Origin of the sequence: Neoroseomonas soli (genome assembly GCF_018129065.1) — a bacterium.
Lineage (GTDB): Bacteria > Pseudomonadota > Alphaproteobacteria > Acetobacterales > Acetobacteraceae > Neoroseomonas > Neoroseomonas soli.
In genome coordinates this window covers 1-55637 of sequence record NZ_JAAEDM010000007.1, presented here as the reverse complement: position 1 = coordinate 55637, position 55637 = coordinate 1, and the positions used below count along the sequence as shown (strand labels likewise).

Below are 55637 nucleotides of genomic sequence, written 5' to 3'. Positions count from 1 at the left end.
CGGGGCCGGGCTCGACGCTCGAGGCCTTCGCCTCCATCCCCGTCGGGCGCCGCATCTTCGTTCACATCAACAACACCAACCCCGCCCTTCTTGCCGACAGCCCAGAGCGCGCGCATCTCAGTGCCGCCGGCTGGGAGGTGGCCGAGGACGGGATGGAGATCCGCCTGTGAGCATCCTGTCGCCCGATGGTCTCGAGGCCGCGCTGCGCGCGATCGGGGAAGAGCGCTACCACATCCACCATCCATTCCATCACATGCTGCATGGCGGCAAGCTGACGAAGGGCCAGGTCCAGGCCTGGGCGCTGAACCGCTACTACTACCAGGCCTCCATTCCGGCGAAGGATGCCTCCCTGCTGGCGCGGCTTCCCACGCCGGAACTGCGCCGCGAATGGCGCCGCCGGCTGGTGGACCATGACGGGGACGGCGTGCATCCGGGTGGTGTCGAGCGCTGGCTCGCGCTGACGGATGGTCTCGGGCTCGATCGCTACCATGTCGTCTCGCTCGAGGGTCTTCTGCCCGCGACGCGCTTCGCCGTGGACGCCTATGTGCGCTTCGTGCGGGAGAAGACGCTGCTCGAGGCGATCGCCTCCTCGCTGACCGAGATGTTTTCGCCCAACATCATCTCCCAGCGCGTTTCGGGCATGCTGCGGAACTACGATTTCGTGACCGAGCAGACACTCGCCTACTTCACGCCGCGGCTGACGCAGGCGCCGCAGGACGTCGCCTTCGCGCTCTCCTACGTGAAGGAGCACGCCGACACGGCGGAACGGCAGGAACAGGTCCTCGCGGCGTTGCGCTTCAAGTGCGACCTGCTCTGGGCGCAGCTCGACGCGCTGCACTTCGCCTATGTGGCGCCCGGCCTTCCGCCGCCGGGTGCCTTCCGGCCATGACGCCGCGCTTCGCCCCCGGCGTGCGCCTGCATCATGACCAGGCGCGCGCGCGTTGGATCGTCATGGCGCCGGAGCGGATGTTCGTGCCGGATGAGACGGCGCTGGAAGTGCTGCGCCTGGTCGACGGGGCGCGCGATGTCGATGCCATCGTGGATGCTCTCGCAGCGAAGTTCGACGCACCGCGCGACATCATTGCGACTGATGTCCGCGCGATGCTCGACGACCTGGTGGCGCGCGGGGCGCTGGCGGGATGAAGCCCCCGCTCGCACTGCTGGCCGAGCTCACGCATCGCTGTCCGCTGCGGTGTCCCTACTGCTCGAATCCGGTCGAGCTCACGCGCGCCTCCGCCGAACTGACGACGGAGGAATGGGCCCGAGTCTTCGATGAAGCCGCCGCGATCGGGTGCCTCCAGGTGCATCTCTCCGGCGGGGAGCCCACCGCGCGCCGCGACATCGTCGAAATTACCGCCGCGGCTCACAGCGCCGGCCTCTACACCAACCTGATCACCGCGGGCGTGCTGCTCGACGCGCCGCTTCTGGCTCGGCTCAAGGCGGCGGGCCTCGACCACGTCCAGCTCTCCGTGCAGGACGCCGAACCTGCGGGCGCCGAGCGCATCGGCGGCATGAAGGGCGCCCATGCGCGGAAGGAGGCCGCGGCGCGCGTCGTGGTGGAGGCCGGACTGCCGCTGACGCTCAATGCTGTCGTCCATCGGCAGAACCTGCACAACCTTCCGCTGCTGATCGAGACGGCACTGGCCTGGGGCGCCGCGCGGCTCGAGGTCGCGCATGTGCAGTACTACGGATGGGCGCTGATCAACCGGGACGCGCTGCTGCCGACGCGTGGGCAACTCGACGAAGCGACGCGGGTCGTGGTCGCGGCGCGCGAGGCACATCGCGGCCGGCTGGTCATCGACTACGTCGTGCCCGACTACCACGCCGCACGTCCCAAGGCCTGCATGGGTGGCTGGGGCAATGCATTCCTTGCCGTCTCACCGGCCGGGCGCGTGCTGCCCTGTCACGCGGCGGAATCCATCAGCGGCATGGTGTTCCCGAACGTGCGCGACACCTCGCTCCGTGCTGCCTGGGAGGAGAGCGAGGCCTTCAACCGCTTCCGCGGCACCGATTGGATGCCCGAACCATGCCGCGGCTGCGAGCGCGCCGAACGCGATTGGGGCGGCTGCCGCTGCCAGGCCTTCGCCCTGACCGGCGATGCCGCGGCGACGGATCCCGCCTGCGCCCTGTCGCCGCACCATGCGCTCCTCGCCGCGGCACTGGCCGAAGCCGGCACGGCCGGCTTCCGCTACCGGGAGTTCGGCTGAACCGCGCTGCGGCCTCGCGGCTCAGTCCCGATGCGCGAGGTAATGCGCGAGCGCGGCGATATCGGCATCCGACAGGCCGACCATGGCGCCGTTCATCTGCGCATCGGCGCCGACGCGCCGGCCATCGCGGTATTCGGTCATCGCCCGCGCCAGATAATCCTCATGCTGGGCGACGATGCGCGGGATCTGGTCGCGCCCGGTGAGGCTGGGCAGGTGGCACACGCCACATAGGCGCGGCCCGATCAGTGCCTCCCCGGCGGAAGCGAGTGCGGCGTCGCGCGGCCGGCGATCCTCGGGCGGAGCGGGAGGCAGGCTCGCGAAATAGGCCGCGAGGTCCTCGATGTCCCTGTCCGGCATGCCCTGCGCGACGGCGGCCATCGCGGGCACGTGGCGAATCCCCTCCCGGATCAGGATCATCTGCAGGGTGATGAAGCCGGCCTGCTGACCGGCGAGCGAGGGGATGTCCGGGATCTGGCTGCGCCCGTCGGCGCCATGGCAGGCGGAGCATCGGTCCGCCGCGAGTCCGGCGCCGCGCGCGGCATCCTGCGCAGGGGCCGTGTGCGGAAGGGCGGCGGCCAGGACGGCCGCCGCCAGCAGGTGACCTGGCCTCACCGGCGATAGGTGATGCGATAGATTGCCCCCATCTGCTCGCCGGAGACGAGCAGCGAACCGTCGCGCATCACGTGCACATCCACCGGCCGATCGAGGAAGCGCTGGTTGGCGTCGTCACGCAGGCCGGTCATGAATTCCTCGAGCCGCGTCACGTTACCCTGTGCGTCGAGATGCGCGACGACCACGTCGTAGCCGGTCAGCCTCTCACGGTTCCAGGACCCGCGGCGGGCGATGAAGATCTGGTTCCGGTAGGCCTCGGGGAACATGGTGCCGGTGTAGAAGCGCATGCCGAGCGAGGCGACGTGCGGCCCGAGCAGAGCGGCCGGCTGCACGAACTCGCTGCAATTGCGTCCCGCGTTGAACTGCGGATCCGCCGAGCCGCTGGAGCAGAACGGGAAGCCGTGATCCTCGCCCATGCGCCGCACGCGGTGCAGAGTGTCGTTCGGCCAGTCATTGCCGGCCCAGTCGCGACCGTTATTGGTGGCCCAGAGTTCGCGCGTCACCGGGTGGTGCGCCATGCCGACGCTGTTGCGCACGCCACGGGCCTCGATGCGCCGGTCGCTGCCGTCGGGATTGAAGGAGACGAGCAGCGCGAAGCGGTCGCGGTCTGTCTCGCAGATATTGCAGTTCATGCCGACATTCGTATAGATCCGCCCGTCGGGTCCCAGCGCCGCAAACTTCCAGGAATGGTTGCCGCCGTGGTCGGCGTCGGTCGGCAATCCGAAGGCCTGCGTCAGTTCGACCGGCGCCGGCACGTTGTCGAGGTTCGCCTCGATATTGTCGTAGCGCAGCACCCGGTTGACCGCGAGCACGTAGAGGCTGTTGCCGATCATCACCAGGCCGTTCGGTTGCGCCAGGCCCTGAGCGATGATCCGCGTGCGCGTCGTGCCGTCCGGGTTCCGGGAAATCGCGTAGACGCGGCCGATCGCGCGCGTGCCGGCGAAGATCGTGCCGTTCGGGCCTTCGGCCATCATGCGCGCGCCGGGAATGCCATGCGCGAAGACTTCCGCCTGGAAGCCCGGCGGCAGGCGCAGCGCGCCGACCGGCACCTGATCCGGGGGCGTCACCGTCAGGCGCGGTGCGTGGGGGGCAAGGGTAGAGCCCTCAGGGCGACCGACTGCCCAACCGGGCACCGCCGGCTGCTGAGCGAGAGCCGGACCCGCGGCGAGCGCCACGGCCAGGCCAAGCAGAAGACGTCTCATTGTCATGGCGTTCTCTCCCTGCTGCCCGTTCCGGGCGTTGGCGATGAATGGAATGACGAAACGTCGGGCGCGGCAAGGCCGGACTGCGTGGACAGATCGTCAATCACAGCATTGCGCGCTGCTGCACCGCACATGCGCGGATTGCGATCTGTTCCCTTGCACCTGCGGTCTCCATTGCGGGCGCGGCGCTTCAGTTTGCATCGTGCTGGCACAGAGGTCGGTCGGCGCCACGAGCAATGGCAAAGTCCCTATCCAGGCCTATAGATAGGTCTGTGCCAGTCGGTGGGTGTTGTATTCGGCACGCGGTGTATTCGATACTGCAATTACCCTGTATCAGCGGATGGTTGTCGGGTAGGGATCCATCCGTCACGGCCATGTCCGTCGCTTCGTATTCGATGGGCGGGACGTAGCCCTGGGACGAGTGCCGCCTGGCCGGATTGTCGAAGCTCCCGATGCATTGGAAGACGGCCATGCGGGCCGCGGCCTGGGAGCAAAAGCGGCGCCGGTCGAACAACTCGCATTCGAGGGTGGCGAAGAATGCCCCGGCCATCGCGTTGATGCTCCTGTGTCGGTCAAGGGACTTCACGGCCGGCAAGACGCGCCAGCGGATGAGCGCGACGGCATCGCGCGCGACGTATCGCTTGGCCGGGATCTCGCCTATGGATCCAGACCATTGCCAGGAACCGCGCCCCTATTGTCGACAATCTTCGGTTCTGGCAGTCTATATCCGACATTTTTCGTGTGATGGTCACAGAACTGTCGACACTATGAACAAAATCCTTGCATTGCCGATCGACGCTGCGGCCGAGGGCGAGACGCTCTCCGAGCACGCCTTCCGGCAGATCCAGTCAGCCATCGTCAAGGGCGACATCGCGCCGGGCAGCAAGATCTCCGAGCCTGAACTGGCCCGCGCCTACGGCATCAGCCGCGGCCCGCTGCGGGAAGCCCTGCACCGGCTCGAGGGCCAGAAGCTGCTCGTGCGCGTGCCCCATGTGGGCGCGCGCGTCGTCTCGCTGAGCCGGCAGGAACTGAGCGAACTCTACGAGATCCGCGAAGCGCTCGAGGGCACCGCCTGCCGCCTGGCGGCGGAACGCATGCGGCCCGAGCAGGTCGAGGAATTGCGCCGCGTGCTGCTGGCGCATGAGCGCGACGAGGCCTTCCAGGCCGGGCGCGGCTACTACCAGCAGGAAGGCGACTACGACTTCCACTACCGCATCGTGCAGGGCAGTGGGAACCAGATGCTGTTCCGCCTGCTCTGCGACGAGCTTTACCAACTCGCGCGCATGTACCGCATCCAGTACTCGGCCTCTCCGCATCGTCCGCGGCAGGCCTATGCCGAGCATCACCGCATTCTCGACGCCATCGCCGATGGCGACGGCGAACTGGCGGAACTGCTGATGCGCCGGCACATCCGTGCATCCCGCCTCAACATCGAACGACAGATCGCCGGGGCCAACCCGGCGCGGAGCGAGCCATGAATACGCAATACCGCAAGCCCCTGCCCGGCACCGGGCTCGACTATTTCGATGCGCGCGCCGCGGTCGAGGCGATTGCGCCCGGCGCCTATGAGGGCCTGCCCTACACCTCCCGCGTGCTGGCCGAGAACCTGGTGCGCCGCTGTGATCCTGCGCTGCTGACGGATGCGCTGAAGCAGCTGATCGAGCGCAAGCGGGACGTCGATTTTCCGTGGTATCCGGCGCGCGTCGTCTGCCACGACATCCTCGGCCAGACCGCGCTGGTCGACCTCGCCGGCCTGCGCGACGCCATCGCGGAGAAGGGCGGCGACCCGTCCAAGGTGAACCCGGTCGTGCCGGTGCAGCTCATCGTCGACCACTCGCTGGCGGTGGAGCACGCAGGCTTCGAGAAGGACGCCTTCGCGAAGAACCGCGCCATCGAGGACCGCCGCAACGAGGACCGCTTCCACTTCATCGAGTGGACGCGCCATGCCTTCGAGAACATGGAGATCGTGCCGCCCGGCAACGGCATCATGCACCAGATCAACCTGGAGCGGATGTCGCCGGTCATCTACACGCAGGATGGTGTGGCCTTCCCCGACACGCTGGTCGGCACGGACAGCCACACGCCGCATGTCGATGCGCTCGGCGTGATCGCGATCGGCGTCGGCGGGCTCGAGGCCGAGAACGTCATGCTCGGCCGCGCGTCCTGGATGCGGCTGCCGGACATCGTGGGCGTGGAACTAACGGGCAAGGCGCAGCCCGGCATCACCGCGACCGACATCGTGCTGACACTGACCGAGTTCCTGCGGAAGGAAAGGGTCGTCGGCGCCTATCTCGAATTCTACGGCCCGGGGGCGTCGAGCCTGACGCTCGGCGACCGCGCGACCATCTCCAACATGGCGCCGGAGTACGGCGCGACCGCCGCGATGTTCTCCATCGACCGGCAGACCATCGACTACCTGCGCCTGACAGGCCGCGAGGATGCGCAGGTGAGGTTGGTCGAGACCTACGCCAAGAGCACCGGGCTGTGGTCGGATACGCTGGCAAAGGTGCAGTACGAGCGCGTGCTGCGCTTCGACCTGTCCACCGTGGTGCGCACGCTCGCGGGCCCGTCCAACCCGCATCGCCGGCTGCCGGTCTCGGACCTCGCCGCGCGCGGCATCGCGGCGCCGGTGGCGCAGGAAGGCAGCCTGATGCCGGATGGCGCCGTGATCATTGCCGCGATCACCAGTTGCACCAACACGTCCAACCCACGCAACGTGATCGCCGCCGGCCTTCTGGCGCGCAACGCGAACCGCGCCGGCCTGGCGCGCAAGCCCTGGGTGAAGTCCTCGCTCGCGCCTGGGTCCAAGGCCGTGGCGCTGTATCTCGATGAGGCCGGGCTGACCTCGGATCTCGAGAAACTCGGCTTCGGCATCGTCGCCTTCGCCTGCACCACCTGCAACGGCATGTCCGGCGCGCTCGATCCGAAGATCCAGCAGGAGATCATCGACCGCGATCTCTACGCAACGGCGGTGCTCTCGGGGAACCGCAACTTCGACGGCCGCATCCACCCTTACGCGAAGCAGGCCTTCCTCGCATCGCCGCCGCTGGTCGTCGCCTACGCCATCGCCGGCACCATCCGCTTCGACATCGAGCGCGACGTGCTCGGCGTGGATGCCAGCGGCAAGGAGATCCGCCTCAAGGACATCTGGCCGAGCGACGAGGAGATCGACGCCGTCGTCGCCGCGGCGGTGAAGCCCGAGCAGTTCCGCAAGGTCTATGCCCCGATGTTCGGCAACAAGGGCGCGCGGAAGAAGGTCAGCCCGCTTTACGACTGGCGTCCGCAGAGCACCTACATCCGCCGCCCGCCCTACTGGGAAGGTGCACTCGCCGGGGAGCGCGCGCTGCGCGGCATGCGACCGCTCGCGGTGCTCGGCGACAACATCACCACCGACCACCTCTCGCCGTCCAATGCCATCATGCTCGACAGCGCGGCGGGCGAGTACCTCGCGAAGATGGGTTTGCCGGAGGAGGACTTTAACTCCTATGCCACCCATCGCGGCGACCACCTGACGGCGCAGCGCGCGACCTTCGCGAACCCGAAGCTCTTCAACGAGATGGTCCGTAAGGAGGACGGCAGCGTGAAGCAGGGCTCGCTCGCGCGCGTCGAGCCCGAGGGCAAGGTCATGCGCATGTGGGAAGCGATCGAGACCTACATGGCGCGCAAGCAGTCGCTGATCATCGTGGCTGGCGCCGATTACGGCCAGGGCTCCTCCCGCGATTGGGCCGCGAAGGGCGTGCGTCTCGCAGGCGTCGAGGCCATCGTCGCCGAGGGCTTCGAGCGCATCCACCGCACCAACCTGATCGGCATGGGCGTGTTGCCGCTCGAGTTCAAGCCGGGCACCAGCCGGCTGACGCTCGGTCTCGACGGCACCGAGACCTATGACGTCATCGGCGCGCGCACGCCGCGCGCGGACCTGACGCTGGTCATCCATCGCCGCGACGGCAAGACCGAGCAGGTGCCGGTGACCTGCCGCCTCGACACCGCGGAGGAAGTCTCGATCTACGAGGCCGGCGGCGTGCTGCAGCGCTTCGCGCAGGACTTCCTCGAAGCCGAGGCCGCGCCGCAGGGCCGCCAGGTGAGCTGACCCCGCTGCACCGGCGCCTTCGCGGGCGCCGGCGCGCGGCCTTCCCCGTTCATCGCCATCCCCAGGAAGCAATCATGGCGCACGCACCGCAGATCAAGATCCCCGCCACCTACATGCGCGGCGGCACCAGCAAGGGCGTCTTCTTCGTGCTGGACGACCTGCCGGAAGCGGCGCGGGTCCCCGGCCCTGCCCGAGACAGGCTGTTGCTGCGCGTGATCGGCAGCCCCGATCCCTACGGCAAGCAGACCGACGGCATGGGCGCGGCCACATCCAGCACCAGCAAGACCGTGATCCTCAGCCGCAGCACGCGACCGGACCACGATGTGGACTACCTCTTCGGCCAGGTCTCGATCGACAAGCCCTTCGTCGACTGGAGCGGCAATTGCGGCAATCTCTCCGCAGCGGTGGGCCCCTTCGCGATCCGCAATGGCCTGGTCGATCCCGCCCGCGTGCCGCGCGACGGCATCGCCATCGTGCGGATCTGGCAGGCCAATATCGGCAAGACCATCATCTCCCACGTGCCGATGACCGCCGGCGAGGTGCAGGAGACCGGCGACTTCGAACTGGATGGCGTGACCTTCCCGGCCGCCGAGGTTCGGCTGGAGTTCATGGACCCGGCCGATGACAGCGACGGCGGCTCCATGTTTCCCACCGGCAAGCTGGTGGACACGCTGGAGGTGCCCGGCATCGGCACCTTCAAGGCAACCATGATCAATTCCGGCATCCCGACGATCTTCCTCGAGGCCGACGCGCTCGGCTATCGCGGCACCGAGTTGCAGGATGACATCAACGGCGATCCGGCGGCACTCGCGCGCCTCGAGACGATCCGCGCGCATGGCGCGGTGCGCATGGGCCTGATCAAGAAGGTCGAAGAGGCGGCCGGGCGCCAGCACACGCCCAAGATCGCCTTCGTCGCGGGGCCGAAGGACTACGTGGCCTCCAGCGGCAAGCGGATCGGCACCGGAGACATCGACCTGCTGGTGCGTGCGGTCTCCATGGGCAAGCTGCACCACGCCATGATGGGCACCGCCTCGGTCGCCATCGCCACGGCAGCGGCCGTCCCGGGCACGCTCGTGAACCTGGCGGCCGGCGGCGGCGCGCGGGAGACGGTGTGCTTCGGGCACCCCTCGGGCACGTTGCGCGTCGGCTCCCAGGCGAAGCGGGTGGACGGCCAGTGGACGGTGACCAAGGCCATCATGAGCCGCAGCGCCCGCGTGCTGATGCAGGGCTGGGTACACGTGCCGTTCGTCGGCTAGACGACGGCGACCGGCCTGCCCGTGTGCATGAGAGATCGCGTGGCGCGCTTCGCCGAGGCCGGGTACGCACTGCGCGGCCCGGCGATCGCCCTTCGCGCGCGCCGCGCGCCGGATGCGCTCGACATGGCGGCCATCGCGACACGGAGGATCGACGACGACACCACGCGCCCACACGCGCGCCTCGATGCGTTCACCCGCGCCGCCGTCGCGGCCTGCCTTGCATCGGGTCGGATCGAAAGCAGGCTTTGCGCAGGCAGGCTTCAACAGCTACGGCGCTGAATGACCTGGAATACGCCAAATGACGAGATCCCCGCCAACGGGGTGGCGGTGCTGCCGGACGGGCTGAGCGCCTTCGCCGCCCGGGTCGCAGCCGCGCGCGGGGCGCGTACGAGGCTCGACCTGCAGTACTACATCTGGCGCGGCGACCTGACCGGCGGGATGCTGGCGCGGGAGGCGCTGCGCGTTGCCGAGCGCGGGGTGCGCGTGCGCATGCTGCTGGACGACATGTACGCCGTGGGCGCGGACCGCGTGCTCACCGCGCTCGATACCCATCCACACATCGAGGTCCGGCTGTTCAACGCGACGCGCTGGCGCCGCTTCGGTCCGCCCGGCCTGGTGCTGGAGATGCTCTTCGGGGGCTGGCATCTGAACCGGCGCATGCACAACAAGGCGTGGATCGCGGACGGGCAGCTCGCCATCCTCGGCGGGCGCAACATCGGCGACGAGTACTTCGACACCTCGGGCACCATCAATTTCCGCGACCTCGATCTTGCCATCACCGGGGATGCCGCCGCGCAGGCGCAGGCGATCTTCGAACGCTACTGGCACCACTCCCTCGCGATGCCGCTGCGGCGGATCAGCCGCGTGGCCTATCGCCGCAGGGCCCTGCGGCGGTTGATGCGGCATCTGGATTCGGCCGCCAGATCACCCGAGGCGTCCCCTTTCTTCAGCCGGCTTGCAGCCGAACCGGCGGTTGGGTCGCTCCTGTCGGGGGACCGCAATTCGCATTTCCTGCCGGTGGCGCCCGAGGACGTCGAAGTGATGGCCGACCAGCCAGAGAAGGCCAAGGGGCACGCACCGGCCGGACACGGGCTGGCGCACGCGATCCTTTCCGCGCTGCGCTCCGCACGTCACGAGGCATTACTGATCTCGCCCTATTTCGTGCCGGGCCCGGCCGGGGCGGCGTTGCTCGAGGACATGGCACGCAATGGCGTGCGTGTGTCGGTCGTGACCAATTCCCTCGCCGCCACCGATGTCGTGGCGGTGCACGGTGGCTACAGCCGATACCGCGAGCGGCTGTTGGCGGCAGGGATTGCGTTGCATGAGCTGAAGCCGACGCGGTGGGACAGCGCCAGCGTCTTCGGCTCGCGCGGCGCGAGCCTGCACACCAAGGCGCTAGTGATCGACGGGGAACGCAGCTTCGTCGGCTCCTTCAACCTTGATCCGCGTTCCGTCGCGCTGAACACCGAGATGGGCGCCTTCGTCCGGAACGACGAGGTGGCGAAGCAATTGTTGTTGGAGCATGCGCGCCTGACGGCCCCCGCCTGCAGCTGGCGCGTCACCCGCCAGGCGCCAGGGCGCCTGCGATGGACCGCAGAGGTGGACGGTGCACCGCAGACCTTGGAAAGCGAGCCTGACGCCTCGCTCGCACGCCGCGCGCTGGCGCGCCTCATACGCTGGCTGCCTGTCGAATCGCAACTCTGAGCGCCTCGGGCGCTCCGCATCGCGACTCTGCCTGTCGCCCCTCGCCAACCTTCCCATATCCGGGCAACAGGAAGATCGGTCCTTCTCATGAATGTGGGCGTCAGGGCGGCGAAATCGGCGGCGGCACCGCCAGGATGTCGCATTCCAGCGTGCGCAGCGCTTCGTCTGCCACACTGCCCAGGATCAGGCGCCCGAGCGGCCCATGCCCGCGCGTGCCCAGGACCACCAGGTCGGGCGACAGCCGCTCCACGCAGCGCCGAAGCGCCTCCCCCGGCGCGCCTTCCTCGAGGGTGATCGGCGGAAGCCGCGAGCCGGGGCCGAGGTCGATGCCGCCGAGGAAGCGGATCAGTTCGCCCCGTGTCTCTGTTGCCGTTACCGCGACGTGGGCGGCGATCGATGCGTTCGGCAGGTCGGCCAGGACCAGATTGCCCTTTCCCGGCTGCTGGAAGGCGTGGAAGACCGTCACCTCGCCCCGCTGGAGAAATCTGAGAACCGCCGCCGTCCGCAGCGCATGGGCCGAGGCCTCCGACATGTCGATCGCCGCGAGTATCTTCCGGTAGGGTCTTTCGGCCGGCCTGTTGACCATCAGCACCGGGCGGTGGCCGCGACGCATGACGCGTTCGATCGTCGTCCCCACGAACATGTCGCGCAGCAGGCGCTTGCGATGCTCGCCCATGACGATCAGGTGCACCGCCTCGGCTTCCGCGATGCGGATGATCGCATCGAACGCATCGCCGGACTCCACGCGCAGGCGTGGCTCCAGGCCTTGCAGTTCGTGCACGCTGCGGCTCTGCTCGGCCAGCAGCATGGCGACCTCCCGCCGCTCGCTTGCGACGAGGATATCCGGCTGGTCGTCATCGACCACGGACAGCAGCACCAGTTCGGCACCCGCTTCGCGCGCGAGCAGCCCGGCCCGCCGAAGCGCGCGATCCGATCGCGACGACAGATCCGTGGCGCAAAGCAGCCGCATCATCGCCTCCTGGATGAGCAAGTCGTCGCGAAATCTGACCATCCGAATGCTGGCCGGCAAGAGCCGCACCGGCGGCGCTGCCCACGGCGAAGGCTGGCGGGCCTCATGTGCGCGCCATCACGAGATAGAAGAGGTAGGCGACATAGGCCCCGACGAAGCACGCCCCCTCCAGGCGCGAGACCTCTCGCCCCGAGACGAACACCGGCACGCAGACGACTGCCACCACGGCCATGACAGGGATGTCCACCCTCACCAGATACGGCGTCACGGGCAGCCCGCCGCTGGGAACGAGGCAGGTCACGCCGAGGATGATGAAGATGTTGTAGACGCTGCTGCCGAGCAGATTCCCGATCGCGATGTCGCGCGAGTTCTTCAGCGTCGAGAGCACCGTCGTCACGAGTTCCGGCGCGGACGTCCCGATGGCGACGATCGTCAGGCCGATGAAGGCGTCGGACACGCCCCAGATCCTTGCGAGCGACACCGCGCCGTCCACGAACCAGTCGGCCGCCACGACGACAATGACGATGCCTGCGGCGAGAAGGGTCGCACTCGAGACGGTCTCCCGCCTTTTCCTCTCCGTGCGCTTCGGCCCGCGATACTCCTTCGCGAATTCGACGCGGACAGCCCTGCTCTCGTGCTGGGCCGTCCACACGACCATGACCGTGTAGACGATCCCGGCGAGCACCAGGATCGCCCCGTCGAGACGGGAGAGCGTGCCATCCAGCGTCATGAGCAGCATCAGCACTGCAGCGACGATCATGACGGGAAGATCCATCCGGATCGTCTGCACGTGCAGGGCGAGCGGACGGATCATCGCGCTGAGGCCGAGGATCAGAAGCACGTTGACCGTGTTCGTGCCGGCGATGTTGCCGACGGCAAGGGCGCCGTTCCCCGTCAGGGCGGCATCGATCCCGACGGCGAGTTCCGGCGTGCTCGTGCCCAGGGCGACCACCGTCAGGCCGATGATGATGGGCGGAATGCCGAACTGCCGCGCCAGCATCGTGCCGCCGCGCGTGAGGAACTCCGCCCCCAGGATCAGGACGAGCAGGCCGCCGGCGCATTGGCCAATCGCTGAAATCATTCCGCGTTCCTGACGGTCCTCTCATCCGTCCTGCCAGGTGGCTGCACGGCGGCAACCCCCCGCCGCATCGGCATCCCGCAGCGGGCGCCCGACGATACGCGCCGCGCGACCGGCACCTGGCGAGAATGCCCGATGCGACCGCCCAGGGATTCATGCGGCCAAGGACGGCCACCGATCGCGATGATGGAGAACCGGATGCAGCGCGACCCTGTCCGAACCTGCCGGGTCAAACCCCCGGTCGCTCGTTCTGCGCGGCGTCCACGGGAAGGGTCGGCACCTCCGTGCTGCCCTCGCTCCTGTCGCGGTAGAGCGCGGCGCGCGCCAGCAGCATCAAGGTCACGGGCGTCGTGATCACCATGAAGACCGCGATCAGGATCTCGTGCAGGACGAAGCGGGTCTGCAGCACCGAGAAGAACGCCATCGAGGCCAACAGCACACAGCCGATGCCGAGCGTCGTGCCGAGGGTGGGCGCATGGATCCGGTCATAGAAGCTGCGCAGCCGCAGCAGGCCGATCGAACCGATCAGCGCCAGGCCGGATCCGACCAGCAGCAGGAGCGAGACGAGGACTGCCGCCCAGAGGGGAAGATCCGCAGCGTGCGTCATTCGATCACCTCCCCCCGCATCAGGAACTTCGAGAGCGCGGCCGTCGCGACGAAACCGAACAAGGTGATGAGCAGCGCCACCTCGAAGTAGTGCGTGACGCCGGTGCGGATGCCGAACACCAGGACCAGTATCGCCGCATTCACGTAGAGCGTGTCGAGCGCCAGCACGCGGTCCTGCGCGCGCGGACCGCGCAGCACGCGGAAGACGGCGCAGCCCATGGCCGCCACGAGGAAGAACTGCGCCACCAGGACCGACCAGGAGAGCAGCGTCGCGCTCATTCGAAGATCTCCATCAGCCGCCGCTCCCACTTGTCCTTGACGATGCGGACCCACGCCTCCTCGTCGATGAGATCGAGCACGTGCAGCAGGAACGTGCTCCTGGCGGCGTCGTAGTCCACCCAGACCGTGCCGGGCGTCGCCGTCAGGATGCAGGTGAGCGCGGCCAGCCCGTAAGGGTTCTTCATGTCCAGCGGGATCAGGACGAAACCGGACCGCCGCCCCTGCGCCCTCCCCGGCTGGAGGATGATGCGGGCGACGGCGTTGTTCGACCTCACCACCTCCACCAGCACGTCGCGCAGCAGCCGGAGCACCGCCGCCAGGCGCCGCACCCGCGGCCTGGGCGGGGTCAGCGCCGCGAAGGCGCCGGCGCCGCCGAGGGCGAGCATCCCGCCGAGCAGGAAGGCACCCGGGGAGACGCTCTCGTTCAGGAGCAGCCACAGCCCCAGCAGGGCCAGCGTCAGCAGGGGATAGCGAAGCCAGCGCCTCATTCGCCGCCCCTTGGGGCGCGCGCCGGCGCCCCCGTCACCGCGCCAAGGTAGTCCTGCGGGGCATGCAGCGATTGCGCCGTCGCCTGCATGTAGCCCATCACCGGGCCCGCCCCGACCGTCAGCGCGACGCAGAGCGCGAGCAGCAAGCCGACGGGCGCGATCTCGACCAGCCCGACGCGCGGCGCCTTGGCCGCGGGGGAGGCCCAGAAGACCTCGATCCCGGCGCGCAGCAGGGCGATCACGGTCGCGAGGCCGGAGAGCACCAGCGCCGCCAGCAGCGCCCAGTTCGCCGCCGGCAGGCCCGCATCACCATGGCCGAGCAGTGGAGCAAGGATCGCGAACTTCGCCAGGAAGCCGGACAGCGGCGGCAGCCCGGCCAGCAGCACGGCGCAGGCCATGAAGGCTGACCCGAGGATCGCCACGGTGCCGGGAATGGCGACGCCGACCTCCTCATGGGCGTCGGCCTCGTCTTCCTCCGCGCCTGCGCCGAAGGCCTCGCGCGTCACCGCGAGGACGTCGGCGCCTACCTCGCGGCCGCGCTCGACAAGTTCGATGAGCAGGAAGAAGGCGCCGATCGCGAGCACGGAACTCGCCAGGTAGAACAGCGCGCCGCCAGTCACCGACACCTGCCCTGCCCCGATCGCCGCGAGCAGGGTGCCGGAGGACACCAGCACGCTCGCCCCCGCGAGGCGCGAGAGGTTCTGCGTCGCCAGCACGGCGACCGAGCCGAAGGCGATGGTGAGCAATCCGCCCACCAGCAGCCAGCCACCGCCGAAACCCGCCGAGGCGCCCGCTTCCGCCCCGAACAGCAGCAGCCAGACGCGCAGGATCGCATAGACCCCAACCTTGCTGAGGATGGACAGGATCGCCGCGGCGGGCGCGGAGGCCGCGGAATAGGTGCCGGGCAGCCAGAAGCCGAGCGGCCACATCGCCGCCTTGACCAGGAAGGCGATGCCGAGCACCGCGAGGCCGGCCTCGAGCACCGCCCGGTCACCGGCCGCGATGTCGCGCATGCGCATCGCGAGGTCCGCGATGTTGAGCGTCCCTGCGATGCCGTAGACCGCGCTCACCCCGATGAGGAACAGCAGCGAGGCGAGCAGGTTGATCACGATGTAATGCAGCCCTGCGCGCACCCTCGCCGTGCCGGAACCATGCAGCGCCATGCCGTAGGACGCGGCCAGCATCACCTCGAAGAACACGAAGAGGTTGAACAGGTCGCCGGTCAGGAAGGCGCCGTTCAGCCCCATGAGCTGGAACTGGAACAGAGGATGGAAATGCGCGCCGGCGCGATGCCAGCGCGCGAGCGAGAAGACGAAGGCGGACAGCCCGAGCACGGCAGCCAGCACGAGCATCAGCGCCGAGAGCCGGTCGAGCACCAGCACGATGCCGAACAGCGTGGGCCAGTCGCCGAGCCGGTAGATCCGCACCACCGGCTCATCCGCAACGGCGAGCATCGTCACGGCGAGCACGACGAGCGCCAGGGTCGAGACGAGCCCGAGCGCCACCGCCAGGCCACGCCAGCGGTCGCCGGCGAGGATCATCAAGCTGCCCGCCAGCATGGGCACCACGATCGGCGCCATCACGAGGTGGTTCATCCAGCCGGTCATCGCCCGCGCTCCCGGCCGTCCACATGGTCGGTCCCGGTCAGGCCGCGCGCGGCCAGCAGCAGTACGAGCAGCAGCGCCGTGGTCGCGAACCCGATCACGATGGCCGTCAGAACCAGGGCCTGGGGCACCGGGTCGGCGTATTGCGCGAGGCTGCCCGCCTCCCCGGGCGCGAGGATCGCCGCCGCGCCGCTGCGCAGCCCGCCGGTCGAGAAGATGAAGAGGTTCACGGCGTAGGACAGCAGGCAAAGGCCGATGACCACCTGGAAGGTCCGCGGCCGCAACAGCAGCCACACCCCCGAGCCGACCAGCACGCCGATCCCGATGGAGACGACAAGTTCCATCAATCTTCTCCCGCCGCTGCGGCGCGCGCTGCCTCTCGCGTCGCCGGAGCGGCCGGCGGGCGCGGCGTGGCGCGGTGACCGCGCACCGACTGGTGCGCCAGCGCGACCAGCATCAGCAGCGTGGCGCCGACCACCAGGGCGAAGACGCCGATATCGAACAGCAGCGCGCTCGCGGTCGGGATCCTTCCGATGACGGGCAGCTCGGCATAGGCGAAATACGTGGTCAGGAAGGGGCGGCCGAAGAACCAGGCGGCAAGGCCCGTGCCCGTTGCAAGCAGCAGCCCGACCCCGACCCAGAGCTGCGGGAGCAGCCGAAGCCGGCGCTCCGTCCAGTCCGTGCCGCCGATCATGTACTGCAGGATGATGGCGATCGCGACGACCATGCCGGCCGAGAAGCCGCCGCCCGGCAGGTCGTGCCCGCGCAGCAGCAGGAACACCGCGACGGTGAGCATGACCGGGAAGATCAGCCGGGTCAGGGTGAAGGGCACGATCAGCCAGTCGGCGAGGCGCCCGGCCTCGCCATCACGCATCCGGGCGGCGTCGGCCTCGAGCTGGTCGCGCTGCGGCTCGGGCAGTTCCACGCTGTCGGGGGCGGGGCGGAAACGTCGCAGCAGCGCGTAGGTCACGAGAGCCACGGTCGCCACCACGAAGATCTCGCCCAGGGTGTCGAAGCCGCGGAAATCCACGAGGATCACGTTGACCACATTGGTGCCGCCGCCCTCCGTGTAGGCGCGCCGGAGGAAATCCTGCGCCAGCAACTCGGGCGGCGTGCGCGTCATGACCGCGTAGGCGAACAGGGCCATGCCGCCGCCGGCCGCCACCGCCAGCGTTAGATCGCGGATGCGGCGCGTGCGCGTGAGAACCTCCGGCCCGCGCTCATCGGCGACCTGGAGCCGCTTCGGCAGCCAGCGCAGGCCGAGCAGCAGCAGCACCGTGGTCACGACCTCCACCGTCAGCTGCGTCAGCGCGAGGTCGGGAGCCGAGAACCAGACGAAGGTGATGCAGACCACCAGCCCGACCCCGCCGAGCAGGATCAGCGCGGCGAGGCGATGGAACTTGGCCTGCCAGGCCGCGCCCAGGGCGCAGGCCGCGCCGACCATCCAGATCAGCGCCAGCACCGGATCCACCGGCGAGGGCTTCAGGTTGCCCGGCCCGAGGCCGCGCAGCCATACGGCCGCCACGGCCGCGAGGATTGCCGCGCCGACGATCAGGCGCAGTTGCGGCTGCAGCCGCCGCGTGCCGGTCAGCCCCTCGACCCGTCGCGCGAGGCGCCAGGAGAGGAAGACCATCGTGCGCTCGAAGATTCGGCGCCCGTCGATCCGGCGGATCAGCGGCGGACCGTCCTCGCCGCTCTGCAGGCGCCGCTGCAGGAGCAGGTAGAGCAGGACGCCGCCGGCCAGCGCGACGAAACTCATCACCAGCGGGCGATTGAAGCCGTGCCAGACCGCCAGGCTGTAGTACGGCACATCGTCGCCGAGCACCGAGCGGACCGCTACGTCCAGGAATGGCCCGATCGTCGCGGCCGGGAGGACGCCGACCATGATGCAGCCGAGCACCAGGATCTCCACCGGGAAGCGCATCCAGGCGACGGGCTCATGCGGCTGGCGCGGCAGGTCCACGGGATCCGGCCCGAAGAAGGCGCCGTGGATGAAGCGCAGGGAGTAGGTGACGGCGAAGGCGCTCGCCAGCATGGCGGCCAGGGGCAGGATGTTCAGCACGCCAGGCAGCGCCGCCTCGGCCGAGAGGGCCTCGGCGAAGAACATCTCCTTGGAGAGGAAGCCGTTCAGCAGCGGGACGCCCGCCATCGCGGCCGCCGCGACCAGCGCGAGCCGCGAGGTGAAGGGCATGGATCGGTTCAGGCCGGACAGACGCCTGATGTCGCGCGTGCCGGTCTCATGGTCGATGATCCCGGCGGCCATGAACAGGGATGCCTTGAAGGCCGCGTGGTTCAGCGTGTGGAACACCGCCGCGACCAGGGCGAGCTTGCTGTTCAGCCCGAGCAGCAGCGTGATGAGGCCCAGGTGGCTGATGGTCGAATAGGCCAGCAGCCCCTTCAGGTCGTTCTGGAAGATGGCGATGAAGGCGCCGATCACCAGGGTGATCAGCCCCGCCGTTCCGACGATGAGGATCCAGGCATCGGTGCCCGACAGCACCGGCCAGAGCCGAGCCATCAGGAACACCCCCGCCTTCACCAGCGTCGCCGAGTGCAGGTAGGCGGACACCGGCGTCGGCGCCGACATGGCGTGCGGAAGCCAGAAGTGGAAGGGGAATTGCGCGCTCTTGGTCAGGGCGCCGAGCAGGATGAGGATCAGCGCCGACAGGTAGAGCGGGTGCTCGCGGATCCGGTCGCCAGCGGCCAGCACGGCGTCGAGGTCGTAGCTGCCGACGATGTGGCCGAGCACCAGGACGCCCGCGAACAGCGCGAGCCCGCCCGCGCCCGTGATGGTCAGCGCCATGCGCGCCCCGTCGCGCGCGGCGGCGGTATGGTGCCAGTACCCGATCAGCAGGAAGGAAAAGAGGCTCGTCAGTTCCCAGAAGAAGACCAGCTGGATGAGGTTGCCCGAGACCACGACACCGGTCATCGCCCCCATGAAGGCGAGCAGGAAGGAGAAGAAGCGCGGCACCGGATCGTCCGACGACATGTAGTACCGCGCATAGAGCACCACGAGCGCGCCGATCCCCGTCACCATGCCGGCGAAGATCAGGGCGAAGCCATCCATCCGAAGCACGAGGTTCAGCCCAAGCGTCGGCATCCACGCGAATTCGGCGCGCAGCACGCCGCCCTCGGAGACCACGGGATAGGCCGCCCCGACCAGGCCGAGGCCGGCGAGCGCGACGGCGCCGGCGAGGATGGATGCGGCGTTGCGGGCGCCCGTCGGCATCAGGCCGGCCACGGCTGCGCCGGCGAAGGGCAGGCCCACGAGGATCAGCAGGAGCGTGGCGTCAGCCATCCTGGCGGCCGGCCGTGCTGTGCGTCAGGATCGGCCGTGCCGGCATGGCTGGGTACATCACTCGTCCTCCGCCGATCCGGCGTCCGCACCGCCGTAGCGTTCGAACAGGGCTCGCACTTCCTCGGCCGAGGCCGCTGCCCTCAGCCGCCGCAACGCCTGTGGCTCACGCAGCGCCCGGCAGGTGTCGGACAGTGCGGGCAGGAAGCCCTCGGGCGACGCGTCGGGCCAGAGCACGAGGATCACGAGATCCACCGGCTCCTCGTCGCGCGATTCATAGTCGATCGGGCGGCGGAGGCGGGCAACGAGCATCAGCGGCGGGTGATCGCCGACCAACCGGGCATGCGGCAGGGCCACGCCCCGACCGAGCGCGGTCGACCCCAGCGCCTCGCGGTCCTGCAGAGCGCCGAGAATCTCCGACTTGGGGCGGTCGAGCCGTCGCGCGGCCTCGCCCGCCAGCGTCTCCAGCAGGTCGCGCTTGTCGGTCGCTTCAAGGTTGAGGATGACGTCATCTGCCGAGACGCGATCCGCGATGCTCATCCCTTCCTCCACGGCGCGCGGGCGGCCCGTCCTTCGGACGCGGCAACCCCGTTTTCTGTCGCCCGGCGCCGAGGAGGGGCCGGAGGTGAGTGTCGAAAGGCCCACACTTCCCTGCGCAGGAAGTGGCCATTCATGTCGTATTACGGAACCCGCGCCGCATACCAAAGGGATTACGCGAATGCAATCCGAAGCGCCTGTGTTCGGCGCGAAGGACCCAGGGCGTGGCTGCGCGACGGCGGCGAGATCGCGCCGCGTGACCGCGGCCCGGAATGCCGGTCCCGCGGACTATCGCGGCAGCGCCTCCACCAGGAAGTCGATGAAGGCGCGGAGCTTCGCCGGCGGGCGGCGGTTGGCCGGATAGACGGCATGGATGCCGGGCAGCTCGATCGGCGGCACATCGAGTGTCAGCGGAACAAGCCGCCCGTTGTGCACCTCCTCCGCCACCAGGAAGTCCGGCTGGTAGATGATGCCGAGCCCCTCCAGCGCCGCGGCCAGCAGCGCGTCGCCGTTGCTCGCGCGGAGCGTGCCGCGCACCGGAACGGAGACATCCCCCGCGAAGTGCCAGCGCTCCGCCCCCACCGCGCGGGAGAGGGTGTAGCCGAGGCAATTATGCCCCGGCAGGTCATGCACCGAGCCGGGCACGCCGTGCGCCGCGAGGTAGGCCGGCGCGGCGCAGACCATCATCGGGCAGGGCGCGATGCGGCGGGCGATGAGCGCACCGTCCGTCAGCGTGCCGATCCGGATGGCGACGTCCCAGCCTTCCTCCACCAGGTCCACCACGCGGTCGTTCAGGCCGAGATCCACCGTGAGCGCCGGATGCCGCCCCGAGAAGCCCGCCAGCAGCGGCGCCAGCCGCCGCATGCCGAAGGAGACCGGCGCATTCACCCGCAGCGTCCCGCTCACCTCGATGCGCTCGGCCGCGACCAGCGCCTCGGCTTCCGCGAGGTCGGGCAGGATGCGGTCCACCAACTCGAGGTAGCGGCGGCCTGCCTCGGTCGGCGTGACGCGCCGCGTACTTCGATGCAGCAGCTTGACCCCAAGGCGCTCCTCGAGCGCCGCCATGTGCTTGGTGACCATGGTCTGGGACATGCCGAGCGCGCGCCCCGCCGCGGATAGGCTGCCGAGCGCCGCGACGCGGGAGAAGACCTCCATGCCGGTGACGCGGTCGAGCATTCTCATTTCACCCCATGAGTGTGAAATGTTATCATAATTTGTCGAATTATCGAAAGCATCGAGTGGGCCGATAACCGTCGCACCGCAACCGATGTGGAAGACCTCTCCCATGATCGACACCCGCACCGCCCCCGTTGCCGCGCTGCTGCTGCGCCTTGGCCTCGGTGGGCTGTTCCTGGCCCATGCGGGGCTGAAGATCTTCGTCTTCACCCCCGCAGGCACCGCGCAGTTCTTCAGCAGCCTCGGCCTGCCGCCGGCGCTGGCCTACCTCACCATCCTCGCGGAAGTGGCAGGCGGCCTGGCGCTGATCCTCGGCGTCTGGGCGCGGCTGGCCGCGCTGGCGCTGATCCCGGTCCTGCTCGGCGCCATCTTCACGGTGCACGGCGCGGCCGGCTTCTTCTTCGACAACGCCAATGGCGGCTGGGAATACCCTGCCTTCTGGATCCTCGGCCTGCTGGTCCTGGCGCTGCTCGGCGACGGCGCCTGCGCGCTGCGCCGCACGCCCTTCGGCACCGACCAGGGCCGCTGACCGATGCCGCCGGACTATTCGAAGACAGGAGACGCCCCATGCTTGTGAAGGGAAAGTGGTCGGCCGACTGGCATCCGGTGCAGGCCAAGGACGAGCAGGGGCGCTTCCTCCGCCAGACCTCAAGCTTCCGCAACTGGGTGACGCCGGACGGTGCCCCAGGGCCGACCGGCGAAGGCGGCTTCAAGGCCGAGCCCGGGCGCTACCACCTCTATGTCGCTCTGATCTGCCCCTGGGCGTCGCGCACGCTGATCGCACGCAGGCTGAAGCGGCTGGAGGACATCGTCTCGCTTTCCGTCGTCGAGCCGGCGCTGACGGATCAAGGCTGGCGCTTCGGCGACTACCCCGGCTCCACGCCGGATGCCATCAACGGCGCGACCTACATGCACGAGCTCTACAGCCGCGCCGACCCGGACTTCACCGGCCGCGCGACGGTGCCGGTGCTGTGGGACCGGCAGCGCGGCACCATCGTGAACAACGAATCCGCCGACATCGTGCGCATGTTCAACAGCGGCTTCGGCACGCTCGCATCCGGCGCATTCGACCTCTATCCGAAGGCGCTGGCGCCGGAGATCGACCGCATCAACGACAGCGTCTATCCGGCGCTGAACAACGGCGTGTACCGGGCCGGCTTCGCCACGACGCAGAAGGCGTATGAGGAGGCCTTCCGCGGCGTCTTCGCGATGCTGGGCGAACTGGAACGCCACCTCGCGGACCGCGCCTTCCTGGTCGGCGGGCAACTGACCGAGGCGGATATCCGCCTCTTCGTGACGCTGGTGCGCTTCGATGCGGCCTATCACGGCCTGTTCAAGTGCAACCTGCGCCGGATCGCCGACCACCCGCGCCTGCAGGCCTATGTGGAACGCGTACTCGCCATTCCCGGCGTGCGCGAGACGGTGAACATGGACCACGTCAAGCGCGGCTACTACTCCATCAAGGCGCTCAACCCCACCGGGATCGTCCCGGTCGGCCCTGAACTGCCGTGGCTGAAGGATGCGGCGTGAGAGTGGGCCTCGGCTGTGAACAAGCCGAGGCCAGTCTCCGGCGCCCTCACTCCCAGCGCTGCTGGTAGGAGAAGGTCGGCAGCTTCCAGCCGCCCCAGATCGCCACCAGGCGCAGCAACAGCCCGGCGGCGAAGCTGACCGCGGTGTTCAGGTCGGCATCGACGCCGAACGCCCGCAGGGTCAGGAACATCCCGCAGACGGCGAGCGAGACGCTCGCGTAGAGCTCGCGGCGGAACACCACCGGCACCTGGTTGCACAGCACGTCGCGCAGGATGCCGCCGCAGATGCCCGTGATCATGCCGGCCATGATGGCGACGACGGTCGGATATTCCATCTCCACCGCGACACTGCAACCGATCAGCGAGAAGGCGATCAGCCCCATCGCGTCGAGCACGAGGAACACGCGCTTCAGATTGTGCATGAAGGGCGCGATCACCGTGGTCAGCAGACCGGCGGAGATCACCAGGTAGACGTATTCCGGATGTTGGGTCCAGCCGATGGGAAAGCGGCCGAGGATCAGGTCGCGGATGGTGCCGCCGCCCAGCGCGGTGACGAAGGCGATCACGGCGACGCCGAAGATGTCCATGTTGCGGCGCCCGGCGGCGAGCGCGCCGGACATGGCCTCGGCCGCGATGGCCACCGGGTAGATGACGGTCAGCACGGAGATCGAGGGCAGAAGCGAATTCATCGGGAAAACGGCTCCGGACAGAGGCAGGACGCGCTCGCAAGCGGATCCCGGTGCGCCTCTCCCCCTGTCCTTTTACCTGAGAGTTTCGGCTCCTCGCGGAGCCGGCCCCTTCGGTGGGCCGCGGCGCGCCGTCCGGCGTCGCGACCTCTCTCCAGACGGCAACACGATCCCGCGGTTCGGTATGCCTGAGCGATTATGGGAGCTTGCGCCTTCGGCGGAGGCGCAGACCGCCTCTCTCTCCCGCAGGATCAGGCGGCTTATCGGCCGGCTCTTCGCGGCATGTCAATCACGGTGCAAGGCCGGAGGACGGGAAGAGCATCCCAGGCTGCCGATGGCGAGCCGCGTGCCCGGACCCATGCGCCGCGAACACGCATCGCAGGCGTGACGCCGGGCCTGCCGCCGACAGGTCGCGATGATCCGGGCGAAGCAGCCCTCAGATGCCAATCCCGAGCGCGGGCAGTTTCATCCCCATCCGCTTCGCATGCTCGATGGCGATGTCGTAGCCGGCATCGGCATGGCGCATCACGCCGGTGCCGGGGTCATTCCACAACACGCGGGCAAGGCGCTTCGCCGCGGCTTCCGTCCCGTCCGCCACGATCACCATGCCGGCGTGCTGGGAAAAGCCCATGCCGACGCCCCCGCCATGGTGCAGCGACACCCAGGTGGCGCCCGAGGCCGTATTCAGCAGCGCATTCAGCAGCGGCCAGTCGGAGACGGCGTCCGAGCCGTCCTTCATCGCCTCGGTCTCGCGATTGGGTGAAGCGACGGAGCCGGAATCCAAATGGTCGCGCCCGATCACGATCGGCGCCTTGAGCTCACCCTTCGCCACCATCTCGTTGAAGGCGAGGCCAAGCCGGTGCCGGTCGCCGAGGCCGACCCAGCAGATGCGCGCCGGCAGGCCCTGGAAGGAGATGCGCTTGCCCGCCATGTCGAGCCAATTGTGCAGGTGCGCGTCATCCGGCAGCAATTCCCGCACCTTGGCGTCGGTCCGCGCGATGTCCTCCGGATCGCCCGACAGCGCGGCCCAGCGGAAGGGCCCGATGCCGCGGCAGAAGAGCGGGCGGATATAGGCGGGCACGAAGCCCGGGAAGTCGAAGGCGTGCTCGACGCCCATCTCCAGCGCCATCTGCCGGATGTTGTTGCCGTAGTCGAGCACCGGGATGCCGGCGCGATGGAAGCCGAGCATGGCTTCGACATGCACCGCCATCGAGCGCTTGGCGGCGAGGATGGTGCCAGCCGGGTCGCGTTCGCGCCGGTCCTCCCATTCCGCGAGCGTCCAGCCGGCGGGGAGGTAGCCGTTCAGCGGGTCATGCGCGCTGGTCTGGTCGGTGACGGCGTCGGGGCGGATGCCGCGGCGGAGGATCTCCGGAAAGATCTCCGCCGCATTGCCGAGCAGGCCGACGGAGACGGCGCGGCCTTCCTTCCTCGCCGCGTCGATCATCGCGAGCGCATGGTCGAGCGTCTCGGCGCGCGCATCGAGGTAGCGCGTGCGCAGGCGCATCTCGATGCGACTGGGCTGGCATTCCACCGCGATCATCGAGGCACCGGCCATCGTCGCCGCCAGCGGCTGCGCGCCGCCCATGCCGCCGAGGCCGCCCGTCAGGATCCACTTGCCTGCGAGATTGCCGCGGTAGTGCTGGCGGCCGACCTCGGCGAAGGTCTCGTAGGTGCCCTGCACGATGCCCTGGCTGCCGATGTAGATCCAGGAACCGGCCGTCATCTGGCCGTACATCATCAGGCCCTTGCGATCGAGCTCGTGGAATTTCTCCCAGGTCGCCCAATGCGGCACCAGGTTGGAGTTCGCGATCAGCACGCGCGGCGAATCCGCCGTGGTGCGGAAGATGCCGACCGGCTTGCCGGATTGGACGAGCAGCGTGTCCTCGGGCTCGAGCCCCTTCAGCGAGGAGACGATGCGGTCGAAGGCGTCCCAGTCGCGCGCCGCGCGGCCGATGCCGCCATAAACGACGAGCTCGTCGGGCTTCTCCGCGACCTCGGGGTCCAGGTTGTTCATCAGCATGCGCATCGCTGCCTCGGCGCCCCAGGTCTGGCAGATGGGGACAGGACCGCGAGGGGCGGTGACGATGCGGGAATTGGCGATGCGGTTCATGCGGGCGGGACCTTCCTCATGGTGGGGCGTTGGAGGGGCGCCGCCCCTCCAAACCACCCCGCCAAAGGCCGAAAGGCCTTTGGGAACCTTGACCTGGCGTTGGGCGAGAAAGGCAGCGCCCGGGTCTTGCCAAGCAGTTCAGGGGAACTCACCCGCGAATGCCTGGCTGCGATCGCGGCCAGTGTCGCCACGCCGGTTGGAAAACGCCGATCATCCCCGGCGCCAAAGCCATGGTTTCCATAGGCCTTTCGGCCTTTGGCGGGAGAGCGCGAGAGGGCGGGGCCCTCTCGCATCACGGCGCGACCCCTGGCAGCGCCAGCCCCGTGGCCCCGGCGAGCGCCCCCTCCCCCACCATCGCCGTTGCAGTGGCGATATCGGGCGCCAGGAACCTGTCCGCCAGCAGCGGCGCGATGCGCGCGCGCACCGCTGCATGCGCAGCTTCGAGCGGCGCGGACGAAGCCAGTGGCCGCCGATGCTCCAGCGCCTCTGCTGCGGCGAGCGCCTCGATGCCGATGATCGATGCCGCGTTCGCCGCCATGTCGAGAAGCCGGTACGCAGCATGCGTCGCCATGGAGACATGGTCCTCCTGATTGGCGGAGGTGGGCAGGGAATCCACGCTCGCCGGCGTTGCGCGCTGCTTGTTCTCGGATGCGAGCGCCGCAGCCGTGACCTGGGCGATCATCAGCCCGGAATTCAACCCGGCATCGCGCGCGAGGAAGGCTGGCAGCCCGCTCATCACCGGGTCCACCAGCAGGGCGATGCGGCGCTCGGAAAGACTGCCGATCTCGGCGAGCGCGATGGCGATCTGGTCGGCGGCGAAGGCGACGGGCTCGGCGTGGAAATTGCCGCCGGAGACGATGCTCCCGTCTTCCAGCACCAGCGGATTGTCGGTGACGGCGTTGGCCTCGGTTTCCAGCGTGCGCGCGGCGAAACGCAGAAGGTCCAGCACGGCGCCCATGACCTGCGGCTGACAGCGCAGCGAATACGGGTCCTGCACGCGGTCGTCGCCGAGGCGATGGCTCTCGCGGATCGCGCTGCCGGCCAGCAGTGCGCGCAGCGCGTCGGCGACCTCCGATTGGCCGGCGTGGCCGCGCAGCGCATGGATGCGCGCGTCGAAGGGGGTGTCGGAACCGCGCAGCGCATCGACCGTCAGCGCGCCCGTCACCAGGGCAGCGCGAAAGACGCGCTCCGCGGCGAAGAGGCCGGCCAGCGCGATCGCCGTCGAAACCTGCGTCCCGTTGATCAGCCCGAGCCCTTCCTTCGGCCCGAGCGTGACCGGCGCGAGCCCGGCCGCGCGCAGCGCATCGGCGGCCGGCGCGTTGGGCAGTGTGGTGCCCTCGCCCAGCATGGCCGCCGTCAGATGCGCGAGCGGCGCCAGGTCGCCCGAGGCACCGACCGAGCCCTTGGCCGGGATCACCGGCAGCACGCCTTTCGCGCGCATGGCCTCGATCAACGCGACGACTGCCCACCGCACGCCTGAGGCGCCGCGGCCGAGGCTCGCCGCCTTCATCGCCATGATCAGCCGCACGACGCCGGCCGGCAGCGGCGCGCCGACCCCGCAGGCATGCGACAGGATGAGGTTCCGCTGCAGCGTGGCGAGGTCGCCGTCGCCGATGCGCACGGAGGCCAGCTTGCCGAAGCCGGTGTTCACGCCATAGACGGTCTCCCCGGCCGCGATGACGCGCGCGACGGCCGCCGCGCCGCGGTCCACCGCCTCCCGCGCGCGCGGGTCGAGCGGGATCGCCGCGCCATCCAGGATGGCGCCCCAGGCGGCCAGCGGCACGGCGCCCGGCGTCAGCATCGCGGTCATGCGCGCACCCCCTGGTGAAATCGCGCGAAGAGCGGCGACGGGCCGATCTGCGCGACGAGTTCCGACAGTGTTTCGACCGACCAGATAGCGAGGTCCGCGTCCTTGCCGGCCTCGATGCTGCCGATGCGATCGCCGCGGCCGAGGGCGTGCGCGGCTTCGATGGTGAAGCCGCGCAGCACTTCCTCCACGGTCATGCCGAACAGCACGCAGGCCAGCGTCCCGCAGACGCGGGGCGAGGCGATGGGCGAAGAGCCGGGATTGAGGTCCGTCGCCACTGCCATGCGCGTGCCGGCGGCGCGGAAGGCGGCGATGGGGGGCCTGCGCGTCTCGTTCAGCATCAGGAAGGCGCCGGGCAGCAACACGGCGACGGTGCCCGCGCGTGCCATGGCCACCGCACCGGCATCGTTCGTGTATTCGAGATGATCGGCGGACAGCGCGCCGTGCTCCGCCGCCAGCGCCGCGCCGTTGCCGTCGCTGAGCTGGTCGGCATGCGACTTCACCTTCAGCCCGGCGGCGCGCGTGGCCGCGAAGACGCGGGCGCATTCCTCCGCGCTGAAGGCGATGCCCTCCTGGAAGACGTCCACGGCATCGGCCAGACCCTCGGACGCAATGCGCGGGATCATGTGGTCGCAGACCAGGTCAAGATAGGCAGCGCGGTCCCCGCCCGGCGGCACCGCGTGGGCGCCCAGGTATGTCGGGGCAATCGACACCCGCCGATGCCGAGCCAGCGCGCGGGCGACGCGCAGTTGGCGCAACTCCGTCTCTTCGTCCAGCCCGTAGCCGGACTTGACCTCGACGGTGGTCAAGCCCTCGGCGAGCAGCGCATCGAGGCGCTTCAGCGAGGCCGCCAGCAGCGCGCCCTCATCCGCCGCCCGCGTCGCGCGCACCGTCGCGGCGATGCCACCGCCGGAGCGCGCGATGTCGGCATAGGATTCGCCGGCAAGCCGCCGCGCGAATTCGTCCGCACGGTTGCCCGCGAAGACCAGGTGCGTATGGCAATCGACGAGGCCCGGCGTCACCCAGCGCCCCTTGCAATCGAGGCGCTCCGCCGCATCGATCGCGGGCGCTTCCGCCCGTGGCCCCGCCCAGGCGATGCGCCCGTCCCGGATCGCCGCCGCCCCGTCTTCCACCACGCCGAGACCGGACGCGCCCGCCATCGTGGCGAGCCGCGCCCCGGTCAGCAGCAGATCGGCCTTCGGTGCCGCCACGCGCCGCGTCTCCCATTTTCCGCGCTGGCCAGGCTGGATCAGCGGAGTTATTGTATAGACATTATTCTGCTCCGGAGCCGTGCCGATGCGCAAGATGGTTTTTGCCGAGGCCCTGCTGCCCGAAGGCTGGCGGCGGAACGTGCGGGTGGAGATCGACGCCGAAGGCCGCATCGGCGCGGTGGTGCCAGACGCCGAACCCGGCCGCCTGGTGGCGATCCCGGGCCTGCCGAACCTGCATTCCCACGCCTTCCAGCGCGGCATGGCGGGCCTGACGGAACACGCCGGCGACAGCGAGGATTCCTTCTGGACCTGGCGTGAACTGATGTACCGCTTCCTCGCCCACCTCACCCCCGAGGATGTCGAGGCGATCGCGATACTGGCCTATGCGGAGATGCTGGAGGCCGGTTTCACCCGCGTCGGCGAGTTCCACTACCTGCATCACGCGCCGGGCGGCGCGCCATATGCCGACCGCGCCGAGATGGCCGTGCGCATCGCTGCCGCCGCGCATGCGACCGGCATCAACCTGACGCTGCTGCCCTGCTTCTACGCGCATGGGGAGATCGGCGGCGCACCGCCAGTGGCGGGGCAGCGACGCTTCCTGAACGGCCTCGACGGCTTCGCCGCGCTGGTCGAGGGCAGCCGCCGCGCCATCGCGGGCCTGCCGGGTTCAAATCTTGGCCTGGCGCCGCATTCCCTGCGTGCCGCGACGATCGCGGAGATCGGCGCCGTCGCCACCATGGCGCAGCCCGGCGAACCCCTGCACATCCATGCCGCGGAACAGGCGAAGGAGGTCGAGGCCTCGCTGCGCATCCTCGGCCTGCCGCCGATCGCCGCGCTGCTCGAAGCCGGGCTCGTCGATGCACGCTGGTGCCTGATCCACGCGACGCACGGAACGGCGGCCGAACTCACGCGTGTCGCGCAAGCCGGCGCGGTGGTGGGGCTCTGCCCGGTCACCGAGAGCAACCTCGGCGACGGCATCTTCCCTGCCGTGGCCTACCGCGCCGCGGGCGGACGGTTCGGCGTGGGCACGGATTCCAACGTGCTTGTCTCGGCAGCGATGGAACTGCGCACCCTCGAGTATTCCCAGCGCCTCGCGCAGCGGACGCGCAACGCGCTGGCGCCGCGCGGCGGCTCGACCGCGCGCGCGCTGTGGCAGGCGGCGGTCGCAGGCGGAACGCAGGCGCTTGCCGCCGGTCCCGCGGGCATCGTGCCGGGTGCCCATGCCGACCTGGTGCTGCTCGATCCGGATCACCCCGCCTTCGCCGCACGGGACGGCGACCGGCGCCTCGACACCCTGCTCTTCGCCTCGCGCGAGGGTGCGATCCGCGAGGTCTGGGTACGCGGTGCGCGCGTCGTCGAGGACGGCACGCATTCCGCGCGCGCGGCGGCCGAGCGCCGCGTCGCCGCCACCCTCGCGCGCATCCTCACGACATGAGCGCCTTCGTCCTCGACGGCGAAGGCCCGATGCACGCGCAGATCCGTCGCGCGCTCAGCTCCGCCATCCTCACCGGCCGCATCCCGCCCGGCGGCCGCATCCCGCCCGAGAGCGAACTGATGGCACTGTTCGGCGCATCGCGCATGACGGTGCATCGGGCCGTCGCCGCGCTGGCCGCCGAAGGCCTCGTGCGCCGCAACCGCCGCGCCGGCACGGTGGCGAGCCCGGAGGCGCGCGGCCGTGCGGTGTTCGAGATCTGGGACATCGGCGCCGAGATCCGCGCTGCGGGCCACGAGCACCGCTTCGAGATTCTCTCCCGCGCGGTGCGTCCGGCGAAGAGGGACGAGATGGACATTCCCGCCGGCAGGCTGCTGCTCGACATCACGACGCGCCACCTCTCGGACGGCAAGCCCGCGCAGGTGGAGGAACGCCTCGTCAATCTCGACGCCGCGCCGGGTGCTGCGGAGGAGCCGTTCACGGCCGCGCCGCCCGGCCGCTGGCTGCTCGACCACGTGCCATGGACCGAGGCGGAGCACGCCATCCACGCCGCCGCTGCGCCCGCCGGCGTCGCGAAACTGCTCGGCATGAACGCGGGCGACGCGGCGCTTGTGGTCGAACGTCGCACCTGGAACGGCGCCACGCCCGTCACCTTCGCGCGGCTCTGGCATGCCGGGGACCGGCACCGTCTGGTCGGGCGCTTTTCCGCCGGCGGCTGACGCCATCACCGCGCAGGAAGCCGTGAACGCGCTGTGCCGGATGCCGATGGCCGGCACGCGACCGCGCATTCCTTCGCCGTGAGGCTGCCGGCCCATCCCGGGCCAGGATCCCACGGCTGAACGAAGCCCCGGAGCGCCAGCCCCCGGGGCCGGAAAGGCCCGCTCGGGATCGGGCCCTGACCCGCGGACCTCCCTGCCGTCAGCGGCCCGGAGGCGCCAATGCCCCGCGCAGGAAGACCTCCACGGCCTCGCCGACGACCCGTTCCATCTCCGCCTCCGTGGGCGGGCCCTGCAGGCCGAGCAGCAGCGCCATGTGCGCCGCGCCGATGGCCATCCCGAACAGCATGCGGGCGGCCTGGCGCGCATCCGACAGCCGCAGCCGGCCCTGCGCCATCTCCGCCGCCAGGCGGCGCTCGATGGAACTGGCGCCACGGCCTGGTCCGGCGCGATGGAAGGCGTCGGCGAGTTCGGGGGAACGCTTCACCTCGGCGATGACCAGGCGGAAGATCGCGACCTGCCGCGGCTCGAACAAGTGGCGCGTGAGCGAGACCAGCATGCCGCGCAAGGCGGCGCCGAGTTGCGGCTCGTTCTCCGGCTCGGGGTCGATGCCCATGGGGCTGAGGCAGTCCAGCATCACCGCCTCGAACAGCGCCTCCTTCGAGGCGTAGTGCTGGTAGAGCGTGCGCTTGGACATGCCGGCGGCGCGCGCCACCTCGTCCATGTGGGCGGCCGCGTAGCCGTCGCGCAGGAACACCGTCTCCGCCGCTTCCCGCAGCACACGGCAGCGGTCGGCTTCCGGCAGACGCCGCCGGTGCGCAAGTTCCGCACTGGCGCTCATGATCGCCCTGCCCCCGCCTGCACCACCGTCCCGCTCCGTTCGTTCCAACCCCCGCCGAGGGCACGGTATAGCGAGACACGGTTCTGGAGTCGTTGCAATTCCAGGGCGATCAGCTCCTGTTGCGCGGTGAAGAGCTGGCGCTGGGAGTCGAGCGGCGCCTGGTAGTTGTCGAGCCCACTGCGGAAGCGCAGCAGGGCGAGCCGGTAGGCATCCTGGTAGGCCCCGACCAGCGCCCGCTGGGCGGCGATCTGCCGGTCGTAGGTGCCGCGGGCGGCCAGCGCGTCCGCCACCTCTCGGAAGGCGCCCTGCACCGTGCGCTCGTAGGTCGCGACCTGGATGTCGGTGCGGATGCGCGCCGCATCGAGGCTGCCCTGCAGCGCCCCGGCGGTGAAGATCGGCAGGTTGATCTGCGGCGCGAAGGTCCAGGCGCCGCTGCCTGCGCCGAAGAGCTGGGAGAGCCCCGCGCTCGCCGTGCCGGCGTTCGCGGTCAGGGTGATGCTCGGGAAGAAGGCCGCGCGGGCGGCGCCGATCTCGGCATTCGCCGCGACCAGGTTGCGCTCCGCCGCCAGCACGTCCGGCCGGCGCAGCAGGATGTCCGAGGAGAGGCCGGGGGAAACCTCGGCCACCGCGCGGCCGAGCGAGGAGACGGAGGTGGGCAGGACGTCCTCCGGCACCGGGCCGCCGAGCAGCAGCGCCAGCGCGTTGATGTCCTGCGCCTTCAGCCGGGAATAGCGCTCGAGGCCGGCGCGCGCCGTCTCGACCGAGGTCTGGGCCTGGCGCAGCGCGAGTTCCGTCGCCGTCCCGCCCTCATAGCCGGCGCGGGTGATGCCGAAGGCCTCCTGCTGGTTCGCCAGCGTCCGCTCCGTCAGGGCGAGCGCCTCCTGGTCGGCGGCGATGGCGAGCCAGGCATTGGCGACCTGCGCCACCAGGCTGATCTGCGCAGCGCGGCGGGTCTCGACGTAGCCGAGGTAGCGCTCGAAGGCCGCGGTGCTGAGGCTGCGCACGCGGCCGAAGAGGTCGATCTCGTAGGCGCTGAAGCCGATGCCGGCGCCGTAGATCCGCCGCGTGATCCCCGCCGTCGCGTCGATCGGCACGGCGGCGGAGGCGACGGGCAGCGGCGTGCGGCTGGCATCGAGGCTGCCGGTGGCGCCGACCTGCGGGAAAAGGTCGGCGCGCTGCACACGGTACTGCGATTCGGCCAGCGCGACGTTCAGCACGGCGACGCGCAGGTCCCGGTTGTTGGCGAGCGCCGTCTCGATCGCGCGCTGCAGGCGCGGGTCGCTGAAGGCGTCCCGCCAGCCGATGGCATCGGCCGCCTGCACCGGGTCGGCCGGCACGGCGGCGGGTGCGGTTGTTCGGCGATAGGCCGGGCCGTCCGGCCAGCCGGCGGCGATCGTCGGATCGGTCGCCGGCCGGTCGGGGATCAGGCTGCAACCGGCGGTCAGCAGCAGCGCGAAGGACAGGGCAGGAAGGCGATTCATGGTCATTCCCCGGCCGCCGGCAGCGGCGCCGGCGTGGTGACATCGGTGGTCTTCGGCCTGGTGCGGAACAGCCGCAGCACCACGAGGAAGAAGACGGGCACGAAGACGATGGCGAGCAGCGTGCCGCTGGCCACGCCGCCCAGCACGCCCGTGCCGATGGCGTTCTGCCCGCCCGCGCCCGCGCCCGTGGAGATGGCCAGCGGCACCACGCCGAGGCCGAAGGCGAGCGAGGTCATGATGATCGGCCGCAGTCGCTGCCGCGCCGCATCCACCGCGGCATCGAGCAGGCTCATGCCGCGGTCGAAGTTCTCCTTCGCGAACTCGACGATGAGGATCGCGTTCTTGGCGGAGAGGCCGATCGTGGTGAGCAGGCCGACCTGGAAGTACACGTCGTTGGACAGGCCGCGCCCCAGCGATGCGGCAACGGCGCCGAGCACGCCGAGCGGCACCACCATCATCACCGCCGCCGGGACGGACCAGCTCTCGTAGAGCGCGGCGAGGCAGAGGAACACCACCAGCAGCGACAACGCGTAGAGCATCGGCGCCTGGCCGGAGGACTGGCGTTCCTCGTAGGAGATGCCACTCCAGGCATGGCCGAAGCCGGGCGGGAGCTGCGCGGCGAGCCGCTCCATCTCCGCCATGGCGTCGCCGGTGGTGAAGCCCGGCGCCGGGGCCCCCGCGATCTCGCGCGAGGGGATGCCGTTGAAGCGCTCAAGCCGCGGGGAGCCGTAGGCCCATTCGGTATGCGCGAAGGCGGAGAACGGCACCATCTGGCCCTGCGCGTTGCGCACGAACCAGCGGTCGAGGTCGCCGGGGAGCATGCGCGCCTCGGCATCGCCCTGGATATAAACGCGCTTGACGCGGCCGCGATCCATGAAGTCGTTGACGTAGGTGCTGCCCCAGGCCGCGGAGATGGTCGTGTTGATGTCCGCGACGGTCAGGCCGAGCGCGCTCGCGCGCTCCCAGTCCACCAGCAGGCGGAACTGCGCCTCGTCATCCAGGCCGTTCGGCCGCACCGCCATCAGGACCGGGCTCTGCGCGGCCATGCCGAGCAGCTGGTTGCGCGCTTCCAGGAGCGCCGCATGACCGCGCCCCCCCTGGTCGAGCAACTGGAAGGTGAAGCCGGTGGCATTGCCCAGTTCCGTGATGGCCGGCGGCGCGAAGCCGAAGATCATCGCGTCCTGGTAGGTGGCGAAGCGCGCCATGACGCGCCCGGTCAGGGCACGGACGCCGTTCTGCGCGCCCGGCCGCTCCTTCCAGTCCCGCAGCCTCACGAAGGCCATGCCGGAATTCTGGCCGCGGCCGCTGAAGCTGAAGCCGTTGATGCTGAAGACCGAGGCGACGACGCCGCTCTCCTCCTCCCGCAGGTAGCGCGTCACCTCGTCCAGCGCGCGCTGCGTGCGGTCGGCGGTCGCACCGGGCGGGGCGACGACCTGCACGAAGGCGATGCCCTGGTCCTCGTCCGGCAGGAAGCCGCCGGGCAGGCGCATGAAGGCCATGCCGAGGCCGGCGAGCAGCGCGCCGTAGATGACCATCATGCGGAAGGGACGGCGCAGGCTTGCCGCCACGCCGCGCGTGTAGCCGCGGTTGGCGCGGTCGAAGCTGCGGTTGAACCAGCCGAAGAATCCGCGCGTTTCCTGGCCGGGCTTGTGCGGCTTCAGCATGGTGGCGCAGAGCGCGGGGGTGAAGAAGATCGCCACCAGCACCGACATGCCCATCGCGGTCGCGATGGTGATGGAGAACTGGCGGTAGATCACGCCCGTGGAGCCGCCGAAGAAAGCCATCGGCAGGAAGACTGCCGACAGCACCATGCCGATGCCGATCAGCGCGCCCGTGATCTGGTCCATGGACCGGCGCGTGGCCTCGATCGGGGAGAGGTGCTCCTCGGCCATCACGCGCTCGACGTTCTCGACCACCACGATGGCGTCATCCACCAGCAGGCCGATTGCCAGCACCATGCCGAACATGGTCAGGGTGTTGATGCTGTAGCCCGCCGCCTGCAGCACCGCGAAGGTGCCGAGCAGCACCACCGGCACGGCGATGGTCGGGATCAGCGTCGCGCGGATGTTCTGCAGGAACAGCAGCATCACGAGGAAGACGAGGATGATCGCCTCGATCAGCGTGTGCACGACGCTTTCGATGGACAACACGACGAAGGGCGTCGTGTCGTAGGGGTAGACCACCTCCAGCCCCTGCGGGAGCAGCGGGCGCAGCCGCTCGATGGTGGCGCGGACGGCATCGGCGGTGTCGAGCGCATTGGCGCCGCTCGCCAGCTTCACGCCGATGCCGGCGGTGGGCTGGCCGTTGAAGAGCGCGCTGATGGCATAGTTCTCGCTGCCGATCTCGACGCGGGCGACATCGCGCAGCCGCACCTGGGACCCGTCCTGGCGGACGCGCAGCAGGATGCTGCCGAACTGCTCGGGCGTGCTCAGGTAGGACGGGCCGATGACGGTGGCGTTGAGCTGCTGGCCCGGCACGGCGGGCAGCGCCCCCATCTCGCCGCTGGCGACCTGCACGTTCTGGGCGCGGATGGCATTGGCGACATCGCTCGGCGTCAGGCCGAAATTCACCAGCTTCGCGGGGTCGAGCCAGATGCGCATGGCGTATTGCGCGCCGAAGACCTGGTAGTCGCCCACGCCCGGCGTGCGGCTGAGGGGATCCTGCACATTGGTGACGAGGAAGTCGGAGATGTCCGCATTCGTCATCCGGCCATCGGTCGAGACGAAGCCCACCACCATCAGGAAGTTGTTGGTCGCCTTGGCGACGCGGATGCCCTGCTGCTGCACGGTCTGCGGCAGGCGCGGCACGGCGAGCTGCACCTTGTTCTGCACCTGCACCTGCGCCGTATCGGGGTTGGTGCCCTGGGCGAAGGTGAGCGTGATGACGGCGCTGCCGTCCTTGCTCGCCTGCGAATTGAAGTACAGCAGGTTGTCGATGCCGCTGAGCTGCTGCTCGATCACCTGCACGACGGTGCTCTGCACCGTCTCGGCCGAGGCGCCGGGATAGGCGACGGAGATCGAGATCGCCGGCGGGGCGATGTTGGGATACTGCGCGACCGGCAGGGTGCGGAGCGAGAGCAGGCCCGCCAGCATGATGACGATGGCGAGCACCCACGCGAAGACCGGGCGGTCGATGAAGAAGCGGGCCATGATGCGTTGCCTCAGTTCGCGGCGTGGGCCGCGGCGACCTGGCCGGGGCGGGGCGCCGCCTCGGTGGCGTTCGCGCGCGCGCCCGGGCGGATGCGCAGCACGCCTTCCAGCACCACGCGGTCGCCGGGGGCCACGCCTTCCGTCACCAGCCAGTTCGTGCCGATGGCGCGGCTGGTCTTGAGGATGCGCTGTTCCACCACGCCCTCGGCGTTGACGACATAGGCCATGGGCTCGCCGCGCGGCGTGCGCAGCACGGCCTGCTGCGGCACCAGCAGGGCCTGGTCGATGATGCCTTCCTCGACACGGGCGCGGACGAACATGCCCGGCATCAGCAGGCCGTCGGGATTCGGGAAGACGGCGCGCAGCGTGACCGAGCCGGTGCCCTGGTCCACGATCACCTCGGAGAACTGGATCTCGCCGGGACGGGAGTATTCCGTGCCGTCCTCGAGGATCAGCACCGCCTTGGCGCGGTCCTCGGCGTCGCGGCGCAGCACGCCTTCCGCGACGTCGCGCCGCTGGCGCAGCAGGGCGGAACTCGGCTGCGTCACGTCCACGTAGATCGGGTCGAGCTGGGTGACGGTGACGAGGGCCGAACCCTGGTTCGCTGTCACCAGCGCGCCGACGGTGACGGAGGAGCGGCCCGTGCGCCCGGCGATCGGGGAGTTCACCACCGTGTAGCCAAGATTGATGCGCGCAACGTCCACCGCCGCCTGCGCGGAGGCGACATCCGCCTGCGCCTGGCGCAGCGCGGCCTCGGCGATGTCGAGGTCCTGCTGGCTGACGGCGCGCGCGCGCACCAGCGGGCGGTAGCGGTTGACGGTGATCTCGGCCGAATGGGCGGAAGCTTCGGCGCGGGCGTGCGCCGCCTCGGCGGTCTCCAGCGCGGCCTGGAAGGGAGCGGGGTCGATTCGGAACAGTGGCTGGCCGGCAGTGACCTCCTGGCCTTCCGTGAACAGGCGCTCGCGCAGCACGCCGCCGACCTGGGGACGGACCTCGGCGACGCGGAAGGCGCTGGTGCGGCCGGGCAGCACGGTGGTCACGGGCGCCGGCTGGTGGCGCAGCGTGAGGACGGTGACCGCGGCCGGCGGCGGCGCCGCGGGGGCGGCATTGGCGGCGCCCGGGCCGGGCGCCTGGTCGCAGGCGGCAAGCAGGAGCAGACCGCCCAGAAGGGCCGGAGTCGCGCGGCGATAAACGTGCGGATTGGAGCGGGCGGCGCTGCGTCGCATGGTGGGCCTCTGGGGAAACTCGGGGGTTTTCTAAACGGAAACTGATAAGTTTTCCTTACGGCGTCAAGTCACTTTGTTGCGCCGCAACATGACGATACATGGCGCGAGCGGACCCCCTGCCCTGCTGTCCCGCACCGGAACCTCCCCGACGGCCGGATCATCCCTCCGGACAGGCCGGGCCGGGGATGACCCCCAAGGTGCCGACCGAGACATGCCGCCGGCCTCGCTGCCCCGGGGCGCGGATGGGAGCCCGGCGGCTTGCCTGGCCTTGACCGACCGGGCTTGCCGGCACCGGGCACCCGGCCGAGACTTCCCGCGGGGAAAGGAAACGAATGCCGGACGGAACGCTCGCGCCGAGTATCGAGACGCGACAATCCTGGGTCGTGGCCGTGGCTGTCGTGACGATGCTCGCCCTGGCGGCCGGCGCGCCGCTCACTGTCGTGATCGGCCTGATTCCCATCTCGGAAACGCTCGGCGCGGGGCGCTCATTGCCTTCGCTCGCGACGACCTTCGCCTATCTCGGCACCGGCATCGGCGGCGTGATCTGCGGGCTGATGGCCGCGCGCCTAGGCCAGCGCGCCGTCGCCATGCTCGGCGGGTTGTCGCTGCTGGCGGGATTGGCGCTGGCCTCGACCGGGCAGTCCTGGTCACTTCTGGCGGGAATCGGGCTGGGTGTCGGGCTGTTCGGCAACGGGGCACTCTTCGCGCCGATGGTCGCCTATGTGACGCTGTGGTTCGACCGGCGTCGCGGGACCGCCTTGGCGTTGGTCTCCTCCGGCCAGTACGTGGCGGGCATGATCTGGCCTTCCGTCTTCGATCACTCGATCGCGGCCTTCGGATGGCAGGCGACGATGCTTGGCTACGGGGTCTTCGCCTCGGCCGCCGTGGTGACGCTCGCGGCGCTGCTGCTGGCACCGCCGCCGCAGCCGGTCGGCGGGCCGGCGTTGCCGCGTGCGGGGAGCCGGCGGCAGGTTCTCGGGATGCGGCCGAATGCGGCCCTTGGGCTGCTCTCCATCTGCTCCTTCCTGTGCTGCGTGCCGATGGCGATGCCGGCGGCGCATCTCGTGGCCTTCTGCGGAGATCTCGGCATCAGCGCGTCCCGCGGGGCGGCGATGTTGTCGGTGCTGCTGCTCTGCGCCTTCCTGGCGCGGCAGTTCTGGGGCTGGCTGTCCGACCGGATCGGCGGGCTGTGGACGGTCTTCGTCGGCTCCGTCGCGCAGGTGGCGGGGATGCTCGGCTTCCTCGCGACGCAGGACGAGGCCGGGCTGTTCTTCGTCGCCGCTGCCTACGGCCTCGGCTTTGGCGGCATCATCCCGGCCTATGTGCTGGCGGTGCGCGAATTGTTTCCCGCGGCCGAGGCGAGTTGGCGCGTGCCGACCCTGCTCTTCCTCAGCCTGTCGGGCATGGGGTTCGGAGCGTGGCTGGCCGGGAGGATCTACGACGCGGTCGGCTTCTACGCCGCGGCCTGGTGGGTCGGCATCGCGTTCAACCTGGTGCAGTTGGCGCTGATCGGGCTGCTGATCGCGCGCCAGCGCCGCGCGGCACTGTCATAATCGACGGCTCGCCGCCGCACTGCGGATGTGGATGGCGATGGGCGGTGCCCTCGCGCCGCATGTTGCGGCGCACGAGCCTCCGGGCGGGCCGAAGCACAGGGGAGGCCTCCATCGTCGGGAATTCCCCGCACACCATGGCGTGACGATGGCCGGCGCGTCCTCGCGCGGCGCTGCTCTCGGCTGCCATGCGCGCCAGGGGCTGGCGCGGTGTCGCGCCGCTCCGCCCACAGCGCGAGGCTGCGGCGGAGCGTCACGGTCTGCGCTTCCGCGAGGAAGCGTCCGTCAAAGAGCGGCCAGCACCGCCTGGCCGCTGCTCACCTCGAAGGCGCCCGGCGCCTCGATGGCGATATGCGTCACCTTGCCGTCCTTCGCCACCAGGGCGAAGCGCTGGCAGCGGACGCCGAGGCCGCGCGCGGTCAGGTCGAATTCCAGGCCCATCGCCTTGGTGAAGACCGCGGAGCCGTCGGCGATCATCGCCACCTCGTCGGTGATGCCCTGGTCCTTGGCCCAGGCGCCCATGACGAAGGGATCGTTCACCGCCATGCAGGCGATCGCGTCCACGCCCTTGGTCTTCAGGGCCGCCGCGTTCGCGACGAAGCTCGGCAGGTGCTTGGCCGAGCAGGTCGGCGTGAAGGCACCAGGTACGCCGAACAGCGCGACGGTGCGGCCCTTGAAGAATTCGCCCGTGTCGACTTCCTTCGGGCCCTCGGCAGTCGCCTGCGTGACCTTCACGGTCGGGATCGAATCGCCCACGCTGATCGCCATGTCGTCCTCCTCGTTGGTGTTCCGGATGTAGCGCGGGGCGGGAGTTCTGTCATCGGGGTGCACGAGCCTTGCGGCATGGAGCGGCCTGCGCCAAGTGAGAGCCATGGCCACCTCCTCCAGCACCATGCCGGAGCCCGCCGGCGGCTACCTCGCCGGGCACCTGCTCATCGCGATGCCGGGCATGCAGGATCCGCGCTTCGACCACTCGGTGGTCTGCCTCTGCGCCCATTCGTCCGAAGGCGCGATGGGACTCATCGTGAACCGCCCGCTCGCCGGCATGGCCTTCGACGACCTGCTGCGGCAACTCAACCTGGAACCGGTGCCGCCCCAGCGGCGCATCCGCATGCTCTCCGGCGGGCCGGTCGAGGCCGGCCGCGGCTTCGTGCTGCACACCGACGACTGGTCGACGGACGGCAGCCTGCCCGTCGCGTCCGGGCTGACGCTGACCGCGAGCCTCGATATCCTGAAGGCGGTCGCCTCCGGCGGCGGCCCGCGGGACTGCGTGCTGGCGCTCGGCTATGCCGGCTGGGCGCCCGGGCAGCTCGAGGACGAGATCCAGCGCAACGCCTGGCTCAGCGTGCCCGCCGACGGCGCGCTGGTGTTCAATGCGGATACCACCCGCACCTGGGAGGCCGCGCTCGCGAAGCTGCGCGTCGATCCCGCATTGCTCTCCGGCGACGCCGGCCACGCCTGAAGGATTGCCGCATGCAGATGTCCGCCATCCCGTTCGACACCACCGACTGGTCGAAGGTGGAGCCCAGCCGCCATGCCGGCGACGAAGGCGAGGCGCTGTGGCGCACCCGCCATGTCGGCCCGGCGGAGAACCCGATCCGCGTGCGCATGGTCGAGTATTCGCCGGGCTACGTCTCCGACCACTGGTGCCAGAAGGGGCATGTCCTGCTGGTGCTGGAGGGCGAGCTCGAGACGACGCTCGCCGATGGCCGCGTCTTCACGCTGAAGCCGGGCATGTCCTACCAGGTGGCGGACGGGGCGGAGCCGCACCGCTCGCGCACGGCGACCGGCGCAAAGCTCTTCATCGTGGACTGACTACTGCCGGGCGCTCTGGCGCGTGACGCCGGTGGCCCAGGCGAAGCCGACGACGGCGCCCTTCATGAAGGGCAGCAGGGCGATGCTGACCACCGTGATCAACGGCAGCCATATCGCGAACTGCACCCAGAGCGGCGGCGCCCAGGCCTTGTCGAGCCAGAACATCGGAGGCAGCAGCAGGTGGCCGACGAGGAACAGCGTCAGGTAGGGCGGCGCGTCGTCGGACGGATAGGCGCCGTTGTCGGACCCGCAGCGCTCGCATTGCGGCCGCACCTTGAGGAAGCCCGAGAAGAGGTGCCCTTCCCCGCATTGCGGGCAACGCAGGCGGAGCCCGCGGCGCACACCCTCGGCAATCCTCGACCTCTTGGTCATCTGCGTCTCCGTTCGGGCGACCGATCCGGGCAGGCGGCCAAAGCCATACAATTCGATCTTTTATACATACAATTTGCCCGCCTCTGCTCTATTTATATGGATTGCATGGACAGACCGCAAGATGATCCGCAAACCGGATGCGCAGCCCTGGGTGCCTGACATCGAGGGGCTGAAGGGGCCGATCTATCTCGTCATCGCCGAGGCGATCGGCCGCGCGGTCGCCACCGGGGAATTGCAGGCCGGCGAGCGCCTGCCGACGCATCGCGCCCTGGCCGGGACGCTCGGCGTCGATCTCACCACGGTGACGCGCGCCTATGCCGAGGCAAGGCGCCGCGGCCTGCTCCAGGCGACGGTCGGCCGCGGCACCTTCGTCCGGCTGGAACCGGAGCCGCGGGGCGGCACCGCCATGGAAGAAGGCCCGGTCGATCTCGGCATGAACCTGCCGCCGCAGCCCGCGGACCTCGCCCTGCCCGACCTGCTGCAACGCGGCCTCGCGCACCTGCTTGCCGGGTCGGAGGCGGCGGACCTCCTGACCTACCGCACCGGTGCGGGAAGCGGGTCCGAGCGGGCGGCCGGCGCGATCTGGCTGCGGCCGACGCTCGGGGATGTCGCGGCCGAACGCATCCTGGTCTCGCCGGGGGCGCAGCCCGCACTGCTGGCCGTGCTTGGTGCCGTCGCAGGGGCGGGCGAGGCCATACTGACCGACGCGCTCACCTATCCCGGCATGCGCGGCGCGGCCGCGCAGCTCGGTGTGCGGCTGCTTGGCCTGCCCTGCGACGCCGAAGGCATGCTGCCCGAGGCCGTGGAAGCCGCATGCCGCGGGCCGGAGCGGCCGAAGGCGCTCTACTGCGTGCCCACCATGCACAACCCGATGGCCGTCACCATGCCGCTCGCGCGCCGCCAGGCGATCGCCGAGGCGGCGCGGCGCCACGGGTTGCCGGTGATCGAGGACGACGCCTACGGCCTGCTCCCCTCCGCGCCGCTGCCCGCCATCGCGTCGCTGGCGCCGGAGATCACCTTCCACGTCGCGACGCTGTCGAAGGTGCTCTCGCCGGCGCTGCGCGTCGCCTTTCTCGTGGCGCCGGATGCGCGTTGGGCGGGGCGCCTTGCAACCGCGCTGCGGGCGAATGTGCTGATGGCCTCGCCGCTGACGACGGGGCTGATCGCGGGTTGGGTGCGGGACGGCACGGCGGCGGCGGTGCGCGCCGCGATCCGGGGCGAATGCGTCGCCCGGCAGCGGATTGCACGCGAACTCCTGCCGGGCACGCCCTTCGCCGCCCATCCGGAGGGCCTGCATCTTTGGCTGCCCATGCCTGGTCGCTGGGGCCGCCTGCACTTCGCGGCGCATCTGCGGCGGCGCGGCCTGGCGGTGGTACCGAGCGACGCCTTCGCCGTCGATCCGGGCGCCGCGCCGGTGGATGCCGTGCGCGTCTCGCTCGGTGCGGCCCAGAGCCGGCAGGCGTTGCGGCGCGCGTTGCGCGAAGTGGCCGATGCGCTCGGTGCGGACGCCGCTGCGCCCTTCTCCGAGGTGGTCTGACGCCGGCCTATTCGGGCAGCGCCGCGGCAACGCGCTTCGGCGCCGTCATGCGCCAGGACCGGCGGACGAGCGCCTCGACTTCCTCCCAGTCCACGCGGCCCGTGAGCCGCAGCCCGATCCAGCCCTTGTGGCCGACATAGGGCGGTCGGAAGAAGCGGTCCGGGGCGGCTTCGACCAGCATTTCCTGCACCCCGCGCGGCGCTTTGCACCAGAAGGCGGCGACGCCGCCCTCCATCGGGTTCCACATGCAGAAGATGCGCCCGCGGATGCGCCAGGTGGGGATGGTCCAGGTCTCCTGCTCCGCCGCTTCGGGCAGCGCCAGGCAGATGGCGCGCAGCCTCGCGAGCGCGCGGGCGCTCACCAGCGGAGCGCGCGCACCGCGGCGATCGGACGCACGCCCTCCTCATGCGCCACCGCGGCGAGCCGGGCCGGATCGGGATCCTCCCCATGCGCGTCCGCGGCGAGTCCCGTGAGTGCCCAGAGCGCGTCCATCCCGGCCGCCTGCGCGCCGGCAAGGTCGGTGTGCGGCGTGTCGCCGATCGCCAGCACGCGATGCCGTGGCGGGTTGCCGAGCAGTTCGAGCACCGGGTCATAGACGGCGGGATCAGGCTTGCCGATCTCCATCACCGCGCCACCGAGCTCGAGGTAGATGTCGGCCAGCGCGCCGGCGCAGATCAGCCGTTCGCCGCCGACCATCACCGCTCGATCCGGGTTCACGCAGAGCATCGGCAGGCCGGCCTTGGCGCATGCTTCCAGCGCGGGGCGGTAGGGATCGGGCGAATGCGGCCCGCGCGCGGGGTCGGGGCCGGTGTTGAGCAGGAAATCCGCCTGCGCGACGTCCTCCACGATCTCCGCCGCGCCGTCCTCGACGACGGAGAGGTCGCGCTCCGGCCCGATATGCACGCAGCGACGGCCGAGCTTCGCGAACCAGGGTTCCTTGCGGTGCTTGAGGTGACGCCATGACACCTCGCCCGAGGACATGATGCCGTCATAGAGCGCGCGGTCGAGGCCCATGCGGTCCAGCATGCCCTGAACGAACCAGGACCGGCGCGGGGCGTTGGTGAGGAACACCACCGCCTTGCCGCGCGCCTTCAGTTCCGCGAGCGCGCCCGGCACGCCGGGATAGGGCTTCTTGCCGTCATGCACCACGCCCCAGAGGTCGAGCACGAAGCCGTCATAGCGGTCGGCGACCGGGGCGATGCCGTCGAGGATATCCATCACGCGTCCTTGCCGACGGCGTCGGCAACATGGGTGAAACCGTCGCGCTTCAGCAACGCGGCGAGGCCGTCGGCGATGCGCCGCGGCAGGACGGGCCCGGCATAGGCGAAGCCCGTGTACATCTGCACCAGCGAGGCACCCGCGCGGATCTTCGCATAGGCCCCTTCCGCCGTCGCGATGCCGCCGACGCCGATCAGCGTCAGCCGCCCGCGCGTGAGGCGATGGACATTGCGAAGGACATCGGTGGAGCGCGTGAAGAGCGGCGCGCCGGACAGCCCGCCCGCCTGCCGCGCGAGGGGCGAGCGCAGGGTCGAAGGCCGCGCGATGGTGGTGTTGGAGACGATCAGCCCCGCCACGCCGCGCGACACGCAGGCCTCCACGATCGGGCCGAGCGCGTCGTCAGCCAGGTCCGGCGCGATCTTCACCAGCAGCGGCGGCTTCCGCGCGAGCGTCGCGCGCGTCGCAGCGATGGCGTCGAGGATGGCGGCAAGCCGTTCCTCCCCCTGCAGGTCGCGCAGGCCCGGCGTGTTCGGCGACGACACGTTCATCGTCACATAGTCGGCATGCGGCGCCACGGCGGCATAGAGCGCGGGATAGTCGCGCTCGGGGTCGGCACCTTCCTTGTTGATGCCGACATTGGCGCCGAACACGGCGGGCAGCGGGCGCGGCAGGTCGCGCAGCCGCGCGACATAGCCGTCCAGCCCGCCATTGTTGAAGCCCATGCGGTTGATGACGGCCGCATCCTCGGTCAGGCGGAACAGGCGCGGGCGCGGGTTGCCGGGCTGCGGGCGCGGCGTGACGGTGCCGGCCTCGACGAAGCCGAAGCCGAGGCGCATCAGCGGCAGCACCGCCACCGCATCCTTGTCGAAGCCGGCGGCGAGGCCGACCGGATTGCGGAAGCGCAGGCCGAAGGCCTCCGTCGCCAGGACGGGATCGTCGATGCCGGGATCGCGCCCGGCAAGCCCGGCGGCGAGCGCCTTCAGCGCGATCCCGTGCGCGGTCTCGGCATCGAGGCCGCGCATCAACGGCATGAGGGCGGAGGCAAGGGCGGGGGTCATGACGGAGCGTCTTGTGCCCCGGTCCGCCGCCGCGGGAAAGCCCGGTTGACGGGCCAGGGCCGCCCGGCGAGAAGCCGCCGTCACACGGCGGAAAATGAGAAAGCGTGCGGGGACCCGTCTTCCTGGTCGCGGCGATGGCGCTGTTCGCGCTGCTCGACGCCAATTCCAAGCTGCTCGCGGGGCGGTATCCGGCGGACCAGGTGATCCTGGCGCGCTACGCGACGCTGCTCGCCGCGCTGTTCGCGGCTCGCGCCGTGGTGCCGGGGATCGGCGGTTCGCTGCGGACGGCCCACCCCTTCCTGCACCTCGCCCGCGCCTCGGCGATGATCGGTTCGGCCTTCGGGTTCTTCCTGGCGCTGAAGCGGATCCCGCTCGCGGAGGGCTACCTCGTCTATTTCACCGCGCCATTCATGACGCTCGGGCTGGCGGCGATCGTGCTGGGGGAACGCACGGGACGGGCAGTGTGGGGGTGGTCGCTGCTTGGCTTCGCGGGGGTGGCGCTGGCCATGTGGCCGGGGCTCTCGGCCGAGGGGCCCTGGGGTGCCTATCTCTGGGCGCTGTTCGGGACGGTCTGCTACGCGATCGTGCTGACCATCAACCGGCTGTTGCGGCACGAGACCGGCGCAGCGGTGCTGATCCTGTGGTCCTCCCTGCCCGGCCTGATCGTCATCGCCCCCTTCGCGGCGATGTCCTGGGTGCCGCCGACGGCATTCGACCTGGCGGCGCTCGCGGCGAACGGGCTGTTTGCGGGGAGCGCGACGCTCTGCCTCGCCATCGCCTTCCGACATGATTCGGCGGCGCGGCTGGCGCCGCTCGAATTCTCCGCGCTGATCTTCGCCGTCGGCTTCGACCTCGCGCTATGGGGCGTCTGGCCGCGCGCCTGGACGCTGGGCGGCGCGGCGATCGTCGTCTTCTCCTGCCTGATGAGCCAGCGCGCGGCGATGGCCGGTCAGAGGAAACCTTCCGGGAAGACGTGACGCCCATCCGCGCCGAGCGGCAATGGGACAACGCGCGCGACAGCGGATAGCGGCAGGCGGGCATAGAGGTGCGGGAACAGGCCCGGCCGCTTGCCGCCGGCGGCCGGTTCCCATTTCAGCGCCTCCCGCAGCGTCGCGGCGTCGGCTTCGACCAACAGCAGGTCCGGCACGCCGGCGCGGTGTTTCACCGCGCTGGCGCGGACCTGGGCGGCGGTGGAGAAGTGCAGGAAGCCGTCGCGCGTATCGTCGGCACTGCCGGCATAGGCACCGGCGGCTTCGGCGGCACGCCAGTCGGCCTCCCGCACCAGGGTGTAGATAAAGGGTTCCATGCCGCGACCTTTAGACCAGATCCCCGATCAGGTGGAATCACCTGATCGGGTAAAGATGCTCGCGAAAACAAGGGTTTGGAGCGGCTGCCGTGAGCCCTTGCGAACGGAGACCGCCCTGGCGCGGCGCGGCGGCGCCGTCAGGCCAGGTCCTCGGCGCGGTAGAAGCAGAATCCGCCGATCTCCGCCGCCGCCGGGCGGCCGAGCGCCCAGCCGGGCAAGACCGTCGCGTCATGGACATGCGTGGCCCCGCCCGTCGGGTCGGGCAGGGCGCCGGTCAGGGCGCGGGCGGCGATGCGGCGGCAGATGGCCAGCGCGGCATCGCCAGGCGTGACCTCCCGCAGGGCCGTGTGGCGCGGATGGTTCCGATTCCAGCACGGGAACTGGAAGGGCGCGCGGCAAACGCCCGCCACCCCGCTGCCCCAATGCGCCGGGCCGCCGGATTCGGCCGCGCGGCGGGCGCGGTTCATCACCAGGGCGGCGAGCGCCTCGATCGCGCGGACCGGGCGGTCGGCGGCCTCGCCCCAGAGCGTGAGGGCGAGGATCTCGGCTGCGCCCCCGTGCGGGCCGGATTGCAGTGCGGCGCTCATTCCCGGTCCTCCAGTCGGCGGGCGGCCTGGGCGGCGGCGATGCCGGCGCGGGAGACCTCCTCCAACTTCTCCTCGATGCGGATCAGGTGGTCGGAGATGCGCCGGTCGAGGTCACGAATCAGCGACAGCGGCACATAGGTGCGCGCCACCTCGACCTTGAACTGCGCGAGTTCGTCCCGCGTCCGGCTCAATGCGTCGGAATCGCGCTGGTCCCCGCGGTCTATGCGGTCGTGCGTGTCGCGCCGCAGGCCGTGGATCATCCAGAAGAGGGCCGCGACGACGGGTGCCTCGATGGCGGTGATCCACCACTGGGGTTCGATCTGTATCGGCATTCTCTCGTCTGCCTTCTGCTGGAGTCTTGAAGCGAAGCGAGCGGCGGCCCACCCTTTCCGGGACTTCCCGGGAGTGACCGCGCCGCGATGTGGAACGAGCCGTATCTGGAAACCTGCTGCCGCTCGGCCCTGCACCGGCTGACGCTGGTGGGGCCGCATGGCCGCCCGCCCGGGCTGAAGGACGGGCCCTGCCTGAACCGGCTGACGTCGATGGGCCTTGCGCGCCCGCGCGAGGATGGACGGTTCGAGATCACCGACGCCGGACGTACGCGGCACGCGAGCGAGATCCTGAAGCGCGTGGCGTGAGGTGACGCGGAAGGGGGCGTTGCCTCCCCCCTCCGCAGACCATGTCCCGGTGTCCAGAGGCCTTTCGGCCTCTGGTGGGTGGGGTCCGGGGAGGGCAAGGCCCTCCCCGCCGCGTCATCCCCCGCGCCAGCTCGGCCTGGCTCGCGGCGATGTCCCGCGCACGAGCCGCACCGGTTCGGCAAGCAGGCACCCCGCCACCGCATCCAGCGCATCGTCCCGGGCACCAGCCGCGCCGGGCCGCCATTCCGCCATTTCGCCCGGGAAGGGCGTGCGGAAGACGCTCTCATGCGCCGAGAGGCGCCGCGCCGCGAGGGCGGGTTCCAGGGCCGCGAGGATGCGGTCCTGCTTCGCCCGCGTGCTGGCATGCTCGATGACGGTGCAGGCGACGCCGGCGTTCGCGAGTTCCCGCCGCAGCAGCGCGGGCAGGAACTTCCCGAGGCCGTTGGTCTCCACCCGCACTGCCGGCAGCAGCAACTCGCCAAGAATTGCGGCGACGGCAACGCATTGCTGCGTGGCCGGATCCTCGGCCGCGTCCGGGTCGTGAGTCAGATAGGCCAGGCGGTGCAGGAAGGCGTGCCCTTCCGCATCCGCATAGGTGCAGGCCAGCACCGAGGCATCGCCCGTGCCGGGCCGTCCATAGGCCGGGTCCCAGAAGGCGCTGCCTGAAACGAGCCGCCGGCCGAGCAAGGTGAGCGTCCCCCTCCCCTGCGCCTCCCGGTAGTCGGGTTCGCCCACGTAACGCACCAGCGCCGCGGGATCGAGGCGCACCGCGCTTGCCGCAACCGGCTGCAGCATCATCTGCCGCTGGAACTGCAGCGGGCCGACGCGGTCGCGCAAGGCTGCGATCGCCTCGCGCGGGAAGCGTTCCGGCCAGGCGCCGTGCCCGGCCGCGTTCATCACCGGCACCACCAGGCGGCGGTAGCCCTTGAGGAACGCGCCCTCATCCCGCGGGTTGCGGTAGAGGCTGTCCTCGCAATGCGGCGTGCCGACGAACAGGATGGTGCCGCCGGGCGTCAGGATGAACTCGGTCTCGGCCAGGCGCTCGCGCAGTTCGGCGCGCTTGCCGGGCGTGTCGCAATTGCCGGCGACCTCGACGTCGTCGCAGACGATCACCTCCGCACGGCTGCCGGTGACGTTGCCGCCGATGCCCTGGGCGAGCATCGACGGATCGCGCAGCGCACCTTCCCGCGCGACGGTGAAGCGGTCCGACGCCCAGGCCTCTGCGCCGTCCGGCAGCAGATGCCGGCAGAGCGGGTGGCGCTCGACGATGCGCCGCACGGTCGCGACCATCTTCACGGCGAGCGGAGCATCCGCGGCGAGGACCAGGATGCGCGTCTCCGGCCGCCGCGCGAGCAGCCATGCGCACCACAGCCCGACCATGGTGGACTTGCCGCAGCCGCGGAAGGCCATCAGCAGCAGGCGCCGGTCGCCCGCGGACTGGCGCGATTCCAACCAGCGGGCGATGCGGCGGTGGACGGCCGGCGTGTCGTGGTTGTGCCGCCGGTTCCACACCCAGGCGAATTCGAGGAATCCAGGCTCAGCCATGGTCCTCTGCGGCATCGGGGGACTCCTCCTCCTCGAACTGCGCGAGTGCCTCGCGCGCCTCGACCAGGATCGTGGTGGCTTCCTCGACCTCGGCATCGTCCGCGCCCATGGCGCGCGCGACCTTGAGCAGGTGCTCGAGATGCGCGAGCGCGGCGCGGCACGCCGCGTGGTGGGCGGCGAAGGCCTTGGTGTCGTCGTCGGTGCCGGGCTCCGGCCCGGCATCGAGGAAGCGGAGATAGCCCTCCGCGACGCGCTCCATGGCGGTGCGAAGGTCTGTCCCATGCAGCGCCGGCACGCGGCGCTCCGTCATGCCTTCACCACGCGCGCGCGCACGGTGCCGGCGCCGAGATCGATCTCCGCCCCGCTGCGGTTCCAGGCGGTGACGGTGACGAGATCGGTCGAGGCGACCTGCGCCAGGAACACCAACCCGGAGGTGCCAAGCGAGAAGGCAGCGGAGGCGAAATCGCCCGCCCGCGCACCGGGCAAGGGCAGGCTGGTCTGTGCCGAACCGCCTGCCGCGATGGCGGGTGGATTCCACGCCGCCTCCGCGACCAGTTCCCGCGCGCCATGCGGCAGGCCAGGCTGGCCGTAGAGCAGCGACGGCGCGAACAGCGGATCGCAGCCGAGGCGCATCGCGCGCACCTCGTAGTTGTCGGCGACACGCACCAGCCCAATGATCGCATAGGCCACCTGTGGCGCCAGGCGCACCACCTGCGGCCGCGTCAGCGTCGCATCCGCCATGTCGGCCGATCCCTGCCACCAGCGCGCCGATGCGTTCCACACGAGCGACTGGCCCGAAGCGCGGACCAGCGGCGCGCCGGTGTCCGTCAGGACATTGCGGTAGGCGTCGAAGCACATCACCGCCAGCCGCGGCGCATCCGCATCCACCGCGAGGGCGAATTCCCGGCAGTTCCGCGCATCGACGACGAAGCCGAGGCCGCGCCCGCCCGTCAGCACCACGCCGTTGTCCGTGAAGCCGAAGGCATCGAGCGCCGGGAACGCGTAATCCGCGAGCGTGACCGGCGCACCGGAAACGTTCGAGGCCAGGCAGGCGAGTTTCTCGAAGCCCCATTCGGTATTGGACCAGCGGATGCGCGCGGCACGCAGGTTCGGCACCGCGGCGACTTCACGGGACGCCTCGCGGAACGCCGCCGCCTGGTGGGAGGCACGCACCACCGCGCCGACGCGCGTCGCCGTCGAGGTGTAGTCCACGTCCACGAGATACGCCTGGCTCGCCCAGGCGACTTCATAGACATGGTCCTGCGCCGCGCCGGTGTGCCGCGCGACATGAGGGCTGCAGCCTTCCATGCGCAGCGCGCGGGCCCAGACGGAGCGGCTGCTCACCTCGACCAGGAACGGAATGCCGCTGATCGGGCGGTCCTTTGCCTGCAACTCGAAGCCCGGCCCGTCGAAGAGGTGCCGGTTGTGCGCGACATAGGCGCCAGGTGCCGCGGAGAGCCGGACGCCGAACCGGTCCTTGTCCGTGTGCACGGTGCTGCCGATGGCGAAGTGCCCGCCATAGTAGCGAACGGAGGTGTTCCACGCGGCCGCGGTCTCGGTGCGGACATCAAGGCCGATGCGGTTGTTCACGATGCGGCCGAGGACCAGCGTCGAATCCTCGAAGCCACGCTCCACGCCCAAGGTGCGGACGCCGATCGTGAAGCCCTCGACCTGCCGGATCTCGACGAAGGATGCATCGAGGTTGCGCATCACCAGGCCGATATCGGCCTCGTCCTCCCAGTCAGAGATCGTGGCGCGGACGACGCGCAGCCCCTCGTAGCGCTTGGCTGCGTTGCGCACGGCCGCACCGTCGCCGAGCGTCAGCGCCGCCTGCCCGCCCAGGCCGGCATAGAGGATGGAGCCGTGCATCACGAGGCCCGCCGCGCCGCCGCCGAGCAGCAGCGGCTGCGTCGTGCGGAAGGAGCCCTCGCCGATCTCGAGCACGCGGCCCGAGGCGGCGGCGGCGGCCATCGCGGCGGCCAGCGCCGGCCCGTCATCCGTCACGCCGTCGCCGGTCGCGCCGAAGTCGCGCGCGGTCAGGCGCTCGGCGAGCTTGTCCTCGACGGTGCGCGGGATACCTCCGACGAAGGGCACCCCGAGCGTCGCCGTGCCGCGGTCGAAGACGGTCACGTCGCCATTGGAATCGAAGCCCAGCACGCGGTTGGCACGGGCGCCACGCTGCGGCAGCACCAGCGCCCCGCCATCGGCCGGGCCGACCCGCACCGTGCCGATGACGTCGTCCGCCACCTGCTGGATGGCGGCCACCTGGTAGTCCAGTTCGTCGTTCAGCGCGCGCGCGCGCAGCACGCCGTTGTTCTGGAAATCCGTGGCGCGCGCGATCTTCAGGCGGCGGCGCAGCGTGACGCGCGTGCCCGTCGGTGGCGGCGCGGCGAGCAGCACGCTGCCGCCCTCCGACGCGCCCGCGCCGGAGATGGTCGCGCCGCCCGTCAGCACCGTGCCGTCGAGACGGATCTCGAGGTCGGCTTCCTCGAAGATCGGGAATGGATAAGCGAACTCGGCCAGCACGCCGTCCGCGACATACTGCACGCGCGGCGCGACATCGCCGATCGTGATGTGTTCGGCCATGGGTGGTCCTCGGTGTCTGGGTGTGGGGCGGCGGTGCCGCCGGTCAGTCGAGCAGGTTGCGGACCACGCCGCCGAGGCTCTGCCCCGCCCGCAGGAAGGCGTTGAGGCTGCCATCGGGCGCGAGCAGCGAGCGCCGCCCGGCGGCGAGCCGCGCGCTGGTCACGGCGGCATCCTCCGCGGCATCCTGTGCCGCATCGCGCTTCAGGCCAGCCGTCAGCGCGGCGGCGGAGCCTTCGTCCGGCGCGACGCCGCCGGCCGCCAGCCGCGCGCGCGCGGAGGCGATGGTGCGCGCCAGGCGATCCTGGCGCTCGCGCTCGTTGGCGGCGGCCTGCGCCGTCGCCTGTTCCTGCTGCGCGGCCTGCTGCTGGCGCAGGTTCTCCTGCTGCGCACGGCTGTTGGCCTTCTGCTGCTGGCCCTGACGGACCTGGCCATAGACGGCGAGGCCCGTGCCGGCGAGCGAGGCGATGGAGGCAAGCTGGGCCATCAGTCGGTCATCCTGATCTCGGAGGTGACGGAAAGCAGCGTCATCGGCAGCGGCGCATCGCCCTCGATGCGCCAGGTCGGCTTCAGGCGATCACGCCGCCAGCCGAGGCCGCGCAGCGTGACGTCGCCCGTGAACGGTGCAGGCGGCGCATCCAGCAACGCGGTGTCGAGCCGGCGAAACGCCACCGGTTCCGCGCCGCGTCCGAGATCGACGGACAGCGCCGCCGTCCCGAGCAGCCGGAATGTCACGGCCACCAGGCGCAACGGCCCGGTGGCTGCGCCGGAAGCGGAGATGAGGTCCGGTGGCAGCGGTTCGATCTCGTGCCGGAAGGCGAGGCCGATCTGCACCTCGCCTGCCGGCGGGTCGAGCGTCACCGCGCCGTCCAGCACGGTCGCCGCCGCGCGCGGCGCGCCGTCGGCCAGCACGCCGACCTCACGGCCTTCCAGATGCGCGAGGCCGCTCCACCTGTCCTGGGGCGTTCCGGCGGTGCCGGTCAGCGCGGCATCCAATGCGAGGCCGTGCTCGAAGCGTTCCAGCGCGAAGGCGCCGTCACGCTCGGTCAGGACCCAGACCACGCCTTCCGATTCCGCCACGGCGCGGAAAGCGCCGGGAGTTTCCTGGCGCGTCCAGGCGGTAACCTGCTCGGCGCGATACAGCGTCAGCGTGCCGATGCTGCCATCCGCCATCACCAGGTGCAGCAGGCGCTGCCTCTGGTCGTAGGCCATGGACACCGGCACGCTCACGAGATGCCGCGCGAGGATGGCGAGGTCGTTCGCCTGGTAGGTGTCGCTGACATCCGTATAGGCGAATTCATGCACGCCCTGCCCACGCCCGACGAAGACCGTCGCGCCGTCCACATCCACCGGCGGCACCAGGCGGTCCACCGGCGAGCCCACGCGCGTCTGACGGTTCAACTGGATGCTCGAAGGCGTCAGCGGATCGCCCGAGACCATCCACTCCGCGCCCGAGGTGAAGACCTGCAGGTGCCGCCCCGAAAAGAGCCCGCGGATGGCATTCACCTGGTCCGAGACGAGGCCAAACTCGATCGCCTCGTCGTCGAGACCGGTGCCGGGATCGAAGTTGAACAGATCCCCCGTGCGCGACAGCCACAGCCGGTTCGGCAGGTCGCGCGAGCCGCCGATCACCAGGCGATCCTGATGGAAGCAGCAGGTGACAGGCCAGCCGTGCGCCGGGCTGAAGGCGCTCTCGTCCCACTCCGTGGTGGGGTCGGTGCCGGGCAGCACTTCCTCCGCGAAGCCGGTTGCCTGCGTGGCGGAGGCCACCGAAAGGATCCGCAGCCGCCGGCCGCCGACGCGCAGCAGCGCACCCGCATGGCCCGGCATGAAGAACGCGGCACTGGCGGTGATCGTCACCGTGCCCGTCGTCGCGCTGGCCGCGAGCGCGATCGCAGGATCGGCGAAGCGGAAGAAGGGCTCGCGCAGGAAGGCCCAGGGCGCGATGCCCCAGCCGAAGGGCGTGCGCGTCACGCGCTGCGGCACCATGTCGGGATGCACGAGCAGCAGCGTGTCCGCGTTCTGCGTGAAGCCGATCTGCGGCAGCATCGCCTCGGTCCACGGGCCGGCGAGCGTCGCCACCACCGCATCGCCCAGGAAAACCCGCAGCGTGCCGTGCGTCAGCACCATCAGGTAGGTCTGCTCGGTGTTGAATTCGAAAGGGACCAGGCGGGCGGGGCCGGGCAGCGGCGTGACGTGACGCAGCCCCGGGCGGCGTGTCACGCCGCCGGTCGGCTGGATGAAGACGTTGCGCAGGCGCCGCGCGCCATTCTCGAAGGCACGCAGATCGCCGCGCCCGAGCAGTTCCGGCGCGAGTTCGCCGGCGGCGAAGCTCGTCTTGGCACGCTTGACGACGGGCATGGATTCAGCCCCGCACGCTGATGAGGGGAAAGTTCTCGAGCACGCGCGCGCTCGCCTGCTGGCTGTCGGCCTGGCGCGCGATGCGCAGCTCGGCCTCGGCCAAGCGGTAGAGCATCTCGGCGCGGCTCGCATTCTCGGTCAGCGGAATGCAGAACTCGGCGGCGAGGCGTGCGACCAGGGCCGAGGCGAAGTAGGGCGGCAATGCGCTCTCGTCCGGACGGAAGACGTAGGTCAGCGCGACCTGGTCGGCATCGGCGAAAAGGCGGTCCTCCTGCAACCGATACACGATGCCGCGCGCCCGGCCCGCGGTGCCAGCCGAGAGCGCGCGCAGGAAGCCCGCCGGCAGTTGGAAGGCGTTGGCGAAATCCGCGCGCGGCACGGCGGCAAGGCGCCCCAGCGCGGCCTGCGCGGTGGCGAAGGACCACGGATGCGCAGACAGCAGCGCGTCGCGGATGCCGGGATAGAGATTGGCCGCGACTTCGGCCTCGGCCGTGCCTTCGTCGAGCGAGGCGACCGGCTGCGCGCCGATCTTGAGCAGCGCGCGCGAGCAGAGCGCGAGGGCGGAGAGCGCCATCGGTGGGGGGACTCCTGATTGTCGCGGGAAAAGGTCGGGGGAGGAAAACCTCCCCCGAGCCGGGACCCCAACGGCGTTGCGTGGCAACGCCGCCGTGGACCCCAAGCCCTCCCTTCCTTGTCCTTCGGGCACTGACAGCGGAGGTCAGTTCCCAGGTGACAAAGAAGGTTGAGGGGGGTCCGGGGGGAGAAGTTCCCTCCTCCCCCCGTTCTCCGATCACTCCTTCGCGCGCATCCGCACGACGCCCGTCGGGTCGATCATCACCGCCCCCTGGGACATCATGTTGTTCACGAAGTGCGCGGCGCGGTCGCCGTGCCAGGTGATGTCGGTCACCACCTCGCTCGCCACCGCGTGGCCGACCGCGGTGCGGTGGTAGAAGTAGCAGTAGCGCAGCGTGCCCGCCTTGGTCAGGCCGGAATGCGGCATCCACAGCGCGCCGAGCCAGCGCTTCGCCTGCGTGCCCTTCCACGGCAGCGCGTCGTCGCCGACGTAGTCGGACTTCGCGAACTCCTCGATCTGCAGAAGCTCGCTCCACTGCTTCCAGCCGACGACGGCGAAGCGGTTGCCGTCATCGGGCACGTCGGCCGCGCCCAGCATCTCGAAGGCCATCAGCACCTTCTGCCTGGTCAGGCCGTCGGTGTCGGTCAGGCCGGTGCCGGTGCCCGTCGCCTCGGAGGTCGCGGTGTCGAGGGCGGCGACGATCAGCTCATCCGTCTTGCGGCCCAGCGCATAGGCGCCCGCATTGGCGATGACGGTGCGCTCGTCGATGCTGGTCTTGATCTCGTCGAGCCGGTCGATCCACTCGCCGGCGTAGTAGTCCTGCAGGAAGCACTCGGCATTCGAGTATTCGAGGTTCATCACCGGCACGGCGCCGTTGCGCGCCTTGGCCGCAGCCGTGCCCTTGCCGACGCGTGGGAAGATAGTGGAGGCGCCCTTCACGCCGGTCTTGGAGCGGACGGTGGGACGCAGTTTGCTGCCCTGGCGCTGATAGGCCTCGGCGACCTCGGCCTCGAACTGCTTGGTGAAGGCGGCTTCGATGGTGCCCGACATGCGGGTGTCCCTTTCGTCATGGTGTGGATGGAGGGGGCGCCAGTGCCCGGTTGGCCGCGTGGGGCCGGGCGGCGGCGCGGCCCGCGCGCCGTGGTGTGGTTGTGCGCGGGCGAGAACGGACGGGGCGGGCGGCGCTGCGCGCATACGGCGCGCCGCC

Annotated in this window: 54 protein-coding genes, 1 pseudogene and 1 riboswitch (1 of these 56 running past the window's edge); of the genes and pseudogenes, 19 read left to right on the top strand and 36 right to left on the bottom strand. The window is 70.4% G+C overall.

Annotation, left to right across the window (positions count from 1 at the left end):
• The 4 genes in view from pqqB to pqqE are tightly spaced (each overlapping or abutting the next) and all read left to right on the top strand, a layout consistent with a single transcriptional unit that may run on beyond the window.
• On the top strand, positions 1–170 hold the 3' end of the coding sequence (gene pqqB, locus GXW76_RS04560) for a pyrroloquinoline quinone biosynthesis protein PqqB (protein WP_211860802.1). It extends 733 nt beyond the left edge of the window; the window shows 170 of its 903 coding nt (coding positions 734–903); its start codon lies beyond the left edge, outside the window; its stop codon occupies positions 168–170.
• Entirely contained in the window at positions 167–889 is a 723-nt protein-coding gene (gene pqqC, locus GXW76_RS04555) for a pyrroloquinoline-quinone synthase PqqC (protein WP_211860801.1), read from the top strand. Before pqqB ends, pqqC begins: the two co-directional genes overlap by 4 nt.
• A complete protein-coding gene (gene pqqD / locus GXW76_RS04550; RefSeq protein WP_211860800.1) occupies positions 886–1143 on the top strand; it encodes a pyrroloquinoline quinone biosynthesis peptide chaperone PqqD in 258 nt (85 codons plus the stop codon). Before pqqC ends, pqqD begins: the two co-directional genes overlap by 4 nt.
• Positions 1140–2207, top strand: coding sequence for a pyrroloquinoline quinone biosynthesis protein PqqE (gene pqqE, locus GXW76_RS04545; RefSeq protein WP_211860799.1), 1068 nt, complete (start codon positions 1140–1142; stop codon positions 2205–2207). The genes pqqD and pqqE overlap by 4 nt, the downstream gene beginning before the upstream one ends.
• A gap of 21 nt (positions 2208–2228) precedes the next feature.
• On the opposite strand, the gene GXW76_RS04540 is transcribed toward pqqE, so the two are convergent.
• The 3 genes and pseudogenes from GXW76_RS04540 to GXW76_RS25595 form a co-directional block, all read right to left on the bottom strand.
• The gene (locus GXW76_RS04540; RefSeq protein ID WP_211860798.1) at positions 2229–2819 is read right to left on the bottom strand and encodes a c-type cytochrome; all 591 of its coding nucleotides are present in this window, start codon (positions 2817–2819) and stop codon (positions 2229–2231) included.
• A complete protein-coding gene (locus GXW76_RS04535) occupies positions 2816–3886 on the bottom strand; it encodes a PQQ-dependent sugar dehydrogenase (protein WP_338150883.1) in 1071 nt (356 codons plus the stop codon). Before GXW76_RS04535 ends, GXW76_RS04540 begins: the two co-directional genes overlap by 4 nt.
• Before the next feature lie 520 nt (positions 3887–4406).
• A pseudogene (locus tag GXW76_RS25595) lies at positions 4407–4577 on the bottom strand (IS3-like element ISMxa1 family transposase); the annotation flags it as partial.
• A 211-nt stretch (positions 4578–4788) separates the two neighbouring features.
• Between GXW76_RS25595 and GXW76_RS04530 the strand changes: the two are divergent.
• The 5 genes from GXW76_RS04530 to GXW76_RS04510 all read left to right on the top strand — a co-directional run bounded on the left by GXW76_RS04530 (position 4789) and on the right by GXW76_RS04510 (position 11068).
• Positions 4789–5499, top strand: coding sequence for a GntR family transcriptional regulator (locus GXW76_RS04530; RefSeq protein WP_211860796.1), 711 nt, complete (start codon positions 4789–4791; stop codon positions 5497–5499).
• Positions 5496–8108: a Fe/S-dependent 2-methylisocitrate dehydratase AcnD gene (gene acnD / locus GXW76_RS04525; RefSeq protein ID WP_211860795.1), complete on the top strand. Its 2613-nt coding sequence runs from the start codon at positions 5496–5498 to the stop codon at positions 8106–8108. The genes GXW76_RS04530 and acnD overlap by 4 nt, the downstream gene beginning before the upstream one ends.
• Positions 8109–8182: 74 nt before the next feature.
• Positions 8183–9364, top strand: a complete 1182-nt coding sequence (prpF, locus tag GXW76_RS04520; protein WP_211860794.1) for a 2-methylaconitate cis-trans isomerase PrpF — start codon at positions 8183–8185, stop codon at positions 9362–9364.
• 39 nt (positions 9365–9403) lie between these two features.
• Positions 9404–9643: a hypothetical protein gene (locus tag GXW76_RS04515; protein ID WP_211860793.1), complete on the top strand. Its 240-nt coding sequence runs from the start codon at positions 9404–9406 to the stop codon at positions 9641–9643.
• On the top strand, positions 9644–11068 hold the full coding sequence (locus GXW76_RS04510) for a phospholipase D family protein (RefSeq protein ID WP_211860792.1): 1425 nt from the start codon (positions 9644–9646) through the stop codon (positions 11066–11068).
• 100 nt (positions 11069–11168) lie between these two features.
• On the opposite strand, the gene GXW76_RS04505 is transcribed toward GXW76_RS04510, so the two are convergent.
• From GXW76_RS04505 to GXW76_RS04460, 10 genes are all read right to left on the bottom strand, one after another.
• Positions 11169–12041, bottom strand: a complete 873-nt coding sequence (locus GXW76_RS04505) for a universal stress protein (protein WP_211860791.1) — start codon at positions 12039–12041, stop codon at positions 11169–11171.
• 100 nt (positions 12042–12141) lie between these two features.
• Positions 12142–13119, bottom strand: coding sequence for a calcium/sodium antiporter (locus GXW76_RS04500; protein WP_211860790.1), 978 nt, complete (start codon positions 13117–13119; stop codon positions 12142–12144).
• A 226-nt stretch (positions 13120–13345) separates the two neighbouring features.
• Positions 13346–13723 carry a monovalent cation/H(+) antiporter subunit G gene (gene mnhG, locus GXW76_RS04495; RefSeq protein ID WP_211860789.1) on the bottom strand — a complete coding sequence of 126 codons (378 nt, stop codon included), beginning with the start codon at positions 13721–13723 and terminating at the stop codon, positions 13346–13348.
• Positions 13720–14001, bottom strand: a complete 282-nt coding sequence (locus tag GXW76_RS04490) for a K+/H+ antiporter subunit F (RefSeq protein WP_211860788.1) — start codon at positions 13999–14001, stop codon at positions 13720–13722. The genes mnhG and GXW76_RS04490 overlap by 4 nt, the downstream gene beginning before the upstream one ends.
• Complete coding sequence (locus GXW76_RS04485; RefSeq protein WP_211860787.1) at positions 13998–14489, bottom strand: Na+/H+ antiporter subunit E; 492 nt, start codon at positions 14487–14489, stop codon at positions 13998–14000. The genes GXW76_RS04490 and GXW76_RS04485 overlap by 4 nt, the downstream gene beginning before the upstream one ends.
• Complete coding sequence (locus GXW76_RS04480; protein ID WP_246513913.1) at positions 14486–16096, bottom strand: monovalent cation/H+ antiporter subunit D; 1611 nt, start codon at positions 16094–16096, stop codon at positions 14486–14488. Before GXW76_RS04480 ends, GXW76_RS04485 begins: the two co-directional genes overlap by 4 nt.
• Entirely contained in the window at positions 16093–16437 is a 345-nt protein-coding gene (locus GXW76_RS04475) for a Na+/H+ antiporter subunit C (protein WP_211860786.1), read from the bottom strand. Before GXW76_RS04475 ends, GXW76_RS04480 begins: the two co-directional genes overlap by 4 nt.
• Entirely contained in the window at positions 16437–19388 is a 2952-nt protein-coding gene (locus GXW76_RS04470) for a monovalent cation/H+ antiporter subunit A (RefSeq protein ID WP_211860785.1), read from the bottom strand. The genes GXW76_RS04475 and GXW76_RS04470 overlap by 1 nt, the downstream gene beginning before the upstream one ends.
• A 57-nt stretch (positions 19389–19445) precedes the next feature.
• Positions 19446–19925: a PTS sugar transporter subunit IIA gene (locus GXW76_RS04465; RefSeq protein WP_211860784.1), complete on the bottom strand. Its 480-nt coding sequence runs from the start codon at positions 19923–19925 to the stop codon at positions 19446–19448.
• A 285-nt stretch (positions 19926–20210) separates the two neighbouring features.
• Complete coding sequence (locus tag GXW76_RS04460; protein ID WP_211860783.1) at positions 20211–21098, bottom strand: LysR family transcriptional regulator; 888 nt, start codon at positions 21096–21098, stop codon at positions 20211–20213.
• Between the two features lie 109 nt (positions 21099–21207).
• Between GXW76_RS04460 and GXW76_RS04455 the strand changes: the two genes are divergently transcribed.
• Together GXW76_RS04455 and GXW76_RS04450 are read left to right on the top strand one after the other, a co-directional pair.
• The gene (locus GXW76_RS04455) at positions 21208–21627 is read left to right on the top strand and encodes a DoxX family protein (protein ID WP_211860782.1); all 420 of its coding nucleotides are present in this window, start codon (positions 21208–21210) and stop codon (positions 21625–21627) included.
• Positions 21628–21665: 38 nt separating this feature from the next.
• A complete protein-coding gene (locus GXW76_RS04450) occupies positions 21666–22628 on the top strand; it encodes a glutathione S-transferase family protein (RefSeq protein ID WP_211860781.1) in 963 nt (320 codons plus the stop codon).
• Between the two features lie 46 nt (positions 22629–22674).
• On the opposite strand, the gene GXW76_RS04445 is transcribed toward GXW76_RS04450, so the two are convergent.
• The 4 genes from GXW76_RS04445 to hutI form a co-directional block, all read right to left on the bottom strand.
• A complete protein-coding gene (locus GXW76_RS04445) occupies positions 22675–23316 on the bottom strand; it encodes a trimeric intracellular cation channel family protein (protein WP_211860780.1) in 642 nt (213 codons plus the stop codon).
• Between the two features lie 162 nt (positions 23317–23478).
• A riboswitch (glycine riboswitch) is annotated at positions 23479–23569 on the bottom strand.
• 180 nt (positions 23570–23749) lie between these two features.
• A complete protein-coding gene (gene hutU, locus GXW76_RS04440) occupies positions 23750–25423 on the bottom strand; it encodes a urocanate hydratase (RefSeq protein ID WP_211860779.1) in 1674 nt (557 codons plus the stop codon).
• Positions 25424–25715: 292 nt separating this feature from the next.
• Complete coding sequence (hutH, locus tag GXW76_RS04435; protein ID WP_408904303.1) at positions 25716–27233, bottom strand: histidine ammonia-lyase; 1518 nt, start codon at positions 27231–27233, stop codon at positions 25716–25718.
• On the bottom strand, positions 27230–28441 hold the full coding sequence (gene hutI, locus GXW76_RS04430) for an imidazolonepropionase (RefSeq protein ID WP_456307099.1): 1212 nt from the start codon (positions 28439–28441) through the stop codon (positions 27230–27232). The genes hutH and hutI overlap by 4 nt, the downstream gene beginning before the upstream one ends.
• 85 nt (positions 28442–28526) lie before the next feature.
• Between hutI and GXW76_RS04425 the strand changes: the two genes are divergently transcribed.
• Positions 28527–29876, top strand: a complete 1350-nt coding sequence (locus tag GXW76_RS04425; protein WP_211860778.1) for a formimidoylglutamate deiminase — start codon at positions 28527–28529, stop codon at positions 29874–29876.
• Positions 29873–30592: a UTRA domain-containing protein gene (locus GXW76_RS04420; protein WP_211860777.1), complete on the top strand. Its 720-nt coding sequence runs from the start codon at positions 29873–29875 to the stop codon at positions 30590–30592. Before GXW76_RS04425 ends, GXW76_RS04420 begins: the two co-directional genes overlap by 4 nt.
• 199 nt (positions 30593–30791) lie before the next feature.
• Here GXW76_RS04420 and GXW76_RS04415 read toward each other — a convergent pair whose 3' ends face one another.
• The 4 genes from GXW76_RS04415 to GXW76_RS04400 are packed head-to-tail and all read right to left on the bottom strand — an operon-like array spanning position 30792 to position 37286.
• Positions 30792–31430 (bottom strand): TetR/AcrR family transcriptional regulator, encoded by a 639-nt coding sequence (locus GXW76_RS04415; RefSeq protein WP_211860776.1) that lies wholly within the window; start codon positions 31428–31430, stop codon positions 30792–30794.
• On the bottom strand, positions 31427–32911 hold the full coding sequence (locus GXW76_RS04410; RefSeq protein ID WP_211860775.1) for an efflux transporter outer membrane subunit: 1485 nt from the start codon (positions 32909–32911) through the stop codon (positions 31427–31429). The genes GXW76_RS04415 and GXW76_RS04410 overlap by 4 nt, the downstream gene beginning before the upstream one ends.
• A gap of 2 nt (positions 32912–32913) precedes the next feature.
• Entirely contained in the window at positions 32914–36060 is a 3147-nt protein-coding gene (locus tag GXW76_RS04405) for an efflux RND transporter permease subunit (protein WP_211860774.1), read from the bottom strand.
• Positions 36061–36071: 11 nt separating this feature from the next.
• A complete protein-coding gene (locus GXW76_RS04400) occupies positions 36072–37286 on the bottom strand; it encodes an efflux RND transporter periplasmic adaptor subunit (RefSeq protein WP_211860773.1) in 1215 nt (404 codons plus the stop codon).
• A 332-nt stretch (positions 37287–37618) separates the two neighbouring features.
• Between GXW76_RS04400 and GXW76_RS04395 the strand changes: the two genes are divergently transcribed.
• Positions 37619–38839 (top strand): MFS transporter, encoded by a 1221-nt coding sequence (locus GXW76_RS04395; RefSeq protein WP_211860772.1) that lies wholly within the window; start codon positions 37619–37621, stop codon positions 38837–38839.
• A 282-nt stretch (positions 38840–39121) separates the two neighbouring features.
• Here GXW76_RS04395 and GXW76_RS04390 read toward each other — a convergent pair whose 3' ends face one another.
• Positions 39122–39604: a peroxiredoxin gene (locus GXW76_RS04390; RefSeq protein ID WP_211860857.1), complete on the bottom strand. Its 483-nt coding sequence runs from the start codon at positions 39602–39604 to the stop codon at positions 39122–39124.
• 103 nt (positions 39605–39707) lie between these two features.
• On the opposite strand from GXW76_RS04390, the gene GXW76_RS04385 reads away from it, so the two are divergent.
• Positions 39708–40298, top strand: coding sequence for a YqgE/AlgH family protein (locus GXW76_RS04385; RefSeq protein WP_211860771.1), 591 nt, complete (start codon positions 39708–39710; stop codon positions 40296–40298).
• Positions 40299–40309: 11 nt separating this feature from the next.
• Positions 40310–40651: a DHCW motif cupin fold protein gene (locus tag GXW76_RS04380; RefSeq protein WP_211860770.1), complete on the top strand. Its 342-nt coding sequence runs from the start codon at positions 40310–40312 to the stop codon at positions 40649–40651.
• Here GXW76_RS04380 and GXW76_RS04375 read toward each other — a convergent pair whose 3' ends face one another.
• Positions 40652–41023 (bottom strand): DUF983 domain-containing protein, encoded by a 372-nt coding sequence (locus GXW76_RS04375; protein ID WP_211860769.1) that lies wholly within the window; start codon positions 41021–41023, stop codon positions 40652–40654. It lies immediately after the preceding gene.
• Positions 41024–41144: 121 nt separating this feature from the next.
• On the opposite strand from GXW76_RS04375, the gene GXW76_RS04370 reads away from it, so the two are divergent.
• Complete coding sequence (locus GXW76_RS04370; RefSeq protein ID WP_211860768.1) at positions 41145–42560, top strand: aminotransferase-like domain-containing protein; 1416 nt, start codon at positions 41145–41147, stop codon at positions 42558–42560.
• Positions 42561–42567: 7 nt separating this feature from the next.
• Here GXW76_RS04370 and GXW76_RS04365 read toward each other — a convergent pair whose 3' ends face one another.
• From GXW76_RS04365 to GXW76_RS04355, 3 genes are read right to left on the bottom strand one after another with little or no spacing between them, the layout of a single operon-like run.
• Positions 42568–42921 carry an MmcQ/YjbR family DNA-binding protein gene (locus GXW76_RS04365; RefSeq protein WP_211860767.1) on the bottom strand — a complete coding sequence of 118 codons (354 nt, stop codon included), beginning with the start codon at positions 42919–42921 and terminating at the stop codon, positions 42568–42570.
• Positions 42918–43778, bottom strand: coding sequence for a TIGR01459 family HAD-type hydrolase (locus GXW76_RS04360; RefSeq protein WP_211860766.1), 861 nt, complete (start codon positions 43776–43778; stop codon positions 42918–42920). Before GXW76_RS04360 ends, GXW76_RS04365 begins: the two co-directional genes overlap by 4 nt.
• Entirely contained in the window at positions 43778–44836 is a 1059-nt protein-coding gene (locus tag GXW76_RS04355; protein WP_211860765.1) for a quinone-dependent dihydroorotate dehydrogenase, read from the bottom strand. Before GXW76_RS04355 ends, GXW76_RS04360 begins: the two co-directional genes overlap by 1 nt.
• Before the next feature lie 104 nt (positions 44837–44940).
• Here GXW76_RS04355 and GXW76_RS04350 point away from each other — a divergent pair, with 104 nt between their 5' ends.
• Positions 44941–45813, top strand: coding sequence for a DMT family transporter (locus GXW76_RS04350; RefSeq protein ID WP_338150882.1), 873 nt, complete (start codon positions 44941–44943; stop codon positions 45811–45813).
• Here GXW76_RS04350 and GXW76_RS04345 read toward each other — a convergent pair.
• The 3 genes from GXW76_RS04345 to GXW76_RS04335 all read right to left on the bottom strand — a co-directional run bounded on the left by GXW76_RS04345 (position 45786) and on the right by GXW76_RS04335 (position 47061).
• Entirely contained in the window at positions 45786–46142 is a 357-nt protein-coding gene (locus GXW76_RS04345; RefSeq protein ID WP_211860764.1) for a DUF952 domain-containing protein, read from the bottom strand. The two genes, GXW76_RS04350 and GXW76_RS04345, sit on opposite strands and share 28 nt — an antisense overlap.
• Before the next feature lie 137 nt (positions 46143–46279).
• On the bottom strand, positions 46280–46729 hold the full coding sequence (locus GXW76_RS04340) for a cell wall hydrolase (protein WP_211860763.1): 450 nt from the start codon (positions 46727–46729) through the stop codon (positions 46280–46282).
• Entirely contained in the window at positions 46726–47061 is a 336-nt protein-coding gene (locus GXW76_RS04335; RefSeq protein WP_211860762.1) for a hypothetical protein, read from the bottom strand. The genes GXW76_RS04340 and GXW76_RS04335 overlap by 4 nt, the downstream gene beginning before the upstream one ends.
• A gap of 87 nt (positions 47062–47148) precedes the next feature.
• Between GXW76_RS04335 and GXW76_RS04330 the strand changes: the two genes are divergently transcribed.
• A complete protein-coding gene (locus GXW76_RS04330) occupies positions 47149–47367 on the top strand; it encodes a hypothetical protein (RefSeq protein ID WP_211860761.1) in 219 nt (72 codons plus the stop codon).
• A gap of 114 nt (positions 47368–47481) precedes the next feature.
• Here GXW76_RS04330 and terL read toward each other — a convergent pair whose 3' ends face one another.
• From terL to GXW76_RS04295, 7 genes are all read right to left on the bottom strand, one after another.
• Positions 47482–48912 carry a phage terminase large subunit gene (gene terL, locus GXW76_RS04325; protein WP_211860760.1) on the bottom strand — a complete coding sequence of 477 codons (1431 nt, stop codon included), beginning with the start codon at positions 48910–48912 and terminating at the stop codon, positions 47482–47484.
• Positions 48905–49222 carry a hypothetical protein gene (locus tag GXW76_RS04320; RefSeq protein ID WP_211860759.1) on the bottom strand — a complete coding sequence of 106 codons (318 nt, stop codon included), beginning with the start codon at positions 49220–49222 and terminating at the stop codon, positions 48905–48907. Before GXW76_RS04320 ends, terL begins: the two co-directional genes overlap by 8 nt.
• Positions 49219–51498: a hydrolase gene (locus tag GXW76_RS04315; RefSeq protein WP_211860758.1), complete on the bottom strand. Its 2280-nt coding sequence runs from the start codon at positions 51496–51498 to the stop codon at positions 49219–49221. Before GXW76_RS04315 ends, GXW76_RS04320 begins: the two co-directional genes overlap by 4 nt.
• 43 nt (positions 51499–51541) lie before the next feature.
• Complete coding sequence (locus GXW76_RS04310) at positions 51542–51982, bottom strand: hypothetical protein (RefSeq protein ID WP_211860757.1); 441 nt, start codon at positions 51980–51982, stop codon at positions 51542–51544.
• Entirely contained in the window at positions 51982–53856 is a 1875-nt protein-coding gene (locus GXW76_RS04305; RefSeq protein WP_211860756.1) for a hypothetical protein, read from the bottom strand. Before GXW76_RS04305 ends, GXW76_RS04310 begins: the two co-directional genes overlap by 1 nt.
• Positions 53857–53860: 4 nt before the next feature.
• Entirely contained in the window at positions 53861–54430 is a 570-nt protein-coding gene (locus GXW76_RS04300) for a hypothetical protein (protein ID WP_211860755.1), read from the bottom strand.
• A gap of 216 nt (positions 54431–54646) precedes the next feature.
• Positions 54647–55480 carry a phage capsid protein gene (locus GXW76_RS04295; protein ID WP_211860754.1) on the bottom strand — a complete coding sequence of 278 codons (834 nt, stop codon included), beginning with the start codon at positions 55478–55480 and terminating at the stop codon, positions 54647–54649.
• Positions 55481–55637 lie beyond the last annotated feature (157 nt).

Bases quoted from the DNA above. Each gene is read 5' to 3' on its own strand.
- GXW76_RS04480 (WP_246513913.1), bottom strand. From the start codon at position 16,096: ATGACCGGCTGGATGAACCACCTCGTGATGGCGCCGATCGTGGTGCCC.
- GXW76_RS04310 (WP_211860757.1), bottom strand. From the start codon at position 51,982: ATGGCCCAGCTTGCCTCCATCGCCTCGCTCGCCGGCACGGGCCTCGCC.
- GXW76_RS04505 (WP_211860791.1), bottom strand. From the start codon at position 12,041: ATGATGCGGCTGCTTTGCGCCACGGATCTGTCGTCGCGATCGGATCGC.
- GXW76_RS04355 (WP_211860765.1), bottom strand. From the start codon at position 44,836: ATGACCCCCGCCCTTGCCTCCGCCCTCATGCCGTTGATGCGCGGCCTC.
- GXW76_RS04510 (WP_211860792.1), top strand. From the start codon at position 9,644: ATGACCTGGAATACGCCAAATGACGAGATCCCCGCCAACGGGGTGGCG.
- GXW76_RS04300 (WP_211860755.1), bottom strand. From the start codon at position 54,430: ATGGCGCTCTCCGCCCTCGCGCTCTGCTCGCGCGCGCTGCTCAAGATC.
- GXW76_RS04360 (WP_211860766.1), bottom strand. From the start codon at position 43,778: ATGGATATCCTCGACGGCATCGCCCCGGTCGCCGACCGCTATGACGGC.
- GXW76_RS04375 (WP_211860769.1), bottom strand. From the start codon at position 41,023: ATGACCAAGAGGTCGAGGATTGCCGAGGGTGTGCGCCGCGGGCTCCGC.
- GXW76_RS04490 (WP_211860788.1), bottom strand. From the start codon at position 14,001: ATGAGCGCGACGCTGCTCTCCTGGTCGGTCCTGGTGGCGCAGTTCTTC.
- prpF (WP_211860794.1), top strand. From the start codon at position 8,183: ATGGCGCACGCACCGCAGATCAAGATCCCCGCCACCTACATGCGCGGC.
- GXW76_RS04335 (WP_211860762.1), bottom strand. From the start codon at position 47,061: ATGCCGATACAGATCGAACCCCAGTGGTGGATCACCGCCATCGAGGCA.
- GXW76_RS04395 (WP_211860772.1), top strand. From the start codon at position 37,619: ATGCCGGACGGAACGCTCGCGCCGAGTATCGAGACGCGACAATCCTGG.
- GXW76_RS04380 (WP_211860770.1), top strand. From the start codon at position 40,310: ATGCAGATGTCCGCCATCCCGTTCGACACCACCGACTGGTCGAAGGTG.
- GXW76_RS04455 (WP_211860782.1), top strand. From the start codon at position 21,208: ATGATCGACACCCGCACCGCCCCCGTTGCCGCGCTGCTGCTGCGCCTT.
- GXW76_RS04320 (WP_211860759.1), bottom strand. From the start codon at position 49,222: ATGACGGAGCGCCGCGTGCCGGCGCTGCATGGGACAGACCTTCGCACC.
- hutH (WP_408904303.1), bottom strand. From the start codon at position 27,233: ATGACCGCGATGCTGACGCCGGGCGCCGTGCCGCTGGCCGCCTGGGGC.
- GXW76_RS04330 (WP_211860761.1), top strand. From the start codon at position 47,149: ATGTGGAACGAGCCGTATCTGGAAACCTGCTGCCGCTCGGCCCTGCAC.
- terL (WP_211860760.1), bottom strand. From the start codon at position 48,912: ATGGCTGAGCCTGGATTCCTCGAATTCGCCTGGGTGTGGAACCGGCGG.
- GXW76_RS04315 (WP_211860758.1), bottom strand. From the start codon at position 51,498: ATGGCCGAACACATCACGATCGGCGATGTCGCGCCGCGCGTGCAGTAT.
- GXW76_RS04295 (WP_211860754.1), bottom strand. From the start codon at position 55,480: ATGTCGGGCACCATCGAAGCCGCCTTCACCAAGCAGTTCGAGGCCGAG.
- GXW76_RS04390 (WP_211860857.1), bottom strand. From the start codon at position 39,604: ATGGCGATCAGCGTGGGCGATTCGATCCCGACCGTGAAGGTCACGCAG.
- hutU (WP_211860779.1), bottom strand. From the start codon at position 25,423: ATGAACCGCATCGCCAATTCCCGCATCGTCACCGCCCCTCGCGGTCCT.
- GXW76_RS04475 (WP_211860786.1), bottom strand. From the start codon at position 16,437: ATGGAACTTGTCGTCTCCATCGGGATCGGCGTGCTGGTCGGCTCGGGG.
- GXW76_RS04370 (WP_211860768.1), top strand. From the start codon at position 41,145: ATGATCCGCAAACCGGATGCGCAGCCCTGGGTGCCTGACATCGAGGGG.
- GXW76_RS04410 (WP_211860775.1), bottom strand. From the start codon at position 32,911: ATGAATCGCCTTCCTGCCCTGTCCTTCGCGCTGCTGCTGACCGCCGGT.
- GXW76_RS04385 (WP_211860771.1), top strand. From the start codon at position 39,708: ATGGCCACCTCCTCCAGCACCATGCCGGAGCCCGCCGGCGGCTACCTC.
- GXW76_RS04415 (WP_211860776.1), bottom strand. From the start codon at position 31,430: ATGAGCGCCAGTGCGGAACTTGCGCACCGGCGGCGTCTGCCGGAAGCC.
- GXW76_RS04340 (WP_211860763.1), bottom strand. From the start codon at position 46,729: ATGAGCGCCGCACTGCAATCCGGCCCGCACGGGGGCGCAGCCGAGATC.
- pqqD (WP_211860800.1), top strand. From the start codon at position 886: ATGACGCCGCGCTTCGCCCCCGGCGTGCGCCTGCATCATGACCAGGCG.
- GXW76_RS04405 (WP_211860774.1), bottom strand. From the start codon at position 36,060: ATGGCCCGCTTCTTCATCGACCGCCCGGTCTTCGCGTGGGTGCTCGCC.
- GXW76_RS04445 (WP_211860780.1), bottom strand. From the start codon at position 23,316: ATGAATTCGCTTCTGCCCTCGATCTCCGTGCTGACCGTCATCTACCCG.
- GXW76_RS04450 (WP_211860781.1), top strand. From the start codon at position 21,666: ATGCTTGTGAAGGGAAAGTGGTCGGCCGACTGGCATCCGGTGCAGGCC.
- pqqE (WP_211860799.1), top strand. From the start codon at position 1,140: ATGAAGCCCCCGCTCGCACTGCTGGCCGAGCTCACGCATCGCTGTCCG.
- GXW76_RS04530 (WP_211860796.1), top strand. From the start codon at position 4,789: ATGAACAAAATCCTTGCATTGCCGATCGACGCTGCGGCCGAGGGCGAG.
- GXW76_RS04305 (WP_211860756.1), bottom strand. From the start codon at position 53,856: ATGCCCGTCGTCAAGCGTGCCAAGACGAGCTTCGCCGCCGGCGAACTC.
- GXW76_RS04425 (WP_211860778.1), top strand. From the start codon at position 28,527: ATGCGCAAGATGGTTTTTGCCGAGGCCCTGCTGCCCGAAGGCTGGCGG.
- GXW76_RS04345 (WP_211860764.1), bottom strand. From the start codon at position 46,142: ATGGAACCCTTTATCTACACCCTGGTGCGGGAGGCCGACTGGCGTGCC.
- GXW76_RS04470 (WP_211860785.1), bottom strand. From the start codon at position 19,388: ATGGCTGACGCCACGCTCCTGCTGATCCTCGTGGGCCTGCCCTTCGCC.
- mnhG (WP_211860789.1), bottom strand. From the start codon at position 13,723: ATGACGCACGCTGCGGATCTTCCCCTCTGGGCGGCAGTCCTCGTCTCG.
- GXW76_RS04500 (WP_211860790.1), bottom strand. From the start codon at position 13,119: ATGATTTCAGCGATTGGCCAATGCGCCGGCGGCCTGCTCGTCCTGATC.
- GXW76_RS04485 (WP_211860787.1), bottom strand. From the start codon at position 14,489: ATGAGGCGCTGGCTTCGCTATCCCCTGCTGACGCTGGCCCTGCTGGGG.
- GXW76_RS04420 (WP_211860777.1), top strand. From the start codon at position 29,873: ATGAGCGCCTTCGTCCTCGACGGCGAAGGCCCGATGCACGCGCAGATC.
- acnD (WP_211860795.1), top strand. From the start codon at position 5,496: ATGAATACGCAATACCGCAAGCCCCTGCCCGGCACCGGGCTCGACTAT.
- GXW76_RS04460 (WP_211860783.1), bottom strand. From the start codon at position 21,098: ATGCTCGACCGCGTCACCGGCATGGAGGTCTTCTCCCGCGTCGCGGCG.
- GXW76_RS04400 (WP_211860773.1), bottom strand. From the start codon at position 37,286: ATGCGACGCAGCGCCGCCCGCTCCAATCCGCACGTTTATCGCCGCGCG.
- GXW76_RS04465 (WP_211860784.1), bottom strand. From the start codon at position 19,925: ATGAGCATCGCGGATCGCGTCTCGGCAGATGACGTCATCCTCAACCTT.